Here is a 56,780-nt window from a genome sequence, read left to right on the forward strand (position 1 = left end):
ATCGAGGCGATCAGGCCCCAGAACAGCTCGGGGTTGCTGGTCATCACCTGCGGGCCGGGCTGGATGTTGTGGATCGTCATCGCACCCACCATCAGCGCCATCACCGCGTTGGGCGGAATGCCCAGCGTCAGCAGCGGGATGAAGGAGGTCTGCGCGCCGGCGTTGTTGGCCGACTCGGGCGAAGCCACGCCGCGGATGTTGCCCTTGCCGAAGGGCACTTCGCCGGGGCGCATCTTGATCTTCTTTTCCAGCGCATAGGCCGCGAAGGCTGCCAGCAGCGCGCCGCCGCCGGGCAGGATGCCCAACGCCGAACCCAGTGCCGTGCCGCGCAGCACCGCGGGCGTCATGCGCTTGAAGTCTTCCTTGGTGGGCCACAGGCCCTTCACCTTGTGCGTGAACACCTCGCGCTCGTCGTCGGGCTGCGAGAGGTTGCCGATGATTTCGCCGTAGCCGAACACGCCCATGGCGATCACCACGAAGCCGATGCCGTCGGTGAGCTCCGGAATGTCGAAGCTGTAGCGCGCCACGCCCGAATTCACGTCGGTGCCGACGATGCCCAGCAGCAGGCCCAGCACGATCATCGCCACCGCCTTCAGCAGCGAGCCCGAGGCCAGCACCACCGCGCCGATCAGGCCCAGCACCATCAGCGAGAAATACTCCGCCGGGCCGAACTTGAAGGCCAGCTCGGTCAGCGGCGGTGCGAAGGCGGCCAGGATCAGCGTGCCCACGCAACCCGCGAAGAACGAACCCAGGCCCGCCGCGGCGAGCGCCGGGCCTGCGCGGCCCTGCCTTGCCATCTGGTAGCCGTCGATACAGGTGACCACCGAGGACGACTCCCCGGGCAGGTTCACCAGGATGGCCGTGGTCGAGCCGCCGTACTGCGCGCCGTAGTAGATGCCGGCCAGCATGATCAGCGCCGACACAGGCGGCAGCGCGTACGTGGCGGGCAGCAGCATCGCGATGGTCGCGACCGGGCCGATGCCCGGGAGCACGCCGATCAGCGTGCCCAGGATGCAGCCGATCAGGCAGTACAGCAGGTTGGTGAAGGTGAACGCGACGCCGAAGCCGGTCGCGAGGTTGTGGAACAGTTCCATGGCGGTGCGCTCCTCAACCCGAAATGAAAGTAGGCCAGACCTGGATCTGGAGCTTCAGCGCCCAGATGAAGGCCACGTAGCTGCCGGCCGCCAGGATGGTGGAGAGGATCAGCACGTCGCGCAGCTTGAAGTGCTCGCCCGCCATGCTCGAGATGATCGTGAGCGCGTAGATCGCGATGATCATCCCCATCGCCGGCAGCCCGATGCTGGGCAGGCCGCCCAGCAGCACGCCGAAGGCGAGGTTGGCGCCGAGCACGAAGGCCAGCGGCTTCCAGGCCCATTTGCCGATCGGGTCGCCGGTGGGGGTTTCGACCACCAGCGCCTGGAACATGATGATGGCGCCGAGGACGGCCAGCAGGATGCCGAGCATCAGCGGGAAGTAACCCGGTCCCATGCGGGCACCGTTGCCGACGGTGTAGGTGGTGGCGCCTATCGCAAAGGCCCCTCCCACGGCAGTGAACATGACTCCTGAAAAGAAGTCCGCCTGACTCTTGATGCGCATGTCTCGCCCCTCTTATATGAAGGGTCGAGGGTCGTTCTGCGCGGCTGACTGTTGGCTGACCGCGGAGGTACGGACTATTGCTTACCGGGTTTTCATTAGGCCGAGCTGACCAAGGCGCTCGAGCCTGGCGCAGAAACGAAAAAAGCTCCCGAAGGAGCTTTTCATTCAGAAGCCCGAAGGCTCTGGAGGGAAGGGCTTAGTAGCCGCCGCGACCACCGCCGCCGCCGCCGTAGCCGCCGCCACCACCGCTGCGGCCACCGCCGCCGTAGCCGCCGCCACCACCGCCGTAGCCGCCACCGCCGCCACCACCACCACCGTAGCCACCGCCACCACCGGTACGGGGGGGACGAGCTTCCATCGGACGGGCTTCATTCACCGTCAGGGCGCGGCCCTGCAGCGAGTGGCCGTTCATGGCTTCGATGGCTGCCAGTGCTTCGGCATCCGAACCCATTTCGACAAAGCCGAAGCCCTTCGAACGGCCGGTGTCACGTTCCATCATGACCTTGGCGCTGACGATGGCGCCGAACTCGCCGAAGGCTTGTTCCAGATCGTTGTCACGCACGGAGTAGGCGAGGTTGCCTACGTAGAGTTTCTTGCCCATTGAGGGACTCCTAATTCAAACCAACAAGACAAAGCGATGGAGTCCCAGAATCACAACAAACAAAATGCGCTGTGGCGCGAAACTGACCGATCACCGAATTACGTGCACGGGAGACAAAGCTCACAGACACGTAGGCCGGATTATCCGGCCCGATTTACAAAAAGCGTGGGGAAATCGTGTGTTATTGAGAAACATCTCGGCCCGATGGGCGGTTTCGCAACGGTTTCAGCAGGCCGGAGAGCCCGTTGTGGTCTATTTCATGCATCAGCGCGAGCAGCCGGCCAATTTCTCCTGAGGGAAAACCCTCGCGTGCAAACCAGGTCAGGTAATTTCCGGGCAGATCGGCAATCAGCGTGCCCTTGTGCTTGCCGAAAGGCATTTGGAGCGTCACCAGGCGCTGCAGGTCTTCGGGTTGCATCGGTGCTCAGCCTCCCGCCCGCTTGACCGTGTGGCCCTGCTTCACCAGCGCCGCGACCACCAGTTCTCGGTGGTCGCCCTGGATCTCGATCACGCCGTCCTTCACCGTGCCGCCCGAGCCGCAGGCCGTTTTCAGCTGCTTGCCGAGCGCCGCCAGCGCCGCCGCATCGAGCGCCACGCCCTTGACGACGGTCACGCCCTTGCCCTTGCGTCCCTTGGTTTCGTGCGATACGCGGACAATGCCGTCCGTGGCCGGCAGGCGCGCCTTGAGCTCCTTGCAGCGGCACCGGGCCATGGGCTCGCCGCAGCCGGGGCACATGCGGCCGCCCGCTTCCGTGGAGTACACCAGGGCGCTGCCGGCCTGATTGCGCTGCTGTTTCATCGTCGACATCCGATCCGTCTTTCTTCTCTTCTGTGTCTGCTTACATGCCATTCGACTCACTGGGCCTGGCCCCCGCGCTCGTGCAGGCCGCCGCCGAAAGCGGCTATGCCGCGCCGACCGCCATCCAGGCCGCGGCCATCCCCGCGATTCTGCAAGGCCGCGACCTGCGGGGCTCGGCGCAGACCGGCTCCGGCAAGACCGCCGCATTTTCCCTGCCCCTGCTGCAGCGCCTGAGCGCCGAGCGCGCACAGGGCTCGCGCCGCGTGCGCGCGCTGGTGCTCGTGCCCACGCGCGAGCTCGCGGCCCAGGTGGGCGAGACCATGCGCAGCCTGGCGCAGCACCTGCCCGAGCGCCTGAAGATCGTCGTCGCCTTCGGCGGCGTGTCGATCAACCCGCAGATGATGAGCCTGCGCGGCGGCGCCGACATCGTCGTCGCCACGCCGGGCCGGCTGCTCGACCTCGTCGACCACAACGCGCTCAAGCTCGATGCCGTGTCGACGCTGGTGCTCGACGAGGCCGACCGCCTGTTCGACCTCGGCTTTGCCGAAGAGCTCGGCCGCATCCTCGCGCTCTTGCCGAAGCAGCGCCAGAACCTGCTGTTCTCCGCCACCTTCCCGAGCGCCATCCAGGCGCTGGCCGACGGCATGCTGCGCGATCCGGCCGTCGTCGACGTGCAGGGCGAGCCCGGCACCGAGCCGAACATCGTGCAGCGCGTGATCGAGGTCGACGCCATCCGCCGCACGCAGTTGCTGCGCCATCTGTTGAAGCAGCACGAAGGCGAATGGGATCGCGTGCTGGTCTTCGTCGCCACGCAGCATGCGGCGCAGACCGTGGCCGAGAAGCTCTACAAGAACGGCATCTACGCCGTGCCCTTTCACGGCGACATCGCGCAGGGCACGCGCACCGACATCCTTTCGCAGTTCAAGCAGAGCCGCTGGGACGTGGTGATCGCCACCGACCTCGCAGCGCGCGGCATCGACATCGCGCAGCTGCCCGTGGTCATCAACTACGACCTGCCGCGCTCGCCGACCGACTACATCCACCGCATCGGCCGCACCGGCCGCGCGGGCGAGAGCGGACTGGCGATCAGTTTCGTGAGCGCGGCCACCGAGGCGCACTTCCGGCTGATCGAGAAGCGACAGGGGCTGAGCCTGCCGCGCGAACGCGTCGAAGGCTTCGAGCCGACGGAGGTGGCAGTGCCCGTGGTCGATGCGTCGGGTACCGGCGGCGTCAAGGGCAAGCGGCCGAGCAAGAAGGACAAGCTGCGCGCGGCGGCCGCGCTTGCGGCTGCACGGGGCGAAACGCCCGAGAAGAACGACTGACCCAGTGCCGCGCAGGCTAGGAACGCTTGCCCAGGAAGCTCGTCAGCAGGTCCACCGGCAGCGGAAACACGATGGTCGTGTTCTTGTCCGCGCCGATCACCGTCAGCGTCTCCAGGTAGCGCAGCTGGATGGCCTGCGGCTCCTGCGCCAGCACGCGCGCGGCCTGGAACAGCTTTTCCGAGGCCTGCAACTCGCCCTCGGCGTGGATCACCTTGGCCCGCCGCTCGCGTTCGGCCTCCGCCTGCCGCGCGATGGCGCGCACCATCGATTCGGTGAGGTCGATCTGCTTGATCTCCACGTTCGACACCTTGATGCCCCATGACGCCGTCTGCACGTCCAGCGACTCGCGCACGTCGAGGTTGAGCTTCTCGCGCTCGGCCAGCATGTCGTCGAGCTGGTGCTTGCCGAGCACCGAGCGCAGCGTGGTCTGGGCCAGCTGGCTGGTGGCGTTGAAGAAATCCTTGACCTGGATGATGGCCTTCTCTGCGTCGACGATGCGGAAGTAGACGACCGCGCTGACCTTGACCGACACGTTGTCGCGCGAGATCACGTCCTGCGTCGGCACTTCGAGCACCACGGTGCGCAGGTCGACGCGCACCACCTGCTGGATGGCCGGTATCACGATCACCAGCCCGGGGCCCGCGACCCGCGTGAAACGCCCCAGCGTAAACACGATGCCTCGCTCGTATTCGCGGAAGATCCAGATGGCGGAAAAGGCCAGCATCACCAGCAACACGAGGACGACGGCGCCGATGCCGTAAGTGAAAGAGAACATGGTGATCTCCTGCGACCCGGCAAGGGCCGCTGGATTGTTGGACACGCGCATGGCGCAAGCGTTCCAGACAGGCGCCGAACAGGGATCGGTCCGGCGCCTTTTGTAGGCGTGCGCCTACCAGCCCATCTGCCTGGCCGCCAGTTCCTTCATGATCTCCTCGGTCCCGCCGCCGATCATCATCACCTTCACCTCGCGGTAGATGCGCTCGCTCACCGTGCCGCGCATGAAGCCCATGCCGCCGAGGATCTGCACCGCCTGGTCGGCGCAGAACTGCATGGTCTGCGTCGCATGGTTCTTCAGCATGCAGACCTGCGCGACCCATTCGGGTGCGTTGAAGCGCCCGGCCGCTTCGTGCGCGTCGCCTTCGGCCGAAACCGCCTCGATCCACGCCTCGGTGGAGGCGATGCGCATCTGCATGTCGACCAGCTTGTGGCGCACCGCCTGGTGCTCGATGAGCGCGGCACCGAATGTCCTGCGATCGCGCGCCCAGGCCAGCGCCTCGTCGAGGCAGGCTTGCGAGAAGCCGAGTGCGCCCGCCGCGAGCCCGATGCGCTCGCCGTTGAAGTTGCCCATGACCATGCGGAAGCCCGCGCCTTCGTTGCCGAGCAGGTAGCGCGCCGGCACGCGCACGTTGTCGAAGTGCAGCGTCGCGGTGTCGGAGCACAGCCAGCCCATCTTCGCGAGGCGCGTGCGCGAAAGGCCGGGCGCATCGCCGGGCACGAGGAGCATCGAGATGCCGCTCGCGCCGCGCCCTTCGCCGGTGCGCACGGCCACCGTGATCCAGTCGGCGCGCATGCCCGAGGTGATGAAGGTCTTCTCGCCGTTCACCACGTAGTGATCGCCCTCGCGCCTTGCGGTGGTGCGCAGCGCGGCCACGTCGGAGCCGCCGCCGGGCTCGGTGATGGCGAGCGCGGCGATCTTCTCGCCGCGCAGCACCGGCGGCACGACCTCGCGGCGCACCGCATCGCCCGCATGCAGCACCACGGGCGGCAATCCAATGTTGTGCGAGAACAGGCTTGCGAGCACACCGCCGCTCTTGCCGTGGCGCGCGAGTGCGACCCATGCGGGCAGCTTGAGCGAATACGAAGCGGGCGTACCGCCCAGGTCTTCGGGGTAACCCAGTCCGAGCAATCCCAGTTCGGCGGCGCGTGCGTAGAGCGCGCGCGGAAACTCGCCCGCTTCGTCCCAGGCCTGCACGTTCGGCGCGATCTCGCTTTCGGCAAGGCGCCGCACCGTGTCGGCGAGCGCCGCGCGGTCGGCTTGCAGTTCGGCGTCCATGGGCGCCTCAGCCGCGCGGCGGCCGCTTCGCGATGCCCATCGTCTTTGCGAGGATGCCGAGCATGACCTCGTCCGCGCCACCGCCGATGGAGCCGAGCCGACCGTCGCGGTACAGGCGCGAGACGCGGTTCTCGAGCGTGAAGCCCATGCCGCCCCAGAACTGCAGGCAGGTGTCGGCCACCTGCCGCGTGAGGCGGCCGGTTTTGAGCTTGGCCATCGACGCGAGCTCGAGCACGTCCTCGCCCTGCACATGCAGGTCGCAGGCACGGTAGGTCAGCGCGCGCAGCGCTTCCACCTCGGTCTTGAGTTCGGCCAGCTTGAACTGCACCCACTGCTGGTCGGCCAGCGTGGCGCCGAACATGTGGCGCTGCTGCGCCCACTCGATGGTCTGCGCGATGCAGTCTTCCATCGGCTCCAGCGAACTCGCGGCAGCCCACAGGCGCTCTTCCTGGAACTGCTGCATCTGGTAGACGAAGCCCTGGCCTTCCTCGCCGATGCGAAAGCGTTGCGGCACACGCACGTTGTCGAAGTAGATGAGTCCGGTGTCGCTCGAGTTCATGCCGATCTTGCGGATCTTCTTCGCCTTCTCGATGCCGGGGCTGTCCATCGGCACCATCACGAGCGACTTGTTGCGGTGAACCGGTCCGTCGCTGGTGTTGACCAGCATGCACATCCAGTCGGCCTGCAGGCTGTTGGTGATCCACATCTTCTGGCCGCTGATGAGGTAGTCGTCGCCGTCCTTGCGCGCGTGGCTCTTGAGGCCCGCCACATCGCTGCCCGCGCCGGGCTCGCTCACGCCGATGCAGCCGACCGTGTCGCCGGCAATGGCGGGCACGAGGAATTCGCGGCGCAGTTCGTCGCTGCCGAAGCGCGCGAGCGCGGGCGTGCACATGTCGGTCTGCACGCCGATGGCCATCGGCACGCCGCCGCAACTCACGTGGCCGAGCGCCTCGGCCATCGCCATCGCATACGAGTAGTCGAGCCCCGCGCCGCCGAAGGCCTCGGGCTTGTTCAGCCCCAGCATGCCCAGGTTGCCGAGCTTCTTGAAGACCTCGTGCGCGGGGAAGATCTCTGCCTCTTCCCATTCGTCCACGTGCGGGTTGATCTCTTCGTCGATGAAGCGGCGCAGGGTCTTCTGGATCTCGAGGTGTTCGTGGGTGTACTGCATGTCGCTTGTCTCCAATCAGTCGTTGGGCTCGTCATTCCGGAACACGCGCGGCGTCTGTGCGAGGTGAAAGCCGTCGAAAGGCCTCACCGCCGCGCGCTGCTGTGTCTGCGCATCGGGAATCTCCATTGGCCAGCCCATGCGCACCTGCGGCCGCGCGCCGTCCACGCGCAGCACGCTGCCGCTGATGAAGCTGGCAGCGGGGCTCAGCAGGAAGGCGATGGCGGCGGAGGTCTCGGCCTCGTTGCCGAAACGGCCCGCTGGCACGGTGTTGCGCATGGCGCGCAACATGCCGCCGGCCTCGGGCGGGTAATGGTCCATGCCGCTGGACGCGATGTAGCCCGGCGCCACCGCGTTCACGCGCACGCCGCTCGCGGCCCATTCGAGCACGGCGGTCTCGGTGAAGCTCACCATGCCGGCGCGCGCCGCGCCGCTGTGGCCCATGTTGGGCATCGAGCCCCAGATATCGGCCACGATGTTGACGATGGCGCCGCCGTTCTCGGCCTTCACCTGCTCGAGCTTCTCGGGCTTGCGGCCGACCAGCACCACCTGCGCGCCGAGCGCGGCAAGCTCGTGCGCGGTGCAGCGGCCGATGCCGGAGCCGCCGCCGGTGACAACGATGACCTGTCCGTCGAACAGGCCGGGCGCGAAGACGGAGCGGTAGCGGGAGGAGGGGGCATTCATGCGAATGACCTTCGGACATTGGTAGGAGCCGTCGCCGTCATGCGTCCGCGACCTGCGCACCCACCACGACATGCAGGGCGACGCGGCCGGCGCGCGGCGCGCAATGGACGTGCTCCATCTTCATCGCTTCGGGCGTGACCAGCGGCTGGCCCGCGGCGACCGCATCGCCTTCGGCCACGAGCAGCGCGATCACCCGGCCGTTCATGGAGGCGCGCAGCAGGCCGTCGCTGCCGGTGCCGTCGGTGCGCGCCACCGCGACGTGCGTCAGGTTCTCCAATCGGAACGACTGGCCGCGAAAGTGGAAATCCACGCGTTCGGCTTGCCTCGCGACGAACGCCTGCTCGGCCAGCCTGCCGCACGAGAAGCGCACGCCCGACACCTGACCGATGCCGGAGATCAGGCCGCCGCCCGGCACGCTCCTGGCCAGATCGGGGCCGTCATGCCCCAGCCCCGCGAGCGAGGCCAGCGGCAGGAAGGGCGCGCCCGTGTCGAGCAGCAGCGCGAGCATGCCGGTGCGGTTGGCCTGGAAGGTGTCGCTGGCCGTTTGCAGCCGGGATTCGATGACTGGCATGTGGAGTCCGTGCAGATCGCTTGTTTTCGCTCTGCACCGACTCTAGGGGGCGGGCGCCGCCCCCGCTTGCGCTTACTGGCTGGCCGCAGGGAGGTCAGCTTGCGCGGGCGCGCCGCACGGCCACCGGGGCGTCGAGGCTGCTGCCGGTGACCACCCAGTAGATGAAGATCAGCACCGCGCCGGCCGTGCCGAACACCGTGAGGCCCATGTAGCTGCCGCCGATGGCCAGCGCGTCAGTGGGCGCCGCGGCGATGCACACCATGCTGGCCGCACTCATGCCCACGTAGTGCATGGTGCAGACCGCCACGCCCATCACCACGGCCGCCGCAACCTTGTGCGTGAACTTGCGCAGGTTGAACGCCAGCCACAGGGCCGCGCCGGCGGCGGTGACGGCGATCAGCACCGACAGCCCGACCCTCGTCAGGTCGAAGTCCATCGAGGCGCGCATGTTCATCGCGAACATGCCCATGTAGTGCATTACGCAGACACCGATGCCGGCCAGCAGGCTGCCGCCGAGCCACCCCGATTTGCTGAACTTGCGCCGTCCGCCGGCCATGTAGAGGGCAATGCCGGAGATCAGGATGGCCGCCACCAGCGACACCACCGTGAGCGGCATGTTGTACGAGATGGCCACCGGCAGGCGGTACGCCAGCATGCCGATGAAGTGCATCGACCAGATGCCGATGCCGCCCAGTGCCACTGCTGCGCAGGCCACGACGGCGAGGTTGGGTTTGCCGTCCGCCCCGACCATGCGGCCGGCGCAGATGAGGGCCACCAGCGAGCCCGCGAAAGAAATGACGAACGAAAGCGCGACCATGCCCAGTGCGTACTCGGGCGACAGAAGTTGGCCTGTGACGAGCGGTGTCATGCGATGTCCCTTTCAAGAAAAAGAGCGCCTCGCGGACTCCCCATCACCGGATGCGATCGGGACGCTGCAAGACGTCCCGCGCAGTCTGTAATATTTGTTTTTAAAAGTAAATCGAAATCTAAACTTTTCGTTACGCTACCTTACGGGCCGAATTCGATATATCGCATTGTTGCGATCGGCAGCCATGTAGATCGTGCCGTCGCGGCTCACTGCAACGCCTGTCACCACATAGGGCGGGGGCAGTCCCGGCCCGGGCGCGAGGCCGATCGGCAGGTTCTCGGCGACCGTCCGGCGCGTGCCGTTCACGGGGTCGATTTCCACCAGCCGGCGCGCCGCGCTCTCTGCCACGATGAAGCTGCCCCACGGCGTTTGCGCCAGCCCCTCGGGCAGCGCCAGCCCGTCGGCCACGGTGCGCAGCGGCGCACTGGCGTCCAGCGGAATGCGCAAGAGCTTGCCGGCGGCCTCGGTCACGTAGAGCGCGCCGTCTCGGCCGACGACCATCTGCACCGGGCCGTTCAAGCCGCTAGCAAGCACTGACTTTTCGGAGAACTTCGGTCCACTGGCGCGGGTGATGCTGCCGGTGGCGATCTCGGCGTAGATCACGCTGCCGTCGGGCATGGGGATGGCGTCGAACGGCGCTTTCAGGCCGTGAATGGTTTCGACGGTCTTCAGCGTCTGGCGGTCGACCAGCTGCACCGTGCCCGTGAACCACGAGCTCAGCGCGAAGAGCCTGGCCGAAAGCCCGACCGCGAACGGATAGTCGAGGTCGGGGTCGCGCTGCATGCGGAACACGTCGCGCACCTCGCCGGTGCGCACGTCGACCTGGCGAAAGCCGAAGACGTCGGCCACCCAGAGGTCGTTGCCGTCGATCTTCATGCCGGCCGGCACGGCCAACTTGCCGCTGGTGAGCGTGCGCAGGTCACCGGTGGCGGGGTTGAAGGCCTGCACCTCGTTGTTCGCCATGTTGGAGACGTAGATGGTTCCGTCCGGCGCGATGGCGAGGTTGTCGAGCGAGGGCCGCAGCTGTTTCGCGACGGTCTTGCGGCCGGTGGCGAGGTCCACCCGCACCAGCTCGCCGCTGCGCGCATCGACCACCCAGAGGTTGCCCTTGCCGTCGAGGTTGGCGGCGGCCGGGATCTTGAAGCCATCGGCGATCACGGTCATGGCGCCGTTCGCCGGGTCGATCTTCACGACCTGGCCCTTGAACCAGAGCGGCCCGTAGAGCATGCCGTCAGACCCCACCTCGAAGCCGTTGAAGCCGCCCATGTCCTTCTTGATGAGCCGCGGCGGCTTCTGGCCTTCGCGGTCGATCTCCCACAGCGCGTCGCCCAGGAACACCTGCGAGGCGTAGAGCCTGCCGTTGCGGCGGTCGAAGTCGAGCGAGTTGAGGCCGGGCAGGTCCTTGGCGAGCACGCGCATGGGCGCGGCGTCGCTCTCGCGGTAGCGCAGCATGCCCATGAGGTAGTTGGTCCAGGCCAGCTCGCCCTTCGGGCCGACGGCGATGTCGTCGGCCTGGCCCTCGGGCGCGTCGATCAGCACCTTGGCTGCGCCGGTGCTGCGGTCGACCTCCCACAGCGTGTTGCCGAGCACCGAGCCGGCGAGCAGCCGGCCCTTGGCGTCGATGGCCAGCCCATGCACCCCCGCGAAGGACGACGGGGCGACCAGCGCCTCGGGCGGGCCCCAGGAAGCGGGCCGCGTGGCCGATGGCGGCGCGAGGCTGCCGCAGGCGCCCAGCAGGGCGAGGGTGGCGGTCAGCGCGAGGGCGCCGAGGCTGCTTCGACGGGGCATGGTGCGTGTCTCCTCTGGTTGATCGATGCGCGAAACAGTCTAGGAGGCGGGAGGGGCCGCGGGGTCTCTCCGGAGACAGGATGCGGACTTTCGTCCGCTGTGGATTACCCGGGGCCGCTCAGCCGCGCAGCAGCTGCGTGACCGTGTGGATCAGCAGTCCCACGAGCCCGCCCACCAGCGTGCCGTTGATGCGGATGAACTGCAGGTCGCGCCCGATGTGGCGCTCCAGCTCGAGCGTCATTTCCTGAGCGTTCCACTCGCCCACGCGTTCCTCGATGTAGCGGCGGATGTCTTCTCGGTAGCGCTCGATGGCCAGCGGCGCGGCCGCCTCGATCTGCTCGTTGATCCAGCGGCGGATGGCCTCGTCGCCCTGCAGCCGCGTGCCCAGCGCGCCGGCCATCGAGGCGATGCGCCGGCGGATGGTCGAGTCGCCGCGGCCCAGGTCGTCGTGCAGCCACGCCAGCAGCTCGCCCCACAGGCCATGCAGGTAGTCGCCCAGGGCCGGGTGCGCGACGAGCTCGGCGCGGATCTGCTCGCCGCGCTGCTGGAACTCGGGGTCGAGCTTCAGGCGCACCACGAAGTCGTCGACGAAGTGATCGAAGCGCCTGCGCATCGGATGGTCGGGCTCGGCCGCCAGCTCGCCGATGGTGCGCGCCACGGCTGCGACGATCTTGCGCGTGGCCAGCTTGGCGGCCACCTGGTCGAGGCCGACGTAGCGCAGCGTCTTGATCTCGCGCGCGATGGCCTCGGTGATGTGCGCCTGCACCTCGTCGCCTTCGAGCAGGCCGGCCACCTGCTGCAGCACGTCGTCGAGCAGGGCCTGGTGGCGTCCGCCGGCGGTGAGCGCGTCGAGCGCCTGGCCGGTGAGGCGCGAGAGATCGATCTTCTCGAGGCCCGCCGCGGCGGCGCGCCCCAGGAAGTCGCGCACCCGCTCGTCGTCGAAGGCCGAGAGCCCGTAGCGCGCGGCGGCCACGCCCCATTCGCCGAGCTTCTCGCCGCTCGCGGGCCGGGCCAGCCAGTCGGCGATGCGCCTGGCCGCATCGAATTCCCGCAGCTTCCCGAGCACCTGCCCGGTGCTCAGGAAGTTGTCGCAGATGAAGCCCGCGAGCTTGGCGCCGATGCGGTCCTTGTTGCTCGGGATGATGGCGGTGTGCGGAATCGGCAGGCCCAACGGATGGCGAAACAGCGCCACCACCGCGAACCAGTCGGCAATGGCGCCGACCATCGCGGCTTCGGAGAAGGCGGCGACGTAGCCCCACGCCGGGTGCTGCGCATGCAGTGCACTGGCCACTGCGTAGAGCACGGCGGCGCCGCACAGCAGGCCGAGGGCGACGCGCTTCATGCGCTGCAGTGGGGTGCTGCTTTCGGTCAATTCAAGCCCGTCAGTCTTCCATCGCACAGCCGCGATGCTCCGGGGTGCGTGCACAGGGCACCCGGTACTCCCCTTCGCGAATGTCCCCCGTCGGCGTGAGCGCGCCCCGAACGACGCCCCGGAAAGCAACGTCCCATCTCAGCCGATGGCAGAAGAAGAAGCCAGCCGCTCCATGAACAGCTCGCAGCGTGCCAGCTGCTCGAGGCTCACGTACTCGTCGGGCTGGTGCGCCTGCTCGATGCTGCCCGGACCGCACACCACCGTGGGGATGCCGGCGTTCTTGAACAGGCCCGCTTCGGTGCCGAAGGCCACCAGCGTGGTGCGATCCTCGCTTGCCAGGCGCTGCGCCAGCAGCGTGACGGGGTCGTTGGCAGAGCCCAGGAAGCTCGGGATCTCGCAGATGGTCTCGAAGCTGAAGCCCGCATCGGGCGCCACCTTCTTCATCGCGGGCTCGATGCTGCCCGCGTAGGCCACCACGTCGGCCTGCATGCGCTTCGCATCGGCGGTCGGCAGGTCGCGGAACTCGTAGCGGAACTCGGCGTCGCGCGGCACCACGTTGTCGGCGATGCCGCCGTGGAACTGGCCCACGCTCGCGGTACTGAATGGCACGTCGAAGCCCTCGTAGCGCGGCTCGCTGCGCTCGAAGCCTTCCGCCATGTCGCGCACCTTGCCGATCACGCGCGCCGCCATCTCGATGGCATTGACCGACTTCGGCGTGAGCGACGAATGCGCCTCCTTGCCGCGCACGCAGCACTTGTAGCGGTAGACGCCCTTGTGCGCGATGGCGGGCACCATGCTGGTGGGTTCGCCCACGATGCAGGCCAGCGGCTTGATGTTGGCTTCGCGCATGTCGGCGATGAGTTCCTTCACGCCGAAGCAGCCGATCTCTTCCTCGTAGCTGAATGCGAAGTGCACCGCGAAGGGCGAGTCGCTTTCCAAAAAGCGCTTCGCGTTCGACAGCGCGATGGCGATGAAGCTCTTCATGTCGGCCGAGCCGCGGCCGTACAGCCGCTCGTCGCGCACCACGGCGGAGAGCGGGTCGACGCTCCAGTCCTGCCCGTCCCACGGCACCGTGTCGGTGTGGCCCGAGACGATCACGCCGGCCGGCTTGCCTTCGCCCAGCGTGGCGAACAGGTTCGCCTTGGTGCGCTCGGCGTTGTAGGTGATGCGACTCTTGACGCCCAGGGCCGCGAGGTGGCTCTGCGCGAAGTCGATCAGTTGGAGGTTGCTGTTGGCACTGACGGTGTTCATGCGCACCAGGGTCTGGGCCAGCAGCAGGCTTTGGGGGGAAAGCGTATGGAGCATGCAACACATTCTCCAGGAAGTCGGCGCCGCGCGAGCGTGGGTGCCGAAGCTGTCACGCGAAGCGGTTACCCTGCGCCTCTTCATTCGGACGGAGAAACCACGACCATGCGCACCCTTCAGATCGCCCTGACCGCCACAGCCGCCCTTTGCGTGGCAGCCTGCAGCAGCACCGGACCCTCCAGCAACAAGCTGCTGACGCTCGACGGCAACCCGCCGCTGGTCATCGCCCACCGCGGCGCATCGGGCTATCTGCCGGAAGAAACGCTCGAAGCCTATGCGCGCGCCATCGAACTCGGCGCCGACGTGATCGAGATGGACCTGGTCTCCACCAAGGACGGCGTGCTCATCGCCCGCCACGACCCCAACCTCGCCATCAGCACCGACGTGGCCAAGCACCCCCGCTTCGCTTCGCGCAAGAAGACCATCAAGGTCGACGGCGAGACCCAGACCGGCTGGTTCAGCAACGACTTCACGCTGGCCGAGATCAAGACCCTGGGCGGCATCTCCACCGATGCCGAGCGCCCGCAGGAGTTCAACGGCAAGTACAAGATCCCGACCTTCCAGGAGATCATCGATTTCGCCAAGGCGAAGTCGAAGGAAACCGGCCGCACCATCGCCATCTACCCCGAGACGAAGAACCCGACCTACTTCCGCGACCTGGGCCTGCCGCTGGAAGACAAGGTCATCGCGGCCATCAACGCCGCCGGCTGGAACAGCAAGACCGCGCCCATCTACGTGCAGTCGTTCGAGCCGGGCAGCCTGAAATACATGAAGAGCAAGGGCCTGAACACGAAGATCGTCCAGCTGATCGACGGCGACAGCGTCGACCTGAAGACCGGCGCGGTGACCTTCGCCGTGCCCAGCGACCGCCCCTACGACTGGACCAAGGCCGGCGACAAGCGCAACTTCGACGCCATGGTCACGCCCGCGGGCCTGGCCGAGATCAAGACGTACGCCGACGGCATCGGCCCCTGGAAGCGCTACATCGTGAGCGTCAAGGGCACCATCGGCGCCGACGGCAAGCCGGTGGACGTCAACAAGGACGGCAAGATCAACGACGCCGACGCCACCTCCACGGCACCCACCTCGCTGATCGCCGACGCGCACAAGGCGGGCCTGTTCGTGCACCCCTTCACCTTCCGCAACGAGTCGCGCCGCCTGGCCTCCGACTACAACAAGGACGGCAAGAACGAATACGGCGTGTACTACAAGCTCGGCGTGGACGGTGTGTTCACCGACTTCACCGACACTGCGCTGGCCGCGCGCGCTGACTACCTGAAGAGCATCGGCCGCTGAACGCGGGGCGTCGTCCAGACATGAGCGCCGACCTGTCCCCGCGCGACCTCGAACTGCTTCGCATGGCCATCCGGCTGTCGGACGAATCGAAGGCGCGTGGGCGCCATCCCTTTGCCGCGCTGGTGGCGAACGAGCACGGCGAAGTCGTGGCCACCGCGGGCAACAACTCGATGCCGCCCGAGGGCGACCCCACGCAGCATGCCGAGCTGGCGGCAGCGGCGCAGGCCGCGCGCCTGCTTACGCCCGGGCAACTGGAGCGCTGCACGCTGTACACCAGCGCCGAGCCCTGCTGCATGTGCGCGGGCGCCATCTACTGGACGAACATCGGGCGGGTGGTCTACGCGCTGTCCGAGCACGCGCTGCTCGGCCTGACCGGCGACCATCCCGAGAACCCGACCTTCTCGCTGCCCTGCCGCGAGGTCTTTGCGCGCGGGCAGCGGCGCGTCGAGGTGGTGGGGCCGCTGCTGGAGGAAGAAGCCTCCGCGCCGCACATCGGCTTCTGGACCGCCGGGCACTGAATACCGGATAACGAGGCTTTGCGGGTGCCTCGAAACGCCGGAGTGGATAGACTGGCGTTTTGAGACGACCACGCCATGAAACTCATCGACTCGCTCGTCACGCAGGCGGCTGGCATCGCCGCCGTCCGACGTGACCTTCACGCCCACCCCGAACTCTGTTTCCAGGAAGTCCGCACCGCCGACGTGGTGGCAGGCAAGCTCACCGAATGGGGCATTCCCATTCACCGCGGCCTGGGCACCACAGGCGTGGTGGGCATCGTCAAGAATGGCTCCAGCAGCCGCGCAGTCGGCCTTCGCGCCGACATGGACGCGCTACCCGTCACCGAGCTCAACACCTTCGCCCACGCCAGCAAGCACCACGGCAAGATGCACGCCTGCGGCCACGACGGCCACACGGCCATGCTGCTGGCGGCCGCCCAGCACCTGGCGAAGAACCGCAACTTCGACGGCACCGTGTACCTGATCTTCCAGCCGGCCGAAGAGGGCGGCGGCGGTGCCCGCGAAATGATCAAGGAGGGGCTGTTCGAGCAGTTCCCCATGGACGCCGTCTTCGGCATGCACAACTGGCCCGGCATGAAGGCCGGCCAGTTCGCCGTGAGCCCCGGTCCGGTGATGGCCTCGGGCAACAAGTTCTTCGTCAACGTGATCGGCAAGGGCGGCCACGCCGCGCTGCCGCAGACCGGCATCGACCCGGTGCCGATCGCCTGCGAGATCGTGCAGGCCTTCCAGACCATCCTCACGCGCAAGATGAAGCCGACCGATTCGGCCGTCATCTCCGTCACTACCATCCACGCCGGCGAAGCCAACAACGTGATTCCCGACAACTGCGAGCTGTCGGGCACGGTGCGCACCTTCTCGATCGAGGTGCTCGACATGATCGAGGCGCGCATGAAGCAGATCTGCGACCACATCTGCGCGGCGCACGACGCCACCTGCGACTTCCGTTTCGAGCGCTACTACCCGCCCACCGTCAACACCGAGGCCGAGGCCGACTTCGCGCGCCGCGTGATGGGCGGCATCGTCGGCCCCGAGAACGTGCTGAAGCAGGAGGCCGCCATGACCTCGGAAGACTTCGCCTTCATGCTCCAGGCCAAGCCGGGCGCGTACGCCTTCATCGGCAACGGCGACGGCACGCACCGCGACGTGCACCACGGCGAAGGCCCGTGCACCCTGCACAACGCGAGCTACGACTTCAACGACGATCTCATCCCGCTGGGTGCCACCTGCTGGGTGCAGATCGCCGAGCAGTTCCTCAAGCCCGGCGGCGCAAGCGCCTGATCGCCACATGATCGGAATCGCCGAAGCCTTCTCGCCGCGCTATGCCCAGGCGCGCCAGAAGTTCCTGCAGGGTTGCGTGAGTGCCGGCCTCTCGGTCGAGCCGCATGCGCATCCGCTCAAGGGGCGCGACGGCGAAGACCTGTCGATGGACGTCGCGCTCGACGGCGATGCGAACGCGCAGAACCTGCTGATCGTCACCAGCGCCTGCCACGGCGTCGAGGGCCATTGCGGCAGCGGTGTGCAGGTGTTCGCGCTGCACGATGCCGAATGGCGCGAGAAGGCGAAGGCGCAGGGTGTGGCGGTGCTGTATGTGCACGCGCTCAATCCGCACGGCTTTTCGCACGGCCGTCGCGTGACGCACGAGAACGTCGACCTGAACCGCAATTTCATCGATTTCTCGAAGCCGGTGCCGGTCAACGAGCCCTACGCCAAGCTGCACGAGCTGCTGCTGCCCGCCACCTGGCCGCCCACCCCCGAGAACCAGGCGGCGGTCGCCAAGTGGATCGAGAAGCACGGCGCCACTGCCTTCCAGGCGGCAGTGACCAGCGGGCAGTACCAGTTCGACGACGGCCTGTTCTTCGGCGGCAGGGCGCCGACCTGGAGCAACAAGACGATTCGCAGCGTGCTGAAGCGCCATGCGGGCAATGCTCGGCGCATCGCCTGGATCGACCTGCACACGGGGCTCGGCCCCAACGGGCTGGGCGAACGCATCTTCGCCGGCCGCGACGACAAGGCCGCCTATGCTCGCGCCAATGCATGGTGGGGCACGCCGGCCGCGCCCGTCACCTCGATCTACGACGGTTCTTCGACATCGGCGCTGCTGCGCGGGATGATGTGGGATTCGGCGTACGAGGAATGCCCGCAGGCCGAGTACACCGGCATCGCGCTCGAATACGGCACGCTGCCGATGCTCGAAGTGACCGGCGCCCTGCGCGCCGACCACTGGCTGTACAAGCATCCCGAGGCGCCGGCCGATCTGGCCGACGGCATCCGCGCGCGGATGCTCGAGGCGTTCTATACCGACACCGATGCCTGGCGCGGGCAGATCGTCAGCCAGGCTCGGCAGGCGATGTTCCAGGCTGTGGATGGCCTGACGGCCTGACCCACCCCCCGGGGCTTCGCGCACTTCGTGTCGCTACGCCAACCCCCTCAAGGGGGCAATACCTGCGGCCCGGCAAAGCCGGTTCCGCGGTATTCCACGAAAGAAGTTCAGGTCCTGACGCGGCCGTCGCCCGTCAGCATCGACAGCTCGACGAACTTCGAGCCCACGTGGTTCCTGGCCGAGAACGACACCTCGAAGCCGCCGAACTGCTGGCGGTCGATGCTTTCGAGCCCTGCAATCAGGCTCTCGCGCGTGGGCTTGCCCGGCGCCTTGCGCAGGCCCTCGGTCAGCACCTTCGCGGCCAGGTAGCCTTCCATGCTCGAAAAATTGGCGCTCGCGCCGCCGCCGGCCTTGCGCACCGCGTCGGTGAACTCGCGCGCCAGCGCATTGGCCGCGTTGTAGGGCGAGGGCACCACCTGCGTCACCATCACGCCGGCCGCATCCTTGCCCAACTCGTCCGCCAGCGCCTGCGTGCCAACGAAAGACATGTTGAAGAAAGTGCCGCCGTAGCCCGCCTTGCGCGCCTCGCGGATGAAGGCCGCGCAAGCCTTGTACGCGCCAACCTGCACCACCGCGTCGGGCCGGGCCGCCACCAGGGTCTTCACTGCCTGCGCCACGTCGGCCGAGTTGCGCTCCACCGTGGCCAGCGCCACCGGCTTGAGCTGCTGTTCGCCGAGCGCGAGCGTCACGCCGTCGAGCCCGGCCTTGCCGTAGGCGTCGTTCTGGTAGAAGACCGCGATCTTCTTCAGGCCCAGGTGCGTGAGCTGCTTCACCATCAGCGCGGTCTCGTCGTTGTACGAGGCGCGCAGGTGGAACACGTTCTTCTGGAAAGGCTCGCGCAGCGACATCGCACCGGTGAGCGGTGCGATGAACGGCACCTTGTCCTTCACCGCCAGCGGCAGCGCGGCCAGGCTGGTCGGCGTGCCGACGTAGCCGAAGAGGGCGAACACGTCCTCTTCGATCAGCTTCTGCGTGTTGGCGGCGCAGCGCTCGGGCTCGTAGCCGTCGTCGAGGTTCTTGATCACCACGTTGCGGCGGCCCGGCTGGGCGTTGTAGGCGTCCAGGAACAGCTTGGCGCCCTGGTGGAACTGGATGCCCAACTGCGCCGCCGGCCCGGTGAACGGCGCCGACTGGCCCAGCACCAGCGGCGTGTCGCCCTGCGCCCGCGCAATGCCGAAGCCACCCAGCGTGGCGGCCGCGCCAGCGGCCAGGGAAAAACGTCGTCGATTCATCATGTCCAAAACCCACTCCTGCGCTCTGTCTCGCGCACACAAATTAGACTCGCCCGATGGCCCACGCATCGGATACCTTGCTCGAAGAAGCACCTTCCCAACCCGCATCGACCGCCGTGCTGGGCGCCTGCCCTCACGATTGCCCGGACACATGCGCACTCGTCACCACCGTCAGGGACGGCGTGGCCGTGAAACTGCAGGGCAACCCCGCCCATTCGCACACGGGCGGGGTGCTGTGCACCAAGGTGTCGCGCTACATCGAGCGCAACGACCATGCGGAACGGCTGATACAGCCCCTGAAGCGTGTCGGTCCCAAGGGAAGCGGCCAGTTCGAGCCGGTGAGCTGGGACGCCGCCCTGGACGACATCGCCGCGCATCTTCGAGTATTACAGGGAAAACCCGAAGCTATTGTCCCCTATAGCTATGCGGGCACCATGGGGCTGGTGCAGGGCGAGTCGATGGACCGGCGCTTCTTCCACAAGCTGGGCGCCACCCTGCTGGACCGCACCATCTGCTCGATGGCCGGCGGCGAGGCCATGGTCCACACCCTGGGGGCCAAGGTCGGCATGCGCATCGAGTTCTTCGCCGAGGCGAAGCTGATCCTGATCTGGGGCAGCAACTCCATTGCCAGCAACCTGCATTTCTGGCGCCACGCCCAGGCCGCCAAGCGCGCCGGCGCGCGGCTGGTGTGCATCGACCCGCGCAGGACCGAAACCGCCGACAAGTGCGACGAGCACATCGCGCTGCTGCCCGGCACCGACGCCGCGCTGGCGCTGGCCCTGATGCACGAGCTGATCGTGCACGACTGGCTCGACCACGACTACATCGCCAACCACACGCTGGGTTGGGAGCAGCTGCGCGAGCGCGCGCTGCAATGGCCGCCGTCGCGCGCGGCCCAGGTCTGCGGCATTCCCGAAGAACAGATCGTATCGCTGGCCAGGGCCTACGGCACCACCAAGCCGGCCGCCATCCGCCTGAACTACGGCATGCAGCGCGTGCGCGGCGGCGGCAACGCGGCGCGCGCCGTCGCGTGCCTGCCGGCGCTGGTGGGGGCCTGGCGCGACCGCGCCGGCGGCCTGCTGCTGAGCAGCTCGGGCCACTACCCGGTCGACCGCGCCGCGCTGCAGCGCCCCGACCTGCTGGCCGGGCGCAAGCCGCGCACCATCAACATGAGCACCATCGGCGACGCGCTGCTGGACACCGCCAATCCGGTGAAGGCCATCGTGGTCTACAACAGCAACCCGGTGGCGGTGGCGCCCGAGTCGGCCAAGGTGGCGGCGGGCTTCGCGCGCGAAGACCTGTTCACCGTGGTGCTGGAGCAGTTCCGCACCGACACTGCCGACTATGCCGACTACCTGCTGCCCGCCACCACGCAGCTGGAGCACTGGGACATCCACTGCAGCTACGGCCACACCGACGTGCTGCTGAACCGGCCGGCCGTGGCGCCGCGCGGCGAGGCCCGCAGCAACGCCTGGGTGTTCCGCGAGCTGGCGCGCCGCATGGGTTTCGACGAGCCCTGCTTCTCCGACGACGACGAGACGCTGTGCCGCACCGCCTTCGCCGGGAACACCATCGACTTTCCCGAGCTGCTGGCGCAGGGCTTCACCAGCCTGAAGCTGCCCGAGGCGCCGTTTGCCGATGGCAAATTCCCCACGCCCTCGGGCCGCTGCGAATTCTTCAGCGCGCGACTCGAGGCCATGGGCATCGACGGCCTGCCCGATCACGTCCCCAACTGGGAGCCGGCCGGCAGCTCGACCGAATTCCCGCTGGCCATGATCTCGCCGCCGGCGCGCAACTTCCTCAATTCGACCTTCGTCAACGTGACGAGCCTGCGTGCCATCGAGGTCGAGCCGCTGCTCGAGATCCACGAGGCCGATGCCGCCGCGCGCGGCATCGAGGACGGCGCGATGGTGCGTGTGTTCAACAAGCGCGGCGAACACCGCTGCCGCGCAGAAGTCTCGCGCCGCGCGCGGCAGGGCGTGGTGCATGGCATGGGCATCTGGTGGCGCAAGTTCGGCGTGGACGGCACCAACGTCAACGAACTGACGAGCCAGCGCCTGACCGACATCGGCCGGGGGCCCACCTTCTACGACTGCCTCGTCGAGGTCGAGAAGGCGTGAGGCCCCTGCGCGCTCTCGCGCTGGCCGGCTCGCTGTTCCTGGCCGGCTGTGCCGACCTCGGCTACTACTGGCAGTCCGCCAGCGGCCACATCGGCATCATGCGGGCCGCCAGGCCCGTGCCCGAATGGCTGGCCGATCCGGCCGTGTCCGCGCCGCTGAAGGCCAAGCTCGAACTCGCCCAGCGCATCCGCCGCTTCGCTTCCAGCGAACTCGGCCTGCCCGACAACGCCAGCTACAAGTCGTACGCCGACCTGCACCGCCGCGCCGCCGTGTGGAACGTGGTGGCCGCGCCGCCGTACTCGCTCACGCTCAAGAGCTGGTGCTTCCCGGTCGCGGGCTGCGTGGGTTATCGCGGCTACTACAGCGAGGATGCGGCCAATGCCGAAGCCGAGGCGCAGAAGAAGCAGGAGCTGGAAACGGCCGTGTACCCCGTGCCCGCGTACTCCACGCTGGGCTGGATGAACTGGGCCGGCGGCGATCCGCTGCTGTCCACCTTCATCGGCTACCCCGAGGGCGAGCTTGCGCGCATCGTGTTCCACGAGCTGGCGCACCAGGTGCTCTACGTGTCCGGCGACACGGTGTTCAACGAGTCGTACGCCACCGCGGTCGAGCGCATCGGCGGGGCGCTGTGGCTGCAGCACGAGGCCGGCGAGCCGGCGCGGCGCGAGTACGCGCAGTTCGACGCGCAGCGCCAGGAATTCCGCGCGCTGGCGCTCGACACGCGCCGCGCGCTGAACCGCATCTACGAATCGCCCGAAGCCAAAGCCGGGGACCGGACCAGGGTCGACGCCATGAAGCGGGCCGCCATGGCCGATTTCCACGAACGCTATGCGAAGCTGAAGGCGGGCTGGACCGGTCCGCGCCAGAACGCCTACGACGCCTGGGTGGCGCGCGCCAACAACGCAGCTTTCGGTGCGCAGGCCGCCTACGACGACCTCGTGCCCGGCTTCGAGAAACTCTTCGAGCGCGAAGGCCGCGACTGGCCGCGCTTCTACACTGCGGTCCGGCGCATTGCCGCGCTGCCGACCGACGCGGAACGCCGCAGTGCGCTTCAGTCGGCGACCGGCATCCTGCAGACCCATTCCAGCCCGGAACACAAAAACGGAGACCACGGTGCCTGACATCCATATCGAACGCAACCACACGCTGGGCATTGCCGGGGCGCGCGCCGTCGCGCACAAATGGATCGCGCAGGTCGAGCAGGAGTTCGGCCTCGAATGCGTCTACACCCAGGGCGACGGCCGCGACGTGGCGACCTTCACCCGCGCGGGCATCGACGGCACGGTCGAAGTCACGGAGAGCACCTTCACGCTCGACGCGACGCTGGGCTTCCTGTTCAGCAGCTTCAGCGAAATGATCGAGCAGAAAATCACGCGCAGCCTCGACGCAATGCTCCAGTCTCACCGGGGCCGCAGCCGCCTCGCCTGACCGTCTCCGGGATCCGGACGGCGGTGGCACGGCACACTCTGGCGCCATGACGACCATAACCTCTTCCCCTCCGGCCGCGGGCCCGCTGGCCGGCCTCAAGGTCATCGAGCTCGGGCAGCTGATCGCCGGGCCTTTCGCGGCGCGCACGCTGGGCGACTTCGGTGCCGAGGTCATCAAGATCGAGCCGCCCGGCGCGGGCGATCCGCTGCGCACCTGGCGGCTGCTGAAGGACGGCACCTCCGTCTGGTGGCAGGTGCAGTCGCGCAACAAGCGCTCGCTGGCGCTGGACCTGCGCGAGCCCGAGGCGCAGGCCATCGTGCGGCAGCTCGCGGCCGAAGCCGACGTGCTGATCGAGAACTTCCGCCCCGGCGCGATGGAAGGCTGGGGCCTCGGCCCCGACGATCTGCTGGCCGCCAACCCCGCGCTCGTCATGCTGCGCATCAGCGGCTACGGCCAGACCGGGCCTTACCGCGACCGCCCCGGCTTCGGCGTGGTGGCCGAGGCCATGGGCGGGCTGCGCCATCTCACGGGCGAGCCGGGCCGCGTGCCGGTGCGCGTGGGCGTGTCGATAGGCGACACGCTGGCCTCGCTGCACGGCGTGATCGGCGTGCTGCTGGCCATGCAGCACCGGCATGCCACGGTGAGCGCCGACTATCCGAAGGGCCGCGGACAGGTGATCGACGTGGCGCTCTACGAGGCGGTCTTCAACTGCATGGAAAGCCTGCTGCCCGAGTACGGCGCGTTCGGCGCGGTGCGCGAGGCGGCCGGCAGCGCCTTGCCCGGCATCGCGCCGACCAATGCGTACCGCTGTTCGGACGGCGGCTATGCCATCGTCGCGGGCAACGGCGACAGCATCTTCCGCCGCCTGATGGAATGCATCGGCCGTCCCGACCTGGTGGCCGATCCGGCGCTGGCCGGCAACACGGGCCGCGTGGCGCAGGTCGAAATGCTGGACGCCGCCATCGGCGACTGGACCGCACAGCGCACCGTGGACGAGGTGCTGGCCGCGCTCGACGCGGCGCATGTGCCGGGCGGGCGCATCTACACCATCGCCGACATCGCGGCCGACCCGCACTATGCGGCGCGCGGCATGCTGCAGCAGGTGCGCATGCCCGACGGCAGCGCGCTCGCGGTGCCCGGCTTCGTGCCCAAGCTGTCGCTCACGCCGGCGAGCCACCGGCACAACGCGCCGGCGCTGGGCGCGGACACCGATGCGGTGCTGAAGGAAATCGGCCTGAGCGCCGAGCAGATCGCCGCGCTGCACGCGCGGGGGATCATCGGCTGAGGGTCGCGGTCAGCCTCGCAGCGATTCGATGAGGTCGATGTATTTCTGCTTGGCTTCATCGGCGCTCGCGCCTTTCTGGGCCGTCCAGGCGTCCCACTTGGCGCGCGCGACGATGTCGCTGAAGCTGGGCTTCTTGGCGGTGTTGTCGCCCTCGGTGGCTTGCTTGAAAAGGCCGTAGATCTTCAGCAGCGTCGGATTGTCGGGACGCTCGGCGAGCAGCTTGGAGTTGGCCTGGGCGGCTTCGAATTGGGCGTTGAGGTCGGACATGGGGCTCGAATTGAAAAGCGGAAACCGCGCATCTTAAATTGAGCGGTACCGTTGGGTACCAGGTTCAGTCTTTCAGTCCTGCCCGGGCCAGCTCCACGTCCAGCCGTTCGCGCGCATCGGCCGGCTTCAGCGCCGCTGCCTTTTCATAGAGCCGCGTCGCCTCACCCATGCGCGACTCGCCGTGCAGCATCAGTTGTGCGCGGGCGTATTCCATCATTCCGGCGGCCGAATGCGGGTGCAGCTCCAGGCCCCGCTCGAACAGCGCGAGCGAGGTTTCCGAGCGCACGCCGTAGGTCATGCGGCCGACCAGCGCGCCGACCTTGTCGATCACCTCGGCATGGAACGAGGCCAGCGCGAGGTGGGCGTCCGCGTGCCGCGGCTGCAGTTCGATCACCCGTTCCAGCGCGCCCTTGAGCTTGCTGCCCAGGCCTTGGGCCAGTGCGCGCGCCACGCTGATGCCCTGGCTGTAGCGGCCCAGCGCATAGGCCTGCCAGTAGAGCGCCTGGCAGTTCTCGGGCTCGGCGGCGGCCTGCGCGCTGGCGCGCTCGATGACCTGGCGCAGCATCGCGAGCCGCACGGCCTCGCGCGGCTCCAGGTAGTTGGCGTAGATCGCGGTCGCCTGGTTGGCCAGCGCCATTCCCTCGCCGCCCAATTGCAGGCCGACGGCGGCGGCGCGTTCGAATTCGCCGCTGTGGTACAGCGCCCAGCCTTCGGCGAGCGGCGAGCCTTCGGCCGGCAGCGGCAGCTCGTGGCCGGCATGCAGGCGCAGCCAGTGGGCCAGCACGCTGCGCACGTCGAAGCGGGGCAGGTCGGCCCATGGCAGGGGCGTCCAGGGGCCCGGGCTGGCGGCGGCAACCGGGCTGGCGGACATCAGCGAGAGCGGTTTGAAATCGGGGTGGGGCATGGTTGTCTAGGCCGCCATATCGACAGGAGATGCCGCGGCGCCGGCGCCCAGACTGCCGCTGCTGGCGGCATCTTCACCGTTGTAGGCGTTGCTCAGTGTCAGCAAATGCCGCCGCTGCTCGCGCTCAAGGTAGGGTGCGAGCAGGTGCAGGGTGTGATGGCCGCCACGCATCAGCGCGCCCTGTGCGTGCGCGGGTTCCAGCGCCTCCCGCGGATTGCGCACGTACTCGTAGCTGAGCCAGTAGGTCAGCACGACGACCATGCTCTGCGCCAGCGTGTCGACTTCGTGCACGTCGATCTCGAGATGGCCGGCGCGGCTCAGGCCGGCGATCAGCTGGCGGATGGCGCGGGCCTTGTTCTTCAGCACCAGCTGGAACCGGGTTTCCAGCAGCCGGTTCTTGCTGAGCAGGTCGTTCAGGTCGCGGTAGAGAAAGCGGTAGCGCCAGATCAGCTCGAACAGGCTGTGCATGAAGAACCACGCGTCCTCCACGTCGTGCACGCCCTCGCTCGCGTGCAGCAGCTCGTTGAGCTCGGTTTCGTAGGCTTCGTAGAGCTTGTTGATCAGCTCTTCCTTGGCCGGGTAGTGGTAGTACAGGTTGCCCGGACTGATGTTGAGTTCGCCCGCCACCAGCGTCGTCGAGACGTTCGGCTCCCCGAAGCGGTTGAACAGATCCAGTGCGGCTTCGAGGATGCGTTGCGCCGTGCGGCGTGGCGCCTTCTTTGCCATGTCGGTGCCCCCGTGTGCTCGTGTTCTTGGGGACACTCTAGCCTATGTGCACCCCACCATGGACGGTGCGGGACATGTTTTGCAGCGCCGGGTTCTTGTGCGGTGCCGCAATACCGGCCGGCCGCTCGGGGCCGGCGCGGTGTCAGCCCGCCTTGCTGCGGCGCAAGGTGGTTTTCTTGGCGGCGGGGGCGGCCGTCTTGCGCGCCGTGGGTTTGCGGGGGGCCGCACCCGCTTGCTTCTTCAGCTGGGCTTCGAGCGCCTCGACGCGCGCCTGCAGCGCGGCCATGTCGGCTGCGGTGGGTGCGCCCAGTTTTTCGAGGGCGCGCGCCACGCGGTCTTCGAAGATGTTCTCCAGCTTGCCCCACTGGCCTGCGGCCTTGGTGCCGAACTCGCTGGCGAAGCCGGCCATGCGCTGCTGGGCCTGGGCCAGGGTTTCCTCGGCGGCCTGCTGGGTCTTCTTCTGCATGCCGGCGCCGTCCTTCACCAGCGCCTCGAAGGCCTTGCTGCCTTCCTGCTGCATCTTGGCGAAGGCGCCGAGCCCTGCGAGCCAGATCTGCTGGGCGGAATCCTTGATGCGGTCGGCGGCCTTGCCGTTGCTGTCGTCGTCCTGGGTAGCCATGCGAATGTTCCTTTTTGCAAACGATCGCCTGACTCTAGCCGCTCGGCGTGCTCCCCATTAGAGCTTCACGTCTACATGCGAAGCCGGGAGGGTCTACGGTGTCGCGCCGGCTGCGCGGCTCGCATCGAGGTGCGTCTTGGCGCGCTCGGCCAGTGCCATTTCGCCGGGGGTGCCGGGCACGAAGCTTTCCACCGGAAGTGGCCGGCCGTGCGAGTCGACCGAGACGAACACGATCAGGCATTCGGTGGTCTTTTCCATCGCGCCGCCCTTCATGTCGCCGCTGCGCACCTCGACCGAGATGTTCATGCTGGTGTTGCCCGTGTAGGCCAGGCGGGCCTCCACCTCGACGAGGTCGCCGATCATGATCGGGCGGTGGAAGCGGATGCTGCCGATGAAGGCGGTGACGCAGTAGCGCTTGGACCAGCTGGTCGCACAGGCGTAGCCGGCCTCGTCGATCCACTTCATGACCGTGCCGCCGTGGACCTTGCCGCCGAAGTTGACGGTGCTGGGTTCGGCGAGAAAGCGCAGGGTGATCGAAGACATGGGGCCGCCTTTTGTGGATATGGCTGTGGGAGGAGCCGCGATTATGCGAGCGGGGCCACGCCTGCGGACGCCGCCCGTCGCTCGGGCATGCACGCCCGGTCAGCTGCCGCTGAACAGCTGGGCCAGCGTGCGCCGCAGCCAGGCATTGCCCGGGTCGGCGTGGAAGCGCTCGTGCCAGTGCTGCTTCACCGCGTAGTCGGGCAGCACGAAAGGCGGCTCCAGCAGCTTCACCGGCTCCTGCGTGGCCAGCACGTTGCCGAGGATGCGCGGCACCACCACGATCAGTTCGGTGTGCGCCACGATGCGCGCCACGCTCAGGAAGCTCGACAGCCGCACCACCACGTTGCGCTTCAGGCCCAGCCGCGCGAGGGTCGTGTCGACGATGGCATGCCCGGTGCCCGAGGTGGACACCACCGCATGCGCCTCCGCCTCGAAGCGCTTGCGCGTGAGCTTCGCGCCGATGCGCGGGTGGTTCTGTGCTGCCAGGCAGACGAAGTTCTGCATGAACAGCGTCTGCTGGTAGAAGCCCGCGTCCAGCTGCGGCATGAAGCCCACGGCGAGGTCGACCTCGCCGTCCTGCAGGCGGCGGCCGCTGAGGGTGGAGATGATCTCGGTCTCGATGTGCACGCCCGGCGCCGCGCGCCGCAGGTGGTCGAGCAGGCCGGGCAGCAGCACCACCTCGCTGATGTCGGTCATGCAGATGCGAAAGCGCCGCTGCGCCTGCGCGGGCTCGAAACTGCTGCGGTTGCCCTGGGCCTGCGCCAGCTGGGCCAGCGCCTCGCGCAGGTTCGGGTAGATGCGCTCGGCGTGCGGCGTGGGCTGCATGCCCTGCGCGGTGCGGGTGAACAGGCGGTCGTCGAAGTGCGCGCGCAGCTTGTTCAGCGCGGTGCTGGCCGCCGCCTGCGCCATGCCCAGCCGCTCCGCGGCCTTCGAGACGTTGCCGGTCTTGTAGACCTCGTCGAACACGGCGAGCCATTCGAGATCGAGCTTGGACATGGGCGATTGACGCTGCGGTGAAAGTCACCATTATCGAAATTTCGAATTCCGTGTATTGGCAGGCGGTCTTGAGGAAATAGTGGTGCGGACCAACAATGCCGCCACGGAGACACCCAAGCCCAATGAAACCCGCGCCTTCCAATGCGGCCGAACGCCGCGACTACTACGCCCGCATCAGCCCCCTGCACCTCACGCCGCTGTGGGAATCGCTGCACGCGCTGGTGCCGCGCGAACCGCAGACGCCCTGCGTGCCCGCGCTGTGGCGCTACGACGAGATCCGCCCGCTGCTGATGGAGTCGGCCGACCTCATCACCGCCGAGGAGGCCGTGCGCCGCGTGCTGGTGCTGGAGAACCCGGCGCTGCCCGGCAATTCGTCGATCACGCAGTCGCTCTATGCCGGCCTGCAGCTCATCATGCCGGGCGAGGTGGCGCCTTCGCACCGCCACGTGCAGTCGGCGCTGCGCTTCATCGTCGACGGCAAGGGCGCCTACACCACGGTCGGCGGCGAGCGCACCACCATGCATCCGGGCGATTTCATCATCACGCCTTCCTGGGCCTGGCACGACCATGGCAACGAAGGCATCGGCGGATCGGTCGAGCCGGTGGTGTGGCTCGACGGCCTCGACATCCCGATGCTGCGCTTCTTCGACGCCGGCTTCGCCGAGAACGACGATGCCAAGGTGCAGCACGTGGCGCGCCCCGAGGGCCACAGCCTCGCTCGCTTCGGCCACAACATGGTGCCGGTGCGCCACGACCACGCCTCGGCCACCTCGCCGATCTTCAACTACCCCTATGCCCGCAGCCGCGAGGCGCTGGCCCAGCTGCAGAAGCAGGAGGCGCCGGACGCTTGGCTGGGCCACAAGCTGCGCTACATCAATCCGCTGACGGGCGGCTCGCCGATGCCGACCATCTCGACCAACCTGCAGCTGCTGCCCAAGGGCTTCGCGGGCAGGACGCATCGGGCGACCGACGGCGCGGTGTACAGCGTGGTCGAAGGCCACGGCACGGCCGAGATTGGCGGCCAGCGCTTCGCGTTCGGTCCGCGCGACACCTTCGTGGTGCCTTCGTGGGCGCCGCTGCGCCTGTCTTCGCCCGACGAAGACACGGTGCTGTTCAGCTTCTCCGACCGTCCCGTGCAGCAGGCCATGGGCATCCTGCGCGAAGCCTTCCTCGAAGACGCCTGAACCGGGCGCCCGGCTTTTCTTCTTGTTTGTTCGACCCAGCGCCGCCCCATGCGGCAGGAGTTTTCATGTCCTTCGTCTTCACGCCTCCTTCCATCGTCGGCCTGCCCATCGTGGGCTCCGACCAGCAGTTCCCCGTGCGCCGCGTCTACTGCGTGGGCCGCAACTACGCGGCCCATGCGCGCGAGATGGGCTTCGACCCCGACCGTGAACCGCCGTTCTTCTTCTGCAAGCCGAACGACGACGCCTCCGTCGTGCCCGTGGCGGACGGCAAGGGCGCCTCGATTCCCTATCCGCCGCTCACCAGCAACTACCACTACGAAGCCGAGCTGGTGGTCGCCATCGGCAAGGGCGGCAAGGACATTCCGGCCGAGCAGGCCGCCAGCCACATCCACGGCTACGCCGTCGGCCTGGACATGACCCGCCGCGACCTGCAGATGAAGATGCGCGAGCAGGGCCGTCCGTGGGAAATCGGCAAGGCCTTCGACTTCTCCGCGCCCATCGCGCCGCTGCGCACGCTGGCCGACGTGGGCGAACTCAACGCCGGCACCATCACGCTCGAAGTCGACGGCGAGGTGCGCCAGAACAGCGACATCACGCACCTGATCTGGTCGGTGAACGAAGTCATCGCCAACCTGTCGACGCTCTTCACGCTGCAGCCCGGCGACCTGATCTTCACGGGCACGCCCGAAGGCGTGGGTGCGGTGAAGCCGGGCCAGACGATCAAGGTGAGCATCGAGCGCCTGCCTTCGCTCACCGTGCACATCGACTGACTCCCTCCACCGCGCAGGCCTGCCATGACTCCCTCGAAGAATCCTCCCTCGGTGCTGCTGGTCGGCGGGGGCATCGGCGGCATGGCTGCCGCACTGGCACTGGCGCGCCTGGGCGTTTCCATCGACCTGCTGGAGCAGAGCGCTGCCATCGGCGAGATCGGCGCCGGACTGCAGCTCGGCCCCAATGCCTTTGCCGCGCTCGATGCGCTGGGCGTGGGCGAGGCGGTGCGCCGCGGTTCGGTCTTCACCGATCGGCTCGTGATGATGGACGCCGTCGATTGCGGCGAAGTGGCCTCGGTGCCGGTCGGCGAAGCCTTTCGCGCACGTTTCAGGAACCCGTACGCGGTGAGCCATCGCGCCGACCTGCACGGCGCGATCCATGAAGCCGTGAGGCAGCACCCGCTGATCCGCTTCCACACCTCGGCGCAGGTCGAGGCCATCGACACCGGTGCGCACGGTGTCACGGCTGTCACGCGCGATGGCCGCCGCTTCCAGGCCGATGCCATCGTCGGTTGCGATGGCGTGAAGTCGGTGGTGCGCAGCAAGCTCATCGGCGACGCGCCGCGCGTGTCGGGGCACGTGGTGTACCGCGCCGTCGTGCCCGCGGCCGACATGCCCGCCGACCTGCGCTGGAACGCGCCCGTGGTCTGGGCCGGCCCCGACTGCCACCTGGTGCACTACCCGCTGCGCCATGGCGGGCAATACAACCTCGTCGTCACCTTCCACAGCCGCGGGCAGGAGGAGTGGGGCGTGACCGATGGCAGCAAGGCCGAAGTGCTTTCGTACTTCGAGGGCGTGCATGCGCGCCCGCGCCAGCTGCTCGACCGCCCGACCTCGTGGCGCCGCTGGAGCACCGCCGACCGCGACCCGGTCGAACGATGGAGCGAGGGCCCTGCCACGCTGCTGGGCGATGCGGCCCATCCGATGATGCAGTACCTCGCGCAGGGCGCCTGCATGGCGCTCGAGGATGCCGTGACGCTCGGCGCCGCTGTGCAGGCCTGCGGTTTCGACATGCCCGCCGCGTTCAAGCTGTACGAAGCGGCGCGCATTGCCCGCACGGCGCGCGTGGTGCTGTCGGTGCGCGAGATGGGGCGCCTCTATCACGCCAGGGGCGTGGAGCGCCTGGTGCGCAACAGCCTGTGGGCAGGGCGCTCGCCCGAGCGCTTCTACGATGCGGTCGAGTGGCTCTACGCCTGGCGGCCGGAGCATTGCCTGGACGACGCGCCCGAGGCGCTGCGGCCCGGGGCGCTCGCCGTGCTTTCGCCGCATTGAAGCCTGCTTCTTCCATCACCCATAACCATCGAGGCCACAGGCCCAGGAGACAAGACACCATGAACTTTTCGCGCGCACTGCTGACCGCGGGGCTTGCCCTGACCGTCGCTACAGGGGCGTTGGCGCAAGCCGGCGACTTTCCCAACAAGCCCGTGACCCTGGTCACGCCCTTCGCGGCCGGCAGCGGCCCCGACGCGGTGCTGCGCCTCGTCTCCGACAAGCTCTCGCGCCTGTGGGGCCAGCGCGTGCTGATCGACAACAAGCCCGGCGGCGGTGGCTTCATCGCCATCGACCAGGCCCGGCGCGCGGCGCCCGACGGCTACACGCTGCTGCAGCTCGACAGCGAGCACATCGCCGCGTTGCCGCACCTGTACAAGTCGCGCAACTTCGTGACGCTGCAGCATTTCGATCCGGTGGCCTCGCTGTTTCGCACGCCCTTCTTCGTGGCCGTGGCCACCGATTCGAAATGGAAGAACATGAGCGACCTGATCGGCGCGGCCAGGGCCAACCCCGATGGCATCGTCTACGGCTCGTGGGGCGTCGGCAGTCCTGGCCACCTGGGTGCGCAGCAGCTCGAGGCGCTCACCGGCATCCACATGCGCCACGCGCCCTACCGCGAGGTGTCGCAGCTGTTTTCCAACGTGGGCGCCGGCGAGGTGCCGTGGAGCTTCGCGAGCATTCCGTCGAGCCAGGGCATCTACAAGGCCGGCAAGCTGCGCTACCTGGCCATCGCGGCGCCCAGGCGCATTCCGCAGATGCCCGACGTGCCCACCATGGCCGAGGCCGGCGGCCCGGCCTCGCTGGAGGTCAACTCGTTCGTGTCGCTGCTCGCGCCCAAGGGCGTGCCGGCGGCCGTCAAGGCGAAGATCAATGCCGACGTGGCCAAGGTCATCGCCGACCCCGAGATCCGCGCGCGCTTCGACACCTTCGCCTTCGAGCCGCTGGCCTGGTCGCCCGAGGAAATCGAGCGCAATGCCGAGGCCAAGTCGAAGGTGTACGGCGAGCTGGTGCGCAGGGGCAACATCAGCCTCGAATAGCGAGGACGCGCCTTGCCCGGCGCTTCGCTCGGCAGTTAAGCTGGCCTGCTCTGGTTTTTGACAACTTTCTCACACTTTTTTCCATGCAAGCCACCAAGAGAGCTTTCCTGATTGCCTGCGGCCTGGCTGCCGCCGCCGCACTGCCGCTGGCCGCCAGCGCACAGAACGCCGCCTGGCCGACCAAGCCGATCCGCCTGCTCGTGGGGTTCCCGGGCGGCTCCACGCCCGACATCGCGGCGCGCACCATCGCCGAGCCGCTGGGCAAGGCGCTGGGCCAGCCGATCGTGGTCGACAACAAGGCTGGCGCCTCGGGCAACATCGCGGCCGACCAGGTGGCCAAGGCCACCGACGACCACACGCTGGGCCTCGTCATCAACGGCAATCTCACGTCGTCGAAGATGCTGTACCCCAAGCTGCCCTATGACCCGGCCAAGGACTTCACCTATCTCTCGCTGATTGCCACGGCGCCGCTGGTGCTGGTGGCGCAGAACAACCTGCCCTCGGGCACCGCCTTCTTCGACGCGGGCCGCAAGGCCGGCGACAAGTGGAACTACGGCTCGGTGGGCATCGGCTCGGTCGGCCACCTGGGCATGGAACTGCTCAAGACCCGAGTGAGCGGCTTCAAGCCCGAGCACGTGCCCTACCAGGGCAATCCGCAGGTCGTCACGGCGATGCTGGGCGACCAGGTGCAGATGGGCCTGATCCCGCCGGGCGTGGCCATGCCGCAGATCCGCGCCGGCAAGCTCAAGGCCATCGGCCTCACGGGCGGGCGCAGCGCGCTGGTGCCCGAGATCCCGCCGCTGGCCGAGGCCGGCGTGAAGGACTTCAACCTCGAGGTGTGGGTGGCGCTGCTCGGTCCGGCCAACCTGTCGAAGGCCGCGCAGGCCCGCATCAGCCGCGAACTCGAAGTGGTCATGAAGAACCCCGACGTGCGCCGCAAGCTCTTCGAGCAGGGCTGGCAGGCCGTGGGCACTTCGCCGGACGGCATGCGCACGCGCGTCAATGAAGAGGCCGCGATCATGACCAAGATCATCTCGGCCCGCGGCATCAAGTTGCAGTGATGACAGCGCAGACATTGAACGAGCCGGCGCGCGCGCTGCCGGTGTTCGGCGAATACGACGTGGTGGTGGTCGGCGGCGGCCCTGCCGGCATCGCGGCCGCCGTGAGCGCCGCGCGCCACGGTGCGAGCACACTGCTGGTGGAGCGCTACGGTTTTCTCGGCGGCATGGGCACGGCCGGCGGCGTCACCAACTTCGCGGGCCTGTACGGCAAGCGCAAGGGCGAGATGACGCAACTGGTGCGCGGCGTGGTCGACGAGCTGATCGACCGCATCGCCGGGTTCAACGGCATGAACGCGCCGCAGAACGGCATGGGCGGGCGCATCTGCGTGCGTTCGTACGACACCTCGGCCTACAAGCTGGCCGCCGACCAGCTGCTCGGCGCTGCCGGCGTGAAGCTGCTGTTCCACGCGCTGGCCGCGTCCGTCGTTCGCGACGGCAGCCGCATCGCCGCGCTGGTGGTCGAGACCAAGTCGGGCCGCCAGGCCATTCGCGCCAACGCCTTCATCGACGCCAGCGGCGACGCCGACGTGGCGGCCTTTGCCGGCGTGCCCTTCGAGGTGGGCGACGGCCACGGCAGCGGGCTGTTTCCGACCACGATGTTCCGCATCGGCCAGGTCGACGCGCCGGCCGCGTTGGCGGCTGTGGGCGAGTTCTCGGCCATCAACGACTACATGGCGCGCGCCGAGCAGCAGCATCCGGGCAAGTACAGGTTTCCGCGCGAAGGCGCCATCCTGCGGCCCAACAGGGACCCGCGCGAATGGCGCGCCAACGTCACGCAGATCCGCAATGCCCAGGGCCGCGCGATGAACGGCGTCGACGCGCGCGAGCTCAGCGAGGGCGAGCTCGAAGGCCGCCGCCAGATCGCCGAGTACTTCAAGTTCTTGAAGGCCGAGGTGCCCGGCTTCGCGCAGTCGGCCATCGTGGAGATCGCGCCGCAGGTCGGCATCCGCGAGACGCGGCGCATCCAGGGTCTGTATGCGCTCGGGCGCGAGGACATCCTGGGTTCGGCGAAGTTCGACGACAACATCGGCCTGAACGCCTGGCCGATGGAAATGCACGCCGACGGCCGCATCGAGTGGGCCTTTCCGCACGACGAAGCCAACGCCTACAACCACCTGCCCTGGCGCATGCTGGTGCCGCAGGCGGTCGACAACCTGCTGGTGGCCGGGCGCTGTGCATCGATGACGCACGAAGGCCAGTCGGCCGCGCGTGCAAGCGGCGGCTGCTTCGTCATGGGGCAGGCCGCGGGCACGGCGGCGGCGTCGCTGGGCAGCACCGCGTTCGCCGGTGTGGACGTGGCCGCGCTGCAGAAGAAGTTGGCCGCGGACGGCGCCGATCTCGACCGCCAGAGGCTAGAGTCCGGGGCTTGATGAACTCGAACCCTGGACGAAAAGTGCACCTCCCTTCGTTGCCGACCTCCGCACGTCGCATCTTCCTGGCGCTGTCCTGCGCCGCCCTCGGCCTGCTGCAGGCCGGCTGCGCCAGCACGCCCGAAGGCGACCCGGTCCACGGCAAGGACCGGGTCGTGAGCTTCGTGGCGGCGAAGGACGGCCGCAAGGTCGCCATTGCCGGCGAGAACTACCACTACGTGTTCGACGGTGATCCGTCCGTGGCGGCGCTGCTGCGCTGGGATGGCCGCACCAAAGTCACGCCCGCGCTGATCGGCGAACTCAAGGTGGCGCGCAACCAGAGCTTCGAGGGCCAGTACGTGCTGATGGCCTTCGACGCCGACCTGACGCCCGAAGACCGCACCTTCCTCGTCCAGACCGGCTTCGCGAAGGCCGACGTGAAGTACGGCGACCGCACCGGGCCGGCACTGCGCTACTTCGGCACGGTGTACGGCAAGCGCTACGAGGCCGCGCCGCTGAAGTCGGCCGACAAGGTCGACTTTTCGCGGCGCCAGTACCTCAAGTACGTCGAGCAGGAAACGCTCAGCGGCACCTTCGCCAGGGCCGCGCCTTCGCCGCTGGTGTATGCCGACGACGGTTCGATGCTGCTGGGCGGCGTGCCGGTGCGCGTGGTTCAGGGCGGCACGGATTCCGGTTGCAGCGCCCGCTTCATGGGTGTCTGCTTCTACAAATAGGCCCATCGGGGGCGCCGGCTGACCGGCCCGCGACAGTTTTCGGGCGCGGCCTTTGCTATGGTCGAGGGTTGCTTTTCCGCTTGCCCTGAATGCCTCCGATGACCACCGATCACGCCACCGCCTCCCGCCTCGTCAACGAACTCGTCGCGCTCATGCAGCTCGAGCCACTGGGCGGCGACCGCTTCCTGGCGCAGAGCGAAGACATCGGCACGCCCGCCGTGTTCGGCGGCCAGGTGCTGGGCCAATCGCTGATGGCCGCCAGCCTCACCGTGGGCGCCGAGCGCCCCGTGCATTCGATGCACGCCTACTTCCTGCTGCCCGGCGAGCACGCGCCCATCGAGTACAGCGTCGACCGCGTGCGCGATGGCCGCAGCTTTACCACCCGCCACGTGGTGGCGCGCCAGCAGGAGCGGATCATCTTCGAGATGTCGGCCTCGTTCCAGACCGTGGACGACGGCGTCGAGCACCAGTTCGACATGCCCGAGGTGGCCGGCCCCGAAGGCCTGATCAGCGAGCTCGACCAGCGCATCGCCCTCGGCGATCGCCTGCCCGAGCCCTGGCGCGCCAAGGCGGTCCAGCCGCACGGCATCGAGTACCGCCGCGTCGACCCCGAAGACCTGATCGCCCCGCAGGTGCGCCCGGCCTCGGCGCAAAGCGCCATCTGGATGCGCGCCATCGCGCCGCTGCCCGACGACCCGATGGTGCACCGCGCGCTGCTGGCCTACGCCTCCGACCACGGCCTGCTGCGCGCCGCGATGCTGCCGCACGGCCTGAGCTTCATGAGCGGCCAGGTGCGCCCCGCCAGCCTCGACCACGCGATGTGGTTCCACCGCGATTTCCGCATGGACGACTGGCTGCTGTACGTGCTCGACTCGCCCAGCGCGGGCGGCGCGCGCGGCCTGTGCCGCGGCAGCCTCTATGCGCGCGACGGCCGGCTGGTGGCCTCGGCAGCGCAGGAAGGCATGCTGCGCATCCGGCGCAAGTAAAAAAAAACAGGGCCTCAGCCGAAGGGGTTGGCGGTCGCGAACCAGAGGGCGATGCCCGTCGCGATGATGAATGCGCCGTCCGTCACGCCCGCGATCAGGAAGAACTTGGTCTGCAGCGTGTCGACCAACTCGGGCTGGCGCGCGGTGCTTTCCAGGAACTTCTGGCCGACCAGTCCGATGCCGAGGCACGAGCCGAGCGCGGCGATGCCGATCAGCAGGGCGACTGCGAGGGGAAGGATGTTGAAGCCGGTCATGGTGTTTTCTCCTGGTGGTTGATTGATGGATCGATGGAGGTACTTTCCCAGAGCGGGTGCGCACGGTCCATGACGTGGGAGGTCATGGGCGGCATGAAAAAAGCCGGCCGCATGAAGCGGCCGGCCTTTCGTGGAACGCTGCTGGCGCTACGGAAGCTGTGTCCAGTTCTGGTTGTTCCCGCCGTTGCAGGTCCATGTGATCAGCGCCGTGTCCTGCGCCGTCGAGCTGTTCGGCACGTCCAGGCACGAACCCGAGGCGCGGTTGCGGATGCTCCCGCCGACCATGCTCCACTGCGCCGCGTTGCCCGCCGTGCACGCCAGCTGCACCACCGGCGCATTCGTCGTCGCCGTGCCGTTCTGCGCCAGGCACAGCCCGCTGTGCTCGGCCACGAACTGCACGTAGCCACCGGTGAGGCTCGTCACCGTGAACTTCTCGTTGCCCGCCGTACCGCACGGCCATTGCACGGCCGTCGCGCCGCTGGTGGTCGCCGCACCCTTGATGTTCACGCACAGGGTGGGGTTGAGGTCCGAGCGGATGCGCGAGATGACGGCCGGGGCCGTGTCCTGCGAGCGCACGTACTCGCGGATCGCCACCACGTCGGCGGCCGGCAGGCTGTTGGCATTGCCATGGCCGCTGCCGAGCACGTCCTGCAGCGTGGCCGCCTGGCCGTTGTGGAAGAAGGCGGCGGTGTTCCAGGTGCCCGACAGCGTCGGCGTGTCGAAGCCGATGCCCGCGAGCGGCTGGTTCATGCCCTTGCCCGACGAGGCCTGGATCGTGCCCACGTCGTGCCGGATGCCGTCGCGGAAGGTGCCGCCCGCGTGGCAGGTCACGCACTGCGCCGAGGTGAACAGTGCCTGGCCCCGCGCCGCATCGACGCTCAGGCTGCCATCGGCATTGCGCGCCGGGCTGCGCATGTACTTGTTCAGCGAGCTCAGGTAGGCCGCGAGGTCGTCGAGCTGCGCATTCTTGCCGGCCTTGGGCGCACCGAGCGGGTCGGAGGTGGCCGCGAAGTCCGCATTCGTCAGGAAGCCGGTGCCGCCGAACTCGTTGCGGATGTCGTTCTCGAAGTCCTGCACCTCGTCGAAGTTGGCCGTCCAGTGCAGCTTGCCGTGGCCCAGCCCGCGCCGCCCCTGCAGGCTGATGGTGCGGCGCAGGCCTTCGCCGCGCTGGGTGAAGTCCCACACCATGCCGTCGTCGCCGGCGTCTGCGTGGCAGCTCGCGCAGGAGATGTAGTTGTCCTTGCTCATGCGACGGTCGGAGGCGTTGTAGAACACCTGCTTGCCGCGCAGCGCCGCGGCCGCCATCGGTTCCTGTGCCACCGTCGCCACGTTCTGCAGGAAGATCGCGGCCGCCGTCTCGGACGACAGCACCGAAGCCACGTCGTGCACGGACACCGAGCGCGCCAGGAAGTTGTTGACGAACAGGCGCTTGCGCGTCGCGTCCAGGTACAGGCCATGCGGCGCGCTGCTGGTGTTGATCTCGCCGCGCACCGCGCGGCTGTACGGATCGACGATGGCCACGCGGTTGCCTTCCATCTGCGCCACGAAGAGGTAGTCGCCCGACGGCGAGAACAGCGCCGCGCGCGCCGGTGCGCGGTCGTCGAAGTCGATCTGCTCGGCGAACACTTCCGCGGCCGTCTGCAGGTTGACCTGCGAGAGGATGGAGCGCACCGTCTTGTCGTGCTCCAGCGCAAGGCCGTCCCTGAACTTGCCGCGCACGATGTTGTCCTTCTTCGAGGGCAGCACCGCCCGCGTTCCGTCCGGCGAGATCACCACCTGGCTCAGGTAGTTGGCCACGCCGCGCGCGTGGCTCTCGGTGTCCACCGTGGCGGTGTCCACCGGCAGCGCGATGGTGGTCATGGCGCTCATGCCCTGCAGGTTGACCTTGTGCAATTGGCCGCCGGTCATCTTCGACTTGAAGCGCGTGACATAAGCCACCTGCGAGTCGGCGTTGACCGCGATGCCGCGCAGGTTGCCTTCGAGCGCGACCGCGCCGGTAGTGCTGCCGTTGCTCGGGTCGAAGCTCATCAGCACCGACTTGCTCTCCAGCGTGAGCAGACCTTTCGCACCGTCCGGCGTGAAGGCCACGCCGTAGGGGCCGCTGCCGTAGGCCAGTGGCACGGTGGTCGAGAGGCTGCCGTCGGCCGCGCTCAGCGCGACCAGCTTGTCCTCGCCCTGCACCGTGACCCAAATGCGTCCGTCGGGGCCCACGGCCAGCGTCTTCGGCTCGTCGCCCACGCGCGTTTCCCAGCGCTTGGCCAGGGTCTGCGCATCGATGGCGGCGACCGTGCCGCTGTCGGGGTTTACCGAGTACACCGAATTCGCATCGCCCGCGATGTTGGTGGTGTGCGTCGGCGCCCGCGCCGTGACCGGGGCGATCACGGTGAGGTTGTAGGTGTAGAAGGTCTCGCGGCCGTTCACGTCCTTCACCGTCAGCGTCACCGTGAAGTGGCCCGGGCGGTTGTAGGTGTAGGTGTAGTTCGGCTGGTTCGAGTACGCCGTCTGCGTGCCGTCGCCGAAGTTCCAGCGGAACTGCGCGCCGCTGCTGCCGAGCGTGCCCGGGTTGAACACCAACTGGCCGTTGACCAGCTTCGGACCGCCGCCGATGCCGGGGTCGCCGATGATGGCCTGGCCGCGCAGCGTGTTGACCTCGGTGTCGCTCAGCACGCGGCTGTAGACGCGCACCTCTGCCAGCGTGCCCTTGAAGAGCGCGGCATTGCCCTGGATCTGCCCCAGCACGCTGAACTTGTTCGTGAGGCCCTTGTTGCCCGTGGGGCCGGTGGAGGTGGTCTTCACGCCGTCCACGTACACGGCCTGGGCGCCGGAGGCCGCGTCGCGCGTCAGCACCACGTGGTGCCAGGTGCCGTCGTTCACCGCCGCGGTGGAGGTGGTGCCGGCGTCGTTGCCAGCCGACAGCTTGATGCGCCCGCCGTTGTCGAGCCAGCCCCAGAACACGTCGTCCGTGCCGCTCGCCTGGTCGCGCCCGAAGATGCCGGGCGCGGTCCACGAGTTCGCACCGCCCGCCTGCGTGGTCTTCATGTAGAAGCTCAGCGACGCGGTGCCGCCGAGCACGGTGGCCACTGAATCGTTCTTCAGCGGCACACCGGCGGTGCGGTTCGCGAAGTTCAGGCCGATGCTCTCGAACGCGTCGCCCGCGACCGGCGTGCCGTTGTTGCTGCCGATCTGGTCGGACAGGTTGCCCGCCAGCGTCCAGTAATGCATCAGGTTGATGTCGGTCGCGTTGCCGGTGTTGAAGGTCGACTTGTAGTCGGCCGCGATGGCGTTGCCCGCATAGTCCTTCACGCCGTTGGCCGGCAGGAACACTTCATAGCTGGTGCCGGGTTGCAGCGGCTGGTCGGGCGAGAAGTTGATGATGCCCAGCTGCACGCTGTAGGTGCCCGCCAGCGTGTTGCCGCCCACCGGGCGCACGATGAAGGTGTTGGAATTCACGCTCTCGGGCCGGATGTTGTCCGTCATGCCCAGGCCGATGCGCGAGGTCAGCGCCTGCTGCTTCGCGCCGTTGGCCGGCGAGACCTGCTTGACTTCAGGCTTGGTGGTGTCGGGGTCCACTGCATGCACGATGAAGCCGCTGCCCGAGCCGTGGTCGTTGCCCACGAAGACGAGGTTGCCGAACATCGCGACCTGGCCGTTGTCCGAATGCGAGAAGTTCGGGTCGTCCTCGCGCAGGATGCTGCCGCGGCCCACCTCCACGTGATTGAGCGGATTGCTCACATCGACCTTGTGGATGCGCGTTTGCGCGCCCTGGATCACGTAGTTGTCCTGCGTGGCGCAGTACAGCATTTCGTCGATGACGAGCCGGTTGTCCTCGGCCACGAAGCGCGAGCGGTCGCTCAGGTCGTAGCTGTACATCCTGGCGCCGCTGTTGCGCGCGGAGGCGTGCAGGTTCCTGCCGTCGAAACAGGTGGCGTAGTAGAACGGCGTGGTGCCCACGATGGAATCGAGCACCTTGGGGTTGAGCGGATCGGAGATGTCCAGGCTCGCGAAGCCGCCGTTGCTTTCCATCGCGGTCAGCACCATGTGGTTGCCCATCGTGAAGATCGGGCCGATGCGGAAACCGCCGAGTTCGCCGGTGGGCACCGGATTGGGCTTGCCCGCACCGCGGTTCGCGATCACGGCGTTCGCAGGGTCCCTGGCATCGACGATGAAGATGCCCCGGCCGGCCGATGCCACGTACAGGTAAGGCGCCTGCCACCAGAGCTGCCAGGCGACGTCCTCGTAGTCGCCCCCGTTGACGCCTGGCAGTGCCAGCTTCTTCACCTGCTTGATGTCGTTGATGTCGGAGAAGTCCCAGAACTCGATGCCGTTGATGCTGGGCAGGACGACATACGTCTTGCCGCCGATCTTCGCGGTGCCGAAGGAATGGGTCTCGCGGAACTCCTTGGTGCGGGCCTCGGGCTCGTAGATCTTCTTGACGAGCTGGATCTGGCGCGGGTTCGACACGTCGTACAGCAGGAAGCCGCCCGGCCCGAGGCCGCTGTCCGGCGCGAAGGAGGTGAGGAAGTAGCCGTTGATCATGATGCCCGCGTTCATGCCGTAGTCCTTGCGGCCCGGGTAGGTGGCGGGCACCTCGCGCGACTCGTAGGCGCTGCTGTGTGCCGGATCGAGCGGATGCGCCGCGCTGGTGATCATCGACACCGGCTTGAACAGTTCCGCCGAGGTGTAGGTGAGGTTGCCCAGGCCCGGACCCTGCAGCGGGAGCGGGTCGGCGACAGCTTCGGAAACCGCCGCCGCCATGTTGCCCAGGGTCGTCATCGGACTGACCCCGGTGATTGCCGCGTGCGTCAGCAGTGTGACGAACGGCACCATCAAAGCCATCAGGTAATACCGGATCTTCATCGTCGCCTCCAAGTTGTGGTGTTCACTCGCGAAAGCGCGCGCGCAGGGCGCACCCCGGCCGGCGACGAGTGCGCCGCCTGCCGTACAGCCTCTCCCTCTCTTTTTTTCCGGCGGCGCTGCGTTACTTCTTCGTGCCGCCCGATTCGTAGATGCCCCACGCCTCCTCGGCGCTTGCGCCGCGGTGGATCATGGCCATCAACGCATTCACCACCGCCGACGGGTTGGTGTGCTGGTACACGTTGCGCCCGTACACCATGCCGACCGCGCCCTGGTCCAGCAGCACGCGCGAGCGCGCGAACACCCGCTGCAGGTCTTCGCGCCCGCCGCCGCGCACGAGCACGGGGCAGCGCGCGGCCTGCACCACGCGGTGGAACTCGGCGGGATCGGTGGTGGGGTCGGCCTTGACGATGTCGGCGCCCATCTCGCGTGCAAGGCGCACCAGCGTGACGATTTTTTCGGCGTCGCCATCGACCATGTAGCCGCCCTGCTCGCTGTGCGGGCGCATCACCAGCGGCTCGATCATCAGCGGCATGCCGTAGCGGTCGCAGTCGGCGCGCACGCGCGCGATGTTCTGCACGCACTGGCGGAACAGGTCGGGCTCGTTCGGCAGCATGAACAGGTTGACGACCACGCAGGCTGCGTCGCGCTGCACTGCCGGCAGTACCGGGTCGTGCTCGTTCTGCAGCACGGCCCACATCACGCGGTGGGCGGTGGCGTTGTAGGGGTTGCCCATGTCGATGCGCTGCACCAGCGCGGGCTTGCCTCGGCCCGGGCGGTCCTGCAGCAGATCGGCCTGGCCGTAGTTGAGCTGGATGGCGTCGGGGCCGGCGGCCACGAGCTTGTCGATCACCTGCGGCATGTCTTCCAGCCCGTTGAGGAACGAGGGCTCGTTGCACACGCCGTGGTCGAGCGCGATGTCCAGGCAGCGCCCGTTGTTCAGCAGCCGGTTCAGGCGTGCGGTCTTGTCCTTCGACATACGAAAGAGTTCCTTGTATTGAAAGAAGAGAGGGTCAGGCCAGCGCGTTCAGGTGCTTGGCCGCAACGGCGTCGACGAGTTGCAGTGCGTCGTCGCGCAGGCGCACCGAACCGGCCGCTGCGTTCTCGACCGCCTGCTTGCTGACGCGCGCGCCGCACAGCGCCACAGAGACGCTGCCGCGTGCCAGCGTCCACGCGATCATCAATTGGCCGAACGAGCATTCGAGCTGCTTGCGCAGCGGCTCCAGCTCGTCGAAGAAGGCCTTGAGCTTTGCGCGGTTCTGCGCGCTGAAGCGCGGGTTGCTCGCGCGCTGGTCGTCGCCGGTGAACTTGCGCCCGGGGTCGATCGGGCCGGCCAGCAGGCCCAGCGCCAGCGACGAATAGCCCAGCACCGCCACGTCGTGCTCGCCGCACAGTGGCACGAGCGCCTGCTCGATTTCGCGGTCGATCAGGCTGTAGCGCTCCTGCGCCGCATCGACCGGGCCATGGCGCAGGTATTCGGCGAGCGTTTCGGGGCTCACGTTGCTCACGCCGATGGCGCGGATCTTTCCCTGCTTCTTGAGCTCCAGCAGCGCGTCCATCGTTTCCTCGACCGGCGTGGTGCTGTCCTGCCAGTGCGTGATGTAGAGGTCGATGTAGTCGGTCTGCAGGCGCTTGAGGCTCTCTTCGCACTCGTGGACGATCGATTCGCGCCCGAGGTAGCGATGCACCGGGTGGCCATCCTCTTCGAAGAAGTGCGTTCCCTGTTGCGTGTGCCATACCAGTCCGCACTTGGTGGCGACGACGGCCTCGTGGCGGCGTCCCTTCAGCGCGGTGCCGACGATGCTCTCGGAGCGCCCGAGCCCGTACGCCGGCGCGGTGTCGATCAGGTTCACGCCCGCGTCGAGCGAGGCCTGGATGGCCAGCACGGCGGCCGCGTTGTCCCCGCCGCCCCACATCCAGCCGCCCATCGCCCAGGTGCCCAGGCCGATGGCCGAGCATTCGATGCCCGACGGGCCGAGGGTGGTCTGCTTCATCGATGCGTTGTTGCTGCTGTTCATCGCTTGGTCTTTCTCGTGTTCAGGATGTGGTCGATGGTCACGGCCGCGAGCAGGATCAGGCCCTTGATCACGTCCTGCCAGTAGGGCGACACGTCGAGCAGGATCAGCGAGCTGGTCACCACCGACAGCAGCGCAAGCCCGAGCACCGCGCCCAGCACGGTGCCCGAGCCGCCCTTGAGGCTGGCGCCGCCGATCACCGCCGCGGCGATCACGTTGAGCTCCATGCCCATGCCGAAGGTCGGCGTGGCGGCGCCGAAGCGCGCGGTGTAGATCACGCCCGCCAGGCCCGCCGAGGCCGCGCACAGCACCGTGACCCAGAACTTCACGCGGCCCACGCGGATGCCGGAGTAGAGCGCGGCCTTCTCGTTGCTGCCGGTGTAGAACACGCGGCGCAGCAGGGTGGAGCGGCGCAGCAGGAAGTCGCTCACCACCACGATCGCCAGGAAGATCAGGATCACGGCCGGAATGCCGAACAGCGTGCCCTGGCCGATGAACTTGAACTCCGCCGGCAGCGAGAACAGCGACTGCGGCGTGCCCTGCGTGAGCGCGAGGCACAGGCCGCGCACGATGACCATGAAGGCCAGCGAGGCGATGAAGTGGTTCAGGCCGATGCGCGTGACGCAGCCGCCGATCATCGCGCCGATCATGGCGCTCGCCGCAATGGCGATGAGCCCTGCGGTCCACGGGTCGAAGCCCATGAGGAAGAGCTTGCCCGTGACCACCATGGCGAAGCACACCACCGAGCCCACCGACAGGTCGATGCCACCGACGATCAGCAGGATCGTCATGCCGACGACCACGATGCCTTCGATGGAGAACGACAGCAGCATGGCGCGCACGTTGTCCCAGGTCAGGAAGTAGGGCGACGCGAAGCTCATGCCCGCGCACAGCACGGCGATGATGAGCAGCAAGCCCATCTCGCGCATGCTGCCGAGCTTGCTGGCGGGTTTTGCGGGGGGTCTTCCTTGCTGTCTTGCTGGAAGGCCTGCGTCGAGTTGGGCCGGGTAGTTCATGTCGGATGCTCCACTGCGCGTTGTCTTGCTTGTCGGTTGTGTTCTTGATGTTTGTGTTCTTGGCGCTCTTGTTCGGGGCGCGTACACAGGCCACCGGGTGCTCCCCTCCGCGAATGTCCCCCGCCTTCGGCTCCTCCTTTATTTCGCTGCGGGGAGCACCCGGTGCCCTGTGCACAGTGGGCGCTGTCGTTGTGTCCTGCGATCAACCGCGGCGTCCATTGATCACGCTGGCGGGGTGCCTTGCGCAGCGAAATAAAGGAGGAGGCCGCAGGCCGGGGGACATTCGCGGAGCAAGGTACCCCGTCGGCGTGAGCGCGCCCCGAACCGACCAAAGCGCCGCACGAACCCTGCAGGTCTTTCATGCCGCTTCCTGTTCACAGAGTCCGGAGGCGAGCCGCAACAGGGCTTCCTCCGTCATCTCGTTAGATGGCAGTTCGCCCGCGAGCCGGCCATCGCGGATCACCAGCGCGCGGTCGCACAGTCCGATGATCTCGGGCAGCTCCGACGAGATCACGATCACGCCCACGCCCTGGCCGGCCAGCTCGCGCAGGATGTGGTGGATCTCCGACTTGGCGCCCACGTCCACGCCGCGCGTGGGCTCGTCCATCAGCAGCACCGATGGGTTGGTGGCCAGCAGCTTGGCGATGGCCACCTTCTGCTGGTTGCCGCCCGACAGGCTCGCCACCTCGATGGCCACGCCGTCGGACTTGAGCTTGAGCTTCGCACCGAGGTCGACCGCCAGCCTGTGCTCGGCCGCGCGCTGCAGCAGCCCGAAGCGCGAGCTGACGCGCGCGAGCGCCATCGAGGCGATGTTCTGCGCAATGGGCAGGTCGAGGTACACGCCGGCCGCCTTGCGGTCTTCGCTGAGGTAGGCGATGCCCTCTCGCAGCGCGTCCCCGTACTTGCGGATCGCCAGTGCCCTGCCGCGCAGGCGCACGGTGCCACTGCGCGCGGGGCGCAGGCCGCACACGGTCTCTGCGAGCTCGCTGCGACCGGCGCCCATCAAGCCCGCGATGCCGAGGATCTCTCCGCGCTTCAGCGTGAACGACACGCCGTGCACGCGCTCGCCGTCGGCGATGTCGGTCACTTCGAGCACGTGTTCCTCCGATGCAGGCGCTTGCTGCTTCGGCGGGTAGTAGTTGCCCAGGTCGCGCCCGACCATGCGGCGCACCAGCCCGTCGGCGTCCAGTTCGGCCAGCGGCCCGCAATGCACGTTGCGCCCGTCGCGCAGCACGGTGACGCGGTCGCAGTGCGCAAAGATCTCGGCCATGCGATGGCTGATGTAGATGATGCCGATGCCCTGCGCCTTCAGGTCGTGCAGCACCCTGAAGAGCGCGGCCGATTCGTTGTCGGTGAGCGCGGCGGTGGGCTCGTCGAGGATCAGCACCTTGCAGTCCAGCGTGAGCGCCTTGGCGATCTCGATCAGCTGCTGCGTGGAAATGCTCAGGTCCTTCACCAGCGCAGCCGGGTCGACGTCCTGCCCCAGCCGCTGCAGCACCTTGGCGGCGCGCTCGTCGAGGCTCGCGTAGTCCATCCATGCGTGCCTGCCGGCGTTGATCTCCGGCATGAAGATGTTCTCGGCCACGGTGGCGTCGGCGCACAGGGCGATCTCCTGGTGCACCAGGCCGATGCCCAGGCGCATGGCGTGCGCGGGGCCGTCGATGACCACCTTCCGGCCGTCGAGCGAGATCTCGCCCTCGTCCGGCTGGTGGATGCCGTCGATGATGTTCATCAGCGTGGACTTGCCCGCGCCGTTCTCGCCGCACAGGGCGTGGATCTCGCCGCGCTGAAGCGAGAAATCCACGCCGGAGAGCGCGCGCGAAGCGCCGAAGCGCTTGCCGATGCCGCGCAGTTCGAGCAGGTGGCTCACTCGCCGATTCCCTTGGTGCCGCGGCGTGCGAGGTACTTGTCCCAGTAGAAGTCGTCGGCATTGGCCTTGCTGACCACCGCCAGGCCGTTGTCCAGGAAGGGCACGGCCATCGGGTTGGTGCCGTTGCGTTTGGCATCGTTCATCGGGTCGATGAGCGTGGGGTTCCTGGCCAGGAACAGCATCATCATGCCCATGTAGCCCTGCATGCCCTGGTTCGGGTTGATGGCGCCGAACACGTCGCCCGACTTGATCATGTCGAGGATCTTGGCGTTGACGTCGCAGCACATCACCTTGATGTTCTTCTTGGTCTCCACCTTGGCCTGCGCCGCGCCGAGGGCCGAGTTGGCCTCGGGCATGAACAGCGCGCCCAGGTTCGGGTTGGCCTGCGCGAGGCTCAGCACCGCCTGGTAGGCCTTGTTCGGGTCCTGGTTGCTGGCGGCGCGGCCGACCAGCTTCATGCCCGGGTGCTTGGCCTTCATGCGGTTCACGAAGGCGGCGATGCGGCGGTCGTGGTTGTCCTGGCCCGGGTTCTCCAGCACGGCGTATTCGCCCTTGCCGTTGAGCGAGGCGGCGATGGCGTCGGCGGCCTGCGTGCCTTCGCGGTCGTTGTCGGAGGTGACGAACGATGTGCGCTTGGAGTTCGGCGAGTCGGCCGCGAAGGTGACGACCGGGATGCCCATCGCCGCGGCGCGATTGATCGGCTCGATGAACGGGTCGGGGTTCATCGGGTGCAGCAGGATGCCCGCGGGCTTGCGCGCCAGCTCCTGCTCGAAGGAGGCGAGCTGCTTGTTCACGTCGTACTCCGGCGTGCCGGTGTAGCGCGTGCGCACGCCCAGCGTGCGGCCGAGCTGCTTCATCATTTCGTAGACCGGAAACCAGTACTCCACGCCCGACACCATCACGTTCATCACGTAGACGTCGCTCGGGTTGCCGCGCAGTCCGCCGCCTGCTGCAGGGGCAGCCGCCTGCTGCTGCGCCAATGCGCTGGCGCCAGCCAGGCCGATGCCGGCTGCCGCGGCGGACTTCAGGAAATTACGCCTCATTTTTGTCTCCTCACGTTGGGGGGCACAGCTTGCGATGCTGCTTTTCAGGACAGCATCTTGATCTTCGGTGTCGCGTCACTTGTTATGACAGGTAGAATGTACGCTCTGGACGTTTGACGGGATAACTAGGGGAAACGCTACTGGCGAGGTGCTTTTATTCCGCCGAAGCTGTTATGACATGAAGCCAAACATACTGATCGGCATCGACATGGGATCGAGCAGCCTGAAGGCCCTGGCCCTCGAAGCCGGGAGCGGCCGCTCCATCGCCCTGTCACGCATGCCGCTGCCGCACGACCGGCTGCCTGGAGGGGGATGCGAAGTGGGCGCGACTGCGATCCGCACGGCCCTGACCCACGTGCTGCGCGACGTCGCTCACCAGCTCGGCGAGCGCGTGACCGAGGTTCGCGCCATCGGCTGCACGGGCCACGGCGCGGGGCTCTATGCGCTCGATGCGCGCAACGAACTCGTGGGTGGAAGGGCGGTTGCCTCGACCGACCAGCGCGCCGACGCACGGGCGCGCTCGCTGGCGCTCGGCCATGGCGAGGCGCTGTTCGCGGACGTCGGCTGCAGGCCGTGGCCGGGGCAGCCCACCGTGATCGCCGCCGCGCTGCTCGGCACCGATGCCGTGCAGCGCGGCGCGGTGCACCGGCTGYTGTTCGCGAAGGACTACCTCGGCTTCCTGCTGACCGGCGAGATCGCCACCGACGCGAGCGATGCGAGCACCGCTGGGCTGGTGTCGATCGCCACGGGCAGGTGGTCGCAGGCGGCCTTCGATGCCTCGGGCATCGCGGAGCTCGGGCCGCAGGTCTTCGGACCGCTGGTGCCGAGCGGCGAAGTGATCGGCAGGCTGCGGCCTTCCGAGGCCGCGCTGTGCGGCCTGCCTGCCGGCATTCCGGTGGCGATGGGAGCCATCGACCTGCTCGCGTCGATGACCGCGATCTGTGCGGAAGGGCGCGGACGCGCGGTGTCGGTCTTCGGCACGTGGTGCGTGAACGCGGTGATCGGCCCGGTGATCGAGCCCAGGCCCGACGTGGCGGCCGTCGTGAACTTCGGGCGCGACGACCAGCGGCTCTACATGGAGAACAGCCCTTCGTCGATGGCCAACATCGCGTGGCTGGCCGGCGTGCTGGGACTGCCCGATTCGCGCGCCGTCGTCGACCTGGCGATGTCGGTGCCGCTGGGCGCGGGCGGCCTGCGCTTCCTGCCGTTCGTCAATGGCGGTGGCGGCGTGACGGCGGGCTTCGTCGGCCTCAAGAGCCATCACACGCGGGGCGACATGGCGCGCGCGGTGGTCGATGCGGTCGCGGCACTGCATGCGCGGCACACGGCACGCCTCGCGGCATGCAGCCTGCCTGTGTCCGCATCGACCGTGCTCGGCGGCGGCGCGAGCGACACGCGCCTCGTGCGCCTGCTCGCATCCTTCCTCGGCCATCCGGTGGAACGCTGCGCCGACGACGAAACCGGCGCGCGCGGCGCCGCGATCTACGCCGCCATGTCGCAGGGCATCGGCCACGCCGGGCAGGGCAGCGCCTTGCTCGCGCCCTGCGACACGGTCGAGCCCGATGCCACCGAGGCCTGCGCCCATGCCGACTTCAACGCCGGTTTCAACGAACTGATCGACACCATGTCCCCTGTGTTTTTCCATCTGTCGGGAGGCTCGAGATGAGCGCCTGGCAGCTGCCCTTCGTGCGCCCGGCCTCGCTGGCCGATCGTCATTTCTCTACCGTGATCGTCGGCGCCGGCATCAACGGCGTGGGCGTGTTCCGCGACCTGTGCCTGCAGCGCGTGGATTGCCTCATCGTCGACAAGGGCGACTTCAGCGCGGGCGCCAGCAGCGCGCCCTCGCGCATGATCCACGGCGGCCTGCGCTACCTGGAGAACGGCAGCTTCTCGCTGGTGGCCGAGGCCACGCGCGAGCGCAACCTGCTGCTGCGCAACGCACCGCACCTGGTGCAGCCGCTGAAGACGGTGGTGCCGCTGTCCAGCTTCTTCGGCGGGCTGATGAGCAGCGCGCTCAAGTTCTTCGGCCGCACGCCGCCGCAGCGAACGCGCGGCCTGCTTGCGGTGGCTGCGGGCCTTCGCCTGTACGACCTGCTGGGCCGCCGCCAGCGCGTGATGCCCAACCACCGCATCAGCCGCGTGCCGCAGAACGACCGCCGCCTGTTCCGCGCCGCGGTGCGCTGGACCGCCACCTTCTTCGACGCGTGGATCAGCCACCCCGAATGGCTGATCCTCGAACTGATCGGCGATGCCTGCCGCGACCAGCCGCGCTCGGCCGCGGCCAACTACTGCCGCGTGACGGGCTGCGCGGGCAACATCCTCACGCTGCGCGACGAGATCACCGGCGCGCTGGTGCGCGTGACGGCCGACACCGTGGTGAATGCCAGCGGCGCGTGGCTCGATCGCAGCACGGCCGTGCTCGGCGGCGCGGGCTCGCGCGTGATGGGCACCAAGGGCTCGCACCTCGTGCTCGACCATCCCGCGCTGCGCGATGCGCTGGAAGGCCGCATGGCCTACTTCGAGGCGGTCGACGGGCGCGTGTGCATCGTCTATCCCTTTCTCGACCGCGTGCTGGTGGGCTCCACCGACATCCCGGTGGACGACCCCGACCAGATCGGCACCGAGCCGGCCGAGGTTGACTACCTGCTCGACGTGCTGGCCGAGGTGTTCCCCAACCTGCGCTTTGGCCGCGGCGACGTGGTCTATACCTACGTCGGCGTGCGGCCGCTCGCGCGCTCCGACGCCGACAAGCCGGGGCAGATCTCGCGCGACCACTCGGTGGTGCTCGACCCGCCCAACGCCACGCGCGACATTCCCATCGTCGGCCTCGTGGGCGGCAAGTGGACCACCTTCCGCGCGCTCGCGGAAGAAGCGGCCGACGAGGTGCTGAAGCAGCTGGGCCGCCCGCGCACCGCATCGACCGAGCTGCTGCCCATCGGCGGCGGCGCCGAGCTGCCGGCCGATGCGCAGGCGGTGGAGCGTTTTGTCGATCGAATGGTCGGCGCCTCGGGCATGAGCCGCACGCGCGCGCAGGTGCTTCTGAAGCGCTACGGATCGAAGGCGCTGCCGCTGGCGCAGCGCCTCGCCGCATCGGGCGACATGCCGCTGCGCCATGCGCCCGGCTACTCCGTGGCCGAGCTTTCGTACCTTTGCCTCGAAACCGGCGTGGTGCATCTCGACGACCTCGTGATCCGCCGCACGCTGCTGGCCATCCGCGGGTTCGTCACCGATGCCGCGCTGGCCGAGATGGCGGGCATCGCGGCCGAGGCGCTGGGCTGGGATGCGGCGCAGCAGCACGCAGAGCTGCATGCCTGCGCCACCGCCCTGCGCGAGCGCCACGGCGTGCGGCTTTCGCCGGTGGCAGCGGATGCGCCTGCATCTTTCGATGCATCATTGATGACTCCTCAGGCCCTGGGCCAACCCTCGACGTGAACTCTCCGACCGAAATCTCGACCGTGCTCGACCGCGACTCCGAGTCGCCCCTGTGGGCCCAGTTCCGCGACGCGCTTCGCATGCAGATCCTGCAGGGCGTGCTGCCCATCGGCGCCAAGCTGCCGTCCGAGGCCGAGCTCGGCGAGCAATTCGGCATCTCGCGCATCGTGGTGCGCGAGGCGCTGGCAGACCTCGTGCGCAACAACCTCATCTACAAGATCAAGGGCCGCGGTGCCTTCGTGTCGGCCCGCGAGCGCGACGAGGATTTCGTTTCCACCGTGCTCGGCTTCTCCGACGAAATGGAGCGCAAGGGCCGCTCGGTGCGCACGCAGATCCTCACGCAGGAACTGCGCGCGCCCACCGAGCAGGAAGCCGCTTCGCTGGGGCTCACCGACGACACCCAGGTGGTCGCGCTCAAGCGCCTGCGCAGCGTCGACGGCGAACTGCGCCTGCTGGTGGAGACCGTGGTGCCCGCCGACCTCGCGCCGGGTTTGCACCGCACGCGTCTGGACGATCGCTCGCTGTACGACGTGCTGCGCCGCCAGTACGGGCTGCGCCTGGTGCGCGCCGAGCGCTGGATCGATGCGGTGCTGCCCGATGCCGAGACCTGCCGGCTGCTCAACCTGCCGCAGCCCGAGCCGCTGCTGCGCATCGAGTCGATCGCCTACGGTGCCAATGGCAGGCCGTTGGAGCACTACCGCGCGCTGCACCGCTGCAAGAGCAGCCGGCTGCACGTACAGACGACGACCTGAAAAAAGAAAAAGGCGCGCTCAGGCCTTCGCTGCGTTGCGCGAGGGCCACAGCACGGAGGCGATGGCGACCATCATCAGCGCCACTGCCACCCAGTCCTGCCAGTGCACGGCTTCGCCCAGCCACACCGCGCCGCTGAAGACGCCGAGCACCGGGATGAACATCACGCTGAGCGTCGAGGCGATGGGCGGCAGGCCGCGCGCCAGGTAGAACCAGGCGGCATGCGCGAAGCCGAAGATCAGCACGGCGTTGTAGCCGATCGAAGCCCAAGTCACGCGGCCCGGCCAGTACATCTGGCCGCGCTCGAACAGCAGCGAGAGCACCGTCATCACCACCGCGGTCAGCGCCGTCATCCAGAACGACAGCGTGAGCGTCGGCAGCCCGATGCGCGTGTGCCGCAGCAACTGAGTGCCCAGTGCCCATGTGGCGGCCGCCACCAGTGCCAGCGCCACGTAGCCGGGCCGCCCCGCGAAGTCGGTGAGTTCATGCCACAGCAGCAGCCCCACGCCGATCGCGCAGGCGCCCACGCCCAGCCACGCGCGCCGCGTGAGCACCGCGGAGAACAGCAGCGCGCCGATGACGGCCGAGAACACCGGCATCGTGTAGCCCAGGATCGCCGCGCGCCCGCCTGAGAGCGCCTTCACCGCGAGGATGATGCAGGCGTGCCAGACGAACATGTTGGTCGCGCCCAGCCACAGCAGCTCGGGCCACGCGCTGCGCGGCACGCGGAACGGCACCTTCATCCATACCAGCGCGAGGGCCAGCACCGGCACGCCGAGCCAGATCGAGATCGCGCGAAAGGCGAGAGGTGGATAGTCGGCGACGCCCAGTTTCATCACGGGCCAGTTGAACCCCCATGCAAGGGTCAGGAGAACGAGCAGTACCAGCTGGCGCGGGGTGAAGGAAGGCATGGGCCGCGCCGGCTACAGCAGCCGCTTCAGATACCGCCCCGTGTGGCTCGCCTCGTTCGCCGCGATGTCTTCAGGCGTGCCTTCGCCCACCACCGTGCCGCCGCCCGCGCCGCCCTCGGGGCCCATGTCGATCAGCCAGTCGGCCGTCTTGATGACGTCCAGGTTGTGCTCGATCACGACGATGGTGTTGCCCGCGTCGCGCAGCTGGTGCAGCACCTTCAGCAGCAGCTCGATGTCGGCGAAGTGCAGGCCGGTGGTCGGCTCGTCGAGGATGTAGAGCGTGCGGCCGGTGTCGCGCTTGCTGAGCTCCAGCGCGAGCTTCACGCGCTGCGCCTCGCCGCCCGACAGCGTGGTGGCCGACTGGCCCAGCTTGATGTAGCTCAGGCCCACGTCGAGCAGCGTGCGCAGCTTGCGCTCGATGGTGGGCACGGCCTTCAGGAATTCGTGCGCCACCTCCACCGTCATCTCGAGGATCTGCGCGATGTTCCTGCCCTTGTAGAGCACCTCGAGCGTCTCGCGGTTGTAGCGCTGGCCGTGGCACACCTCGCAGGGCACGTACACGTCGGGCAGGAAGTGCATCTCGACCTTCACCACGCCATCGCCCTGGCAGGCCTCGCAGCGCCCGCCCGCCACGTTGAAGCTGAAGCGGCCGGGGCCGTAGCCGCGCTCGCGCGCGGTGTTGGTCTCGGCCATCAGTTCGCGGATCGGCGTGAACAGGCCCGTGTAGGTGGCCGGGTTGCTGCGCGGCGTGCGGCCGATGGGGCTCTGGTCGACGTTGATGACCTTGTCGAAATACTCAATGCCCTCCACCGATTCGTGCGCGGCCGGCTCTTCGTGCGCGCGGTACAGCGTGCGTGCAACGGCGGTGTAGAGCGTGTCGTTCACCAGTGTCGACTTGCCGGAGCCCGACACGCCGGTCACGCAGGTCAGCAGGCCGACCGGGAAGGCCACGCTCACGTTCTTCAGGTTGTTGCCTGTGGCGCCGACCACGCGAATTTCCTGCAGGTCGGTCTGCGTGGCGAGGTGGGCCGCCTCGCGCGCGGCACGGCGTTCGGCCGCGGGGCTCTGCGGAAAGCGCGAGGGCTTCCTGCCTTCGTTGAAGGCCGGCTTCTTCACGACCGGCAGCCAYGCGGTGCGGTGCCTGGGCACTTCGATCTTCTTGGTGCCCGAGAGGTACTGGCCCGTGAGCGAATCGGGGTTGGACGACACCTCGGTATACGTGCCCTGCGCCATCACGCGCCCGCCATGCACGCCGGCGCCGGGGCCCATGTCGATCACGTGGTCGGCGGCGTGGATCATGTCCTCGTCATGCTCCACCACGATCACGCTGTTGCCGATGTCGCGCAGATGCTTCAGCGTGCCGATCAGGCGGTCGTTGTCGCGCTGGTGCAGGCCGATGCTGGGCTCGTCGAGCACGTACATCACGCCCGTGAGGCCCGAGCCGATCTGCGAGGCCAGGCGGATGCGCTGCGCCTCGCCGCCCGAGAGCGTTTCGGCGCTGCGGTCCAGGCTCAGGTAGTTGAGGCCCACGTCGTTCAGGAACTTCAGCCGCAGGCCGATCTCGCGCACCACCTTGTCGGCGATGTCGGCCTTGGCGCCGCGCAGCTTGAGCGTCTGGAACCACGCGAGCGAGTCGCGCAGCGTGAGATGGCTCAGTTCGAAGATCGCCATGCGCGGCGGCTCGCTGCCATCGGCCGGGCGGGCCGATTCGTCCACCAGGAACACGTTGCGCGCTTCGGGCCGCAGCCGCGAGCCGCCGCAGTCGGGGCAGGGCTGCAGGTTGCGAAAGCGCGCGAGGTCTTCACGCACCATCACCGAATCGGTCTCGCGGTAGCGCCGCGCCATGTTCGGGATGATCCCCTCGAAGGGGTGCTTCTTCGTGAGCTTCTTGCCCGCGAAGTTGCCCGACTCCATGGTGTAGTTGAACTTGATCTCCTCGGCCGCCGAGCCGTTCAGCAGCACCTGCTGCACCGAGGCTGGCAGCGACTCGAAGGGCGCATCGACGTCGAACTTGTAGTGCTTCGCGACGCTCTCGATCATGCTGAAGTAGTAGCCGTTGCGGCGGTCCCAGCCCTTGATGGCGCCGCTCGCGAGCGAGAGCGAGGGAAAGGCCACCACGCGCGCCGGGTCGAACACCTCGCGGTGCCCGAGGCCGTCGCAGCTCGGGCAGGCGCCCACGGGCGAGTTGAACGAGAACAGGCGCGGCTCCAGTTCCGACAGCGAGTAGTGGCAGATCGGGCAGGCGAACTTGGCGTTGAACAGGTGTTCCTTGTCGGGCGCACCCTCGGCGCCGAGTTCGAGCGCTATCGCGCGGCCCTCGGCCAGGCGCAGCGCGGCCTCGAAGCTCTCGGCCAGGCGCTGCTGCATGTCGGGGCGCGCGCGCAGGCGGTCGATCACCACGTCGATGTCGTGCTTCTCGGTCTTCTTGAGCTTGGGCAGGTCGTTGTATTCGTAGGTCTGCCCGTCGACGCGAAAGCGCACGTAGCCGGCCGCCTGCATCTCGGCGAAGAGCTCGAGGAACTCGCCCTTCTTCTCGCGCGCCACGGGTGCCAGGATCATGAGGCGCGGTTCGTCGGGAATCGCGAGCGTCGCATCGACCATCTGCGAGACCGTCTGCGCCTGCAGCGGCAGGTGGTGGTCAGGGCAGTAGGGCGTGCCGGCGCGGGCGTACAGCAGGCGCAGGTAGTCGTGGATCTCCGTCACCGTGCCCACGGTGGAACGCGGGTTGTGGCTGGTGGCCTTCTGCTCGATGCTGATCGCGGGCGAGAGGCCCTCGATCACGTCGACGTCGGGCTTGTCCATCAGCTGCAGGAACTGCCGTGCATAGGCCGACAGGCTCTCGACGTAGCGCCGCTGCCCTTCGGCATACAGCGTGTCGAAGGCCAGGCTCGACTTGCCCGAGCCCGACAGGCCGGTGATGACCACCAGCTTGTTGCGCGGAATGTCGAGATCGACGTTCTTCAGGTTGTGCGTGCGCGCACCGCGGATGCTGATGCGCTGCTGCGCCAGCACGGCGCCGAGGTAGGTGTTTCGCTCGAGTTCCGCGTCGCGTGCGCTTTCCTCGTCGGCGGCGGCGTATTCAGTGGCTTTTGAATTCAAAGGGGGCGATCGTCCGAGGGCAACCGGACATGATAGACCGCCGCGCATTTCATGGCGAGGTGCCGGGTTGCGGCGGAGACGGATGCACCGGCTCCGAGCTCCGACAGCCTTGGGGCACAATCGAGGGTTCCTCTCAACCTCCTCCTTCATCTACTTATCAGGGGCAGTGCATATGGCATCGGTCAATAAAGTCATCGTCGTCGGCAACCTGGGGCGCGACCCCGAAATGCGGACCTTCCCGAGCGGCGATCAGGTCGCGAACGTCACCGTGGCCACCACCGATCGCTGGAAAGACAAGCAAAGCGGCGAAATGCGCGAAGCCACCGAATGGCACCGCATCGTCTTCAACGGCCGCCTGGCCGAAATCGCCGGCCAGTACCTGCGCAAGGGCTCGCAGGTGTACGTCGAAGGCAGCCTGCGCACGCGCAAGTGGACCGACAAGGACGGCATCGAAAAGTACACCACCGAAATCCGTGCCGACCAGATGCAGATGCTCGGCAGCCGCCAGGGCCAGGGCGGCCCGTCGGGTGGCCCCGGTGATGACGACGGCGGCTACTCGCAAGGTGGTGGCGGCGGTGGTTATTCGCAGGGCGGTGGCGGTGGCGGCGGGTACGCCGCGCGTGCGCCCGCGGCGGCACCGCGCGCTCCGGCGCCGGCTCCACGCCAGGCGCCGGCCAAGTCGTCGTCGGGCTTCGACGACATGGA

The 56,780-nt window shown here is 68.1% G+C and carries 51 protein-coding genes (1 of these 51 running past the window's edge); 21 read left to right on the forward strand and 30 right to left on the reverse strand.

Translation table 11 applies throughout. The features are described from left to right. The 5 genes from AC1DFC_RS16745 to AC1DFC_RS16765 all read right to left on the reverse strand — a co-directional run. On the reverse strand, positions 1-1,094 hold a 1,094-nt coding region (locus AC1DFC_RS16745), incomplete at its 3' end, for a tripartite tricarboxylate transporter permease (RefSeq protein ID WP_478179615.1). Between the two features lie 13 nt (positions 1,095-1,107). Continuing rightward, a complete protein-coding gene (locus tag AC1DFC_RS16750) occupies positions 1,108-1,596 on the reverse strand; it encodes a tripartite tricarboxylate transporter TctB family protein (protein ID WP_007835454.1) in 489 nt (162 codons plus the stop codon). A gap of 196 nt (positions 1,597-1,792) precedes the next feature. After that, the gene (locus AC1DFC_RS16755) at positions 1,793-2,197 is read right to left on the reverse strand and encodes an RNA recognition motif domain-containing protein (RefSeq protein ID WP_478179616.1); all 405 of its coding nucleotides are present in this window, start codon (positions 2,195-2,197) and stop codon (positions 1,793-1,795) included. Between the two features lie 181 nt (positions 2,198-2,378). After that, a complete protein-coding gene (locus tag AC1DFC_RS16760) occupies positions 2,379-2,615 on the reverse strand; it encodes a DUF3820 family protein (protein WP_007835452.1) in 237 nt (78 codons plus the stop codon). 6 nt (positions 2,616-2,621) lie between these two features. Continuing rightward, positions 2,622-2,996, reverse strand: a complete 375-nt coding sequence (locus tag AC1DFC_RS16765; protein WP_478179670.1) for a translation initiation factor Sui1 — start codon at positions 2,994-2,996, stop codon at positions 2,622-2,624. A 44-nt stretch (positions 2,997-3,040) separates the two neighbouring features. On the opposite strand from AC1DFC_RS16765, the gene AC1DFC_RS16770 reads away from it, so the two are divergent. Then, complete coding sequence (locus AC1DFC_RS16770; RefSeq protein ID WP_413331768.1) at positions 3,041-4,318, forward strand: DEAD/DEAH box helicase; 1,278 nt, start codon at positions 3,041-3,043, stop codon at positions 4,316-4,318. Positions 4,319-4,334: 16 nt separating this feature from the next. Here the strand turns inward: AC1DFC_RS16770 and AC1DFC_RS16775 are convergent, their stop codons facing one another. The 9 genes from AC1DFC_RS16775 to argE all read right to left on the reverse strand — a co-directional run bounded on the left by AC1DFC_RS16775 (position 4,335) and on the right by argE (position 14,124). Then, positions 4,335-5,042 carry a slipin family protein gene (locus AC1DFC_RS16775; RefSeq protein WP_413331817.1) on the reverse strand — a complete coding sequence of 236 codons (708 nt, stop codon included), beginning with the start codon at positions 5,040-5,042 and terminating at the stop codon, positions 4,335-4,337. 165 nt (positions 5,043-5,207) lie between these two features. Next, entirely contained in the window at positions 5,208-6,371 is a 1,164-nt protein-coding gene (locus AC1DFC_RS16780) for an acyl-CoA dehydrogenase family protein (RefSeq protein ID WP_478179617.1), read from the reverse strand. A 7-nt stretch (positions 6,372-6,378) separates the two neighbouring features. Further along, the gene (locus AC1DFC_RS16785) at positions 6,379-7,539 is read right to left on the reverse strand and encodes an acyl-CoA dehydrogenase family protein (RefSeq protein ID WP_478179618.1); all 1,161 of its coding nucleotides are present in this window, start codon (positions 7,537-7,539) and stop codon (positions 6,379-6,381) included. Positions 7,540-7,554: 15 nt separating this feature from the next. Then, positions 7,555-8,220, reverse strand: a complete 666-nt coding sequence (locus tag AC1DFC_RS16790; RefSeq protein ID WP_478179619.1) for an SDR family oxidoreductase — start codon at positions 8,218-8,220, stop codon at positions 7,555-7,557. Positions 8,221-8,257: 37 nt separating this feature from the next. Then, positions 8,258-8,791 carry an acyl-CoA carboxylase biotin carboxyl carrier protein subunit gene (locus tag AC1DFC_RS16795; protein ID WP_413331773.1) on the reverse strand — a complete coding sequence of 178 codons (534 nt, stop codon included), beginning with the start codon at positions 8,789-8,791 and terminating at the stop codon, positions 8,258-8,260. Positions 8,792-8,885: 94 nt separating this feature from the next. Further along, positions 8,886-9,659, reverse strand: coding sequence for an MHYT domain-containing protein (locus tag AC1DFC_RS16800; RefSeq protein WP_478179620.1), 774 nt, complete (start codon positions 9,657-9,659; stop codon positions 8,886-8,888). A gap of 135 nt (positions 9,660-9,794) precedes the next feature. After that, entirely contained in the window at positions 9,795-11,447 is a 1,653-nt protein-coding gene (locus tag AC1DFC_RS16805; protein WP_007835437.1) for a hypothetical protein, read from the reverse strand. Between the two features lie 118 nt (positions 11,448-11,565). Continuing rightward, the gene (locus AC1DFC_RS16810; RefSeq protein ID WP_478179621.1) at positions 11,566-12,789 is read right to left on the reverse strand and encodes a DUF445 domain-containing protein; all 1,224 of its coding nucleotides are present in this window, start codon (positions 12,787-12,789) and stop codon (positions 11,566-11,568) included. A 168-nt stretch (positions 12,790-12,957) separates the two neighbouring features. Then, positions 12,958-14,124 carry an acetylornithine deacetylase gene (gene argE, locus AC1DFC_RS16815; protein WP_007835430.1) on the reverse strand — a complete coding sequence of 389 codons (1,167 nt, stop codon included), beginning with the start codon at positions 14,122-14,124 and terminating at the stop codon, positions 12,958-12,960. Positions 14,125-14,229: 105 nt separating this feature from the next. Here argE and AC1DFC_RS16820 point away from each other — a divergent pair, with 105 nt between their 5' ends. From AC1DFC_RS16820 to AC1DFC_RS16835, 4 genes are all read left to right on the forward strand, one after another. Next, on the forward strand, positions 14,230-15,420 hold the full coding sequence (locus AC1DFC_RS16820) for a glycerophosphodiester phosphodiesterase (RefSeq protein WP_413331776.1): 1,191 nt from the start codon (positions 14,230-14,232) through the stop codon (positions 15,418-15,420). A gap of 20 nt (positions 15,421-15,440) precedes the next feature. After that, the gene (locus tag AC1DFC_RS16825) at positions 15,441-15,938 is read left to right on the forward strand and encodes a deaminase (protein WP_413312333.1); all 498 of its coding nucleotides are present in this window, start codon (positions 15,441-15,443) and stop codon (positions 15,936-15,938) included. A gap of 75 nt (positions 15,939-16,013) precedes the next feature. After that, positions 16,014-17,216, forward strand: coding sequence for a M20 aminoacylase family protein (locus AC1DFC_RS16830; RefSeq protein ID WP_478179622.1), 1,203 nt, complete (start codon positions 16,014-16,016; stop codon positions 17,214-17,216). Between the two features lie 7 nt (positions 17,217-17,223). Continuing rightward, positions 17,224-18,318, forward strand: coding sequence for a M14 family metallopeptidase (locus tag AC1DFC_RS16835; RefSeq protein ID WP_007835423.1), 1,095 nt, complete (start codon positions 17,224-17,226; stop codon positions 18,316-18,318). A 107-nt stretch (positions 18,319-18,425) separates the two neighbouring features. Here AC1DFC_RS16835 and AC1DFC_RS16840 read toward each other — a convergent pair whose 3' ends face one another. Next, positions 18,426-19,553, reverse strand: coding sequence for an ABC transporter substrate-binding protein (locus AC1DFC_RS16840; RefSeq protein WP_413331777.1), 1,128 nt, complete (start codon positions 19,551-19,553; stop codon positions 18,426-18,428). Positions 19,554-19,606: 53 nt separating this feature from the next. On the opposite strand from AC1DFC_RS16840, the gene AC1DFC_RS16845 reads away from it, so the two are divergent. From AC1DFC_RS16845 to AC1DFC_RS16860, 4 genes are read left to right on the forward strand one after another with little or no spacing between them, the layout of a single operon-like run. Further along, a complete protein-coding gene (locus AC1DFC_RS16845; RefSeq protein ID WP_413331778.1) occupies positions 19,607-21,670 on the forward strand; it encodes a molybdopterin-containing oxidoreductase family protein in 2,064 nt (687 codons plus the stop codon). Continuing rightward, on the forward strand, positions 21,667-22,791 hold the full coding sequence (locus tag AC1DFC_RS16850) for an aminopeptidase (RefSeq protein ID WP_007835418.1): 1,125 nt from the start codon (positions 21,667-21,669) through the stop codon (positions 22,789-22,791). Before AC1DFC_RS16845 ends, AC1DFC_RS16850 begins: the two co-directional genes overlap by 4 nt. Next, positions 22,784-23,098 carry a polyhydroxyalkanoic acid system family protein gene (locus AC1DFC_RS16855; RefSeq protein ID WP_413312341.1) on the forward strand — a complete coding sequence of 105 codons (315 nt, stop codon included), beginning with the start codon at positions 22,784-22,786 and terminating at the stop codon, positions 23,096-23,098. The genes AC1DFC_RS16850 and AC1DFC_RS16855 overlap by 8 nt, the downstream gene beginning before the upstream one ends. Before the next feature lie 46 nt (positions 23,099-23,144). After that, positions 23,145-24,383: a CaiB/BaiF CoA transferase family protein gene (locus tag AC1DFC_RS16860; protein ID WP_478179623.1), complete on the forward strand. Its 1,239-nt coding sequence runs from the start codon at positions 23,145-23,147 to the stop codon at positions 24,381-24,383. Between the two features lie 9 nt (positions 24,384-24,392). On the opposite strand, the gene AC1DFC_RS16865 is transcribed toward AC1DFC_RS16860, so the two are convergent. The 6 genes from AC1DFC_RS16865 to AC1DFC_RS16890 form a co-directional block, all read right to left on the reverse strand. Continuing rightward, entirely contained in the window at positions 24,393-24,650 is a 258-nt protein-coding gene (locus tag AC1DFC_RS16865; RefSeq protein ID WP_007835415.1) for an acyl-CoA-binding protein, read from the reverse strand. A 64-nt stretch (positions 24,651-24,714) separates the two neighbouring features. Next, a complete protein-coding gene (locus tag AC1DFC_RS16870) occupies positions 24,715-25,554 on the reverse strand; it encodes a hypothetical protein (RefSeq protein WP_478179624.1) in 840 nt (279 codons plus the stop codon). 6 nt (positions 25,555-25,560) lie between these two features. Further along, positions 25,561-26,280 carry a TetR/AcrR family transcriptional regulator gene (locus AC1DFC_RS16875; protein WP_007835412.1) on the reverse strand — a complete coding sequence of 240 codons (720 nt, stop codon included), beginning with the start codon at positions 26,278-26,280 and terminating at the stop codon, positions 25,561-25,563. Between the two features lie 142 nt (positions 26,281-26,422). After that, positions 26,423-26,899, reverse strand: a complete 477-nt coding sequence (locus AC1DFC_RS16880; protein ID WP_007835410.1) for a phasin family protein — start codon at positions 26,897-26,899, stop codon at positions 26,423-26,425. A gap of 93 nt (positions 26,900-26,992) precedes the next feature. Beyond that, positions 26,993-27,442, reverse strand: a complete 450-nt coding sequence (locus tag AC1DFC_RS16885; RefSeq protein WP_007835409.1) for an acyl-CoA thioesterase — start codon at positions 27,440-27,442, stop codon at positions 26,993-26,995. Between the two features lie 99 nt (positions 27,443-27,541). Beyond that, positions 27,542-28,438, reverse strand: coding sequence for a LysR family transcriptional regulator (locus tag AC1DFC_RS16890; protein WP_007835407.1), 897 nt, complete (start codon positions 28,436-28,438; stop codon positions 27,542-27,544). Between the two features lie 122 nt (positions 28,439-28,560). Between AC1DFC_RS16890 and gtdA the strand changes: the two genes are divergently transcribed. The 8 genes from gtdA (at position 28,561) to AC1DFC_RS16930 (ending at position 36,831) form a co-directional block, all read left to right on the forward strand. Next, positions 28,561-29,622 carry a gentisate 1,2-dioxygenase gene (gene gtdA / locus AC1DFC_RS16895; RefSeq protein WP_413312350.1) on the forward strand — a complete coding sequence of 354 codons (1,062 nt, stop codon included), beginning with the start codon at positions 28,561-28,563 and terminating at the stop codon, positions 29,620-29,622. A gap of 65 nt (positions 29,623-29,687) precedes the next feature. Beyond that, the gene (locus AC1DFC_RS16900; protein WP_007835403.1) at positions 29,688-30,392 is read left to right on the forward strand and encodes a fumarylacetoacetate hydrolase family protein; all 705 of its coding nucleotides are present in this window, start codon (positions 29,688-29,690) and stop codon (positions 30,390-30,392) included. Positions 30,393-30,416: 24 nt separating this feature from the next. Further along, complete coding sequence (locus tag AC1DFC_RS16905) at positions 30,417-31,664, forward strand: 3-hydroxybenzoate 6-monooxygenase (protein ID WP_413331781.1); 1,248 nt, start codon at positions 30,417-30,419, stop codon at positions 31,662-31,664. Positions 31,665-31,723: 59 nt separating this feature from the next. Beyond that, positions 31,724-32,701: a Bug family tripartite tricarboxylate transporter substrate binding protein gene (locus tag AC1DFC_RS16910; RefSeq protein WP_007835399.1), complete on the forward strand. Its 978-nt coding sequence runs from the start codon at positions 31,724-31,726 to the stop codon at positions 32,699-32,701. An 83-nt stretch (positions 32,702-32,784) separates the two neighbouring features. After that, positions 32,785-33,762, forward strand: coding sequence for a Bug family tripartite tricarboxylate transporter substrate binding protein (locus AC1DFC_RS16915; RefSeq protein WP_413331782.1), 978 nt, complete (start codon positions 32,785-32,787; stop codon positions 33,760-33,762). Continuing rightward, on the forward strand, positions 33,762-35,132 hold the full coding sequence (locus AC1DFC_RS16920; RefSeq protein ID WP_478179625.1) for an FAD-dependent oxidoreductase: 1,371 nt from the start codon (positions 33,762-33,764) through the stop codon (positions 35,130-35,132). Before AC1DFC_RS16915 ends, AC1DFC_RS16920 begins: the two co-directional genes overlap by 1 nt. A gap of 38 nt (positions 35,133-35,170) precedes the next feature. After that, positions 35,171-35,845 (forward strand): hypothetical protein, encoded by a 675-nt coding sequence (locus AC1DFC_RS16925; protein WP_478179626.1) that lies wholly within the window; start codon positions 35,171-35,173, stop codon positions 35,843-35,845. A gap of 98 nt (positions 35,846-35,943) precedes the next feature. Beyond that, complete coding sequence (locus AC1DFC_RS16930) at positions 35,944-36,831, forward strand: acyl-CoA thioesterase (protein WP_007835388.1); 888 nt, start codon at positions 35,944-35,946, stop codon at positions 36,829-36,831. 14 nt (positions 36,832-36,845) lie between these two features. Here the strand turns inward: AC1DFC_RS16930 and atpE are convergent, their stop codons facing one another. The 7 genes from atpE to AC1DFC_RS16965 all read right to left on the reverse strand — a co-directional run bounded on the left by atpE (position 36,846) and on the right by AC1DFC_RS16965 (position 47,883). Beyond that, on the reverse strand, positions 36,846-37,085 hold the full coding sequence (atpE, locus tag AC1DFC_RS16935; protein ID WP_007835387.1) for a F0F1 ATP synthase subunit C: 240 nt from the start codon (positions 37,083-37,085) through the stop codon (positions 36,846-36,848). 147 nt (positions 37,086-37,232) lie between these two features. Then, a complete protein-coding gene (locus AC1DFC_RS16940) occupies positions 37,233-41,942 on the reverse strand; it encodes an Ig-like domain-containing protein (protein ID WP_478179627.1) in 4,710 nt (1,569 codons plus the stop codon). A gap of 121 nt (positions 41,943-42,063) precedes the next feature. Next, positions 42,064-42,918 (reverse strand): class I fructose-bisphosphate aldolase, encoded by an 855-nt coding sequence (locus tag AC1DFC_RS16945; protein ID WP_478179628.1) that lies wholly within the window; start codon positions 42,916-42,918, stop codon positions 42,064-42,066. Between the two features lie 34 nt (positions 42,919-42,952). After that, entirely contained in the window at positions 42,953-43,957 is a 1,005-nt protein-coding gene (locus tag AC1DFC_RS16950) for an aldo/keto reductase (protein WP_478179629.1), read from the reverse strand. Next, positions 43,954-44,970, reverse strand: a complete 1,017-nt coding sequence (locus AC1DFC_RS16955) for an ABC transporter permease (protein WP_413312367.1) — start codon at positions 44,968-44,970, stop codon at positions 43,954-43,956. The genes AC1DFC_RS16950 and AC1DFC_RS16955 overlap by 4 nt, the downstream gene beginning before the upstream one ends. A gap of 358 nt (positions 44,971-45,328) precedes the next feature. Then, the gene (locus AC1DFC_RS16960; RefSeq protein ID WP_478179630.1) at positions 45,329-46,840 is read right to left on the reverse strand and encodes a sugar ABC transporter ATP-binding protein; all 1,512 of its coding nucleotides are present in this window, start codon (positions 46,838-46,840) and stop codon (positions 45,329-45,331) included. Then, complete coding sequence (locus tag AC1DFC_RS16965) at positions 46,837-47,883, reverse strand: substrate-binding domain-containing protein (RefSeq protein ID WP_007836735.1); 1,047 nt, start codon at positions 47,881-47,883, stop codon at positions 46,837-46,839. The genes AC1DFC_RS16960 and AC1DFC_RS16965 overlap by 4 nt, the downstream gene beginning before the upstream one ends. A 178-nt stretch (positions 47,884-48,061) precedes the next feature. Between AC1DFC_RS16965 and AC1DFC_RS16970 the strand changes: the two genes are divergently transcribed. From AC1DFC_RS16970 to AC1DFC_RS16980, 3 genes are read left to right on the forward strand one after another with little or no spacing between them, the layout of a single operon-like run. Then, positions 48,062-49,549 (forward strand): FGGY family carbohydrate kinase, encoded by a 1,488-nt coding sequence (locus tag AC1DFC_RS16970; protein ID WP_478179631.1) that lies wholly within the window; start codon positions 48,062-48,064, stop codon positions 49,547-49,549. Further along, positions 49,546-51,315: a glycerol-3-phosphate dehydrogenase/oxidase gene (locus AC1DFC_RS16975; RefSeq protein ID WP_478179632.1), complete on the forward strand. Its 1,770-nt coding sequence runs from the start codon at positions 49,546-49,548 to the stop codon at positions 51,313-51,315. The genes AC1DFC_RS16970 and AC1DFC_RS16975 overlap by 4 nt, the downstream gene beginning before the upstream one ends. Further along, positions 51,312-52,067: a GntR family transcriptional regulator gene (locus AC1DFC_RS16980; protein WP_007836740.1), complete on the forward strand. Its 756-nt coding sequence runs from the start codon at positions 51,312-51,314 to the stop codon at positions 52,065-52,067. The genes AC1DFC_RS16975 and AC1DFC_RS16980 overlap by 4 nt, the downstream gene beginning before the upstream one ends. Before the next feature lie 18 nt (positions 52,068-52,085). Here AC1DFC_RS16980 and AC1DFC_RS16985 read toward each other — a convergent pair whose 3' ends face one another. Both AC1DFC_RS16985 and uvrA read right to left on the reverse strand, forming a co-directional pair. Further along, positions 52,086-52,976: a DMT family transporter gene (locus AC1DFC_RS16985; RefSeq protein ID WP_478179633.1), complete on the reverse strand. Its 891-nt coding sequence runs from the start codon at positions 52,974-52,976 to the stop codon at positions 52,086-52,088. Between the two features lie 12 nt (positions 52,977-52,988). Further along, on the reverse strand, positions 52,989-56,075 hold the full coding sequence (uvrA, locus tag AC1DFC_RS16990) for an excinuclease ABC subunit UvrA (protein ID WP_478179634.1): 3,087 nt from the start codon (positions 56,073-56,075) through the stop codon (positions 52,989-52,991). A 172-nt stretch (positions 56,076-56,247) separates the two neighbouring features. Here uvrA and ssb point away from each other — a divergent pair, with 172 nt between their 5' ends. Further along, positions 56,248-56,780 carry the 5' portion of a single-stranded DNA-binding protein gene (ssb, locus tag AC1DFC_RS16995; RefSeq protein WP_413312380.1) on the forward strand. Its footprint extends 19 nt past the window's final position, so only the first 533 of its 552 coding nucleotides appear in the window; it begins with the start codon at positions 56,248-56,250; its stop codon lies off the right edge, out of view.

The sequence above is a fragment of the Variovorax sp. 10L421 genome (genome assembly GCF_056395365.1).

Bases quoted from the DNA above. Each gene is read 5' to 3' on its own strand.
- AC1DFC_RS16985 (WP_478179633.1), bottom strand. From the start codon at position 52,976: ATGCCTTCCTTCACCCCGCGCCAGCTGGTACTGCTCGTTCTCCTGACC.
- AC1DFC_RS16940 (WP_478179627.1), bottom strand. From the start codon at position 41,942: ATGAAGATCCGGTATTACCTGATGGCTTTGATGGTGCCGTTCGTCACA.
- AC1DFC_RS16820 (WP_413331776.1), top strand. From the start codon at position 14,230: ATGCGCACCCTTCAGATCGCCCTGACCGCCACAGCCGCCCTTTGCGTG.
- AC1DFC_RS16800 (WP_478179620.1), bottom strand. From the start codon at position 9,659: ATGACACCGCTCGTCACAGGCCAACTTCTGTCGCCCGAGTACGCACTG.
- AC1DFC_RS16865 (WP_007835415.1), bottom strand. From the start codon at position 24,650: ATGTCCGACCTCAACGCCCAATTCGAAGCCGCCCAGGCCAACTCCAAG.
- AC1DFC_RS16770 (WP_413331768.1), top strand. From the start codon at position 3,041: ATGCCATTCGACTCACTGGGCCTGGCCCCCGCGCTCGTGCAGGCCGCC.
- AC1DFC_RS16755 (WP_478179616.1), bottom strand. From the start codon at position 2,197: ATGGGCAAGAAACTCTACGTAGGCAACCTCGCCTACTCCGTGCGTGAC.
- AC1DFC_RS16920 (WP_478179625.1), top strand. From the start codon at position 33,762: ATGACAGCGCAGACATTGAACGAGCCGGCGCGCGCGCTGCCGGTGTTC.
- AC1DFC_RS16915 (WP_413331782.1), top strand. From the start codon at position 32,785: ATGCAAGCCACCAAGAGAGCTTTCCTGATTGCCTGCGGCCTGGCTGCC.
- AC1DFC_RS16950 (WP_478179629.1), bottom strand. From the start codon at position 43,957: ATGAACAGCAGCAACAACGCATCGATGAAGCAGACCACCCTCGGCCCG.
- AC1DFC_RS16825 (WP_413312333.1), top strand. From the start codon at position 15,441: ATGAGCGCCGACCTGTCCCCGCGCGACCTCGAACTGCTTCGCATGGCC.
- AC1DFC_RS16750 (WP_007835454.1), bottom strand. From the start codon at position 1,596: ATGCGCATCAAGAGTCAGGCGGACTTCTTTTCAGGAGTCATGTTCACT.
- AC1DFC_RS16795 (WP_413331773.1), bottom strand. From the start codon at position 8,791: ATGCCAGTCATCGAATCCCGGCTGCAAACGGCCAGCGACACCTTCCAG.
- AC1DFC_RS16910 (WP_007835399.1), top strand. From the start codon at position 31,724: ATGAACTTTTCGCGCGCACTGCTGACCGCGGGGCTTGCCCTGACCGTC.
- AC1DFC_RS16955 (WP_413312367.1), bottom strand. From the start codon at position 44,970: ATGAACTACCCGGCCCAACTCGACGCAGGCCTTCCAGCAAGACAGCAA.
- AC1DFC_RS16760 (WP_007835452.1), bottom strand. From the start codon at position 2,615: ATGCAACCCGAAGACCTGCAGCGCCTGGTGACGCTCCAAATGCCTTTC.
- AC1DFC_RS16975 (WP_478179632.1), top strand. From the start codon at position 49,546: ATGAGCGCCTGGCAGCTGCCCTTCGTGCGCCCGGCCTCGCTGGCCGAT.
- AC1DFC_RS16965 (WP_007836735.1), bottom strand. From the start codon at position 47,883: ATGAGGCGTAATTTCCTGAAGTCCGCCGCGGCAGCCGGCATCGGCCTG.
- AC1DFC_RS16885 (WP_007835409.1), bottom strand. From the start codon at position 27,442: ATGTCTTCGATCACCCTGCGCTTTCTCGCCGAACCCAGCACCGTCAAC.
- AC1DFC_RS16775 (WP_413331817.1), bottom strand. From the start codon at position 5,042: ATGCTGGCCTTTTCCGCCATCTGGATCTTCCGCGAATACGAGCGAGGC.
- AC1DFC_RS16845 (WP_413331778.1), top strand. From the start codon at position 19,607: ATGGCCCACGCATCGGATACCTTGCTCGAAGAAGCACCTTCCCAACCC.
- AC1DFC_RS16890 (WP_007835407.1), bottom strand. From the start codon at position 28,438: ATGTCCAAGCTCGATCTCGAATGGCTCGCCGTGTTCGACGAGGTCTAC.
- AC1DFC_RS16840 (WP_413331777.1), bottom strand. From the start codon at position 19,553: ATGATGAATCGACGACGTTTTTCCCTGGCCGCTGGCGCGGCCGCCACG.
- AC1DFC_RS16810 (WP_478179621.1), bottom strand. From the start codon at position 12,789: ATGAAGCGCGTCGCCCTCGGCCTGCTGTGCGGCGCCGCCGTGCTCTAC.
- AC1DFC_RS16765 (WP_478179670.1), bottom strand. From the start codon at position 2,996: ATGAAACAGCAGCGCAATCAGGCCGGCAGCGCCCTGGTGTACTCCACG.
- AC1DFC_RS16870 (WP_478179624.1), bottom strand. From the start codon at position 25,554: ATGCCCCACCCCGATTTCAAACCGCTCTCGCTGATGTCCGCCAGCCCG.
- AC1DFC_RS16830 (WP_478179622.1), top strand. From the start codon at position 16,014: ATGAAACTCATCGACTCGCTCGTCACGCAGGCGGCTGGCATCGCCGCC.
- AC1DFC_RS16785 (WP_478179618.1), bottom strand. From the start codon at position 7,539: ATGCAGTACACCCACGAACACCTCGAGATCCAGAAGACCCTGCGCCGC.
- AC1DFC_RS16805 (WP_007835437.1), bottom strand. From the start codon at position 11,447: ATGCCCCGTCGAAGCAGCCTCGGCGCCCTCGCGCTGACCGCCACCCTC.
- AC1DFC_RS16905 (WP_413331781.1), top strand. From the start codon at position 30,417: ATGACTCCCTCGAAGAATCCTCCCTCGGTGCTGCTGGTCGGCGGGGGC.
- AC1DFC_RS16945 (WP_478179628.1), bottom strand. From the start codon at position 42,918: ATGTCGAAGGACAAGACCGCACGCCTGAACCGGCTGCTGAACAACGGG.
- gtdA (WP_413312350.1), top strand. From the start codon at position 28,561: ATGAAACCCGCGCCTTCCAATGCGGCCGAACGCCGCGACTACTACGCC.
- AC1DFC_RS16875 (WP_007835412.1), bottom strand. From the start codon at position 26,280: ATGGCAAAGAAGGCGCCACGCCGCACGGCGCAACGCATCCTCGAAGCC.
- AC1DFC_RS16860 (WP_478179623.1), top strand. From the start codon at position 23,145: ATGACGACCATAACCTCTTCCCCTCCGGCCGCGGGCCCGCTGGCCGGC.
- AC1DFC_RS16780 (WP_478179617.1), bottom strand. From the start codon at position 6,371: ATGGACGCCGAACTGCAAGCCGACCGCGCGGCGCTCGCCGACACGGTG.
- argE (WP_007835430.1), bottom strand. From the start codon at position 14,124: ATGCTCCATACGCTTTCCCCCCAAAGCCTGCTGCTGGCCCAGACCCTG.
- AC1DFC_RS16790 (WP_478179619.1), bottom strand. From the start codon at position 8,220: ATGAATGCCCCCTCCTCCCGCTACCGCTCCGTCTTCGCGCCCGGCCTG.
- AC1DFC_RS16930 (WP_007835388.1), top strand. From the start codon at position 35,944: ATGACCACCGATCACGCCACCGCCTCCCGCCTCGTCAACGAACTCGTC.
- AC1DFC_RS16900 (WP_007835403.1), top strand. From the start codon at position 29,688: ATGTCCTTCGTCTTCACGCCTCCTTCCATCGTCGGCCTGCCCATCGTG.
- AC1DFC_RS16880 (WP_007835410.1), bottom strand. From the start codon at position 26,899: ATGGCTACCCAGGACGACGACAGCAACGGCAAGGCCGCCGACCGCATC.
- AC1DFC_RS16835 (WP_007835423.1), top strand. From the start codon at position 17,224: ATGATCGGAATCGCCGAAGCCTTCTCGCCGCGCTATGCCCAGGCGCGC.
- atpE (WP_007835387.1), bottom strand. From the start codon at position 37,085: ATGACCGGCTTCAACATCCTTCCCCTCGCAGTCGCCCTGCTGATCGGC.